At 72.4% G+C, this 55,550-nt stretch carries 55 protein-coding genes and 2 tRNA genes (1 of these 57 running past the window's edge); 35 read left to right on the plus strand and 22 right to left on the minus strand.

What is annotated here, in order from left to right; all coding sequences use genetic code 11:
* Positions 1-310 precede the first annotated feature (310 nt).
* From ACFW3D_RS28940 to ACFW3D_RS28950, 3 genes are all read left to right on the plus strand, one after another.
* On the plus strand, positions 311-2,584 hold the full coding sequence (locus tag ACFW3D_RS28940; protein ID WP_500508821.1) for a HelD family protein: 2,274 nt from the start codon (positions 311-313) through the stop codon (positions 2,582-2,584).
* Between the two features lie 351 nt (positions 2,585-2,935).
* Complete coding sequence (locus tag ACFW3D_RS28945) at positions 2,936-4,357, plus strand: NAD-dependent malic enzyme (protein ID WP_500508824.1); 1,422 nt, start codon at positions 2,936-2,938, stop codon at positions 4,355-4,357.
* A gap of 198 nt (positions 4,358-4,555) precedes the next feature.
* Positions 4,556-4,837, plus strand: coding sequence for an HU family DNA-binding protein (locus tag ACFW3D_RS28950; protein WP_018564081.1), 282 nt, complete (start codon positions 4,556-4,558; stop codon positions 4,835-4,837).
* A gap of 81 nt (positions 4,838-4,918) precedes the next feature.
* Here ACFW3D_RS28950 and murA read toward each other — a convergent pair whose 3' ends face one another.
* Positions 4,919-6,253 (minus strand): UDP-N-acetylglucosamine 1-carboxyvinyltransferase, encoded by a 1,335-nt coding sequence (gene murA, locus ACFW3D_RS28955; protein ID WP_500508825.1) that lies wholly within the window; start codon positions 6,251-6,253, stop codon positions 4,919-4,921.
* A 253-nt stretch (positions 6,254-6,506) separates the two neighbouring features.
* On the opposite strand from murA, the gene ACFW3D_RS28960 reads away from it, so the two are divergent.
* From ACFW3D_RS28960 to ACFW3D_RS28990, 7 genes are all read left to right on the plus strand, one after another.
* Complete coding sequence (locus ACFW3D_RS28960) at positions 6,507-7,085, plus strand: YqgE/AlgH family protein (RefSeq protein ID WP_450398601.1); 579 nt, start codon at positions 6,507-6,509, stop codon at positions 7,083-7,085.
* Positions 7,086-7,096: 11 nt separating this feature from the next.
* Entirely contained in the window at positions 7,097-7,378 is a 282-nt protein-coding gene (locus ACFW3D_RS28965; RefSeq protein ID WP_500508827.1) for a DUF3039 domain-containing protein, read from the plus strand.
* 67 nt (positions 7,379-7,445) lie between these two features.
* Positions 7,446-8,609 carry a hypothetical protein gene (locus ACFW3D_RS28970; protein WP_500508829.1) on the plus strand — a complete coding sequence of 388 codons (1,164 nt, stop codon included), beginning with the start codon at positions 7,446-7,448 and terminating at the stop codon, positions 8,607-8,609.
* Between the two features lie 88 nt (positions 8,610-8,697).
* On the plus strand, positions 8,698-10,329 hold the full coding sequence (locus tag ACFW3D_RS28975) for a beta-N-acetylhexosaminidase (protein ID WP_500508830.1): 1,632 nt from the start codon (positions 8,698-8,700) through the stop codon (positions 10,327-10,329).
* 261 nt (positions 10,330-10,590) lie between these two features.
* Positions 10,591-11,484, plus strand: coding sequence for an FAD binding domain-containing protein (locus ACFW3D_RS28980; protein ID WP_500508832.1), 894 nt, complete (start codon positions 10,591-10,593; stop codon positions 11,482-11,484).
* Positions 11,481-12,839 carry a (2Fe-2S)-binding protein gene (locus ACFW3D_RS28985; RefSeq protein WP_500508834.1) on the plus strand — a complete coding sequence of 453 codons (1,359 nt, stop codon included), beginning with the start codon at positions 11,481-11,483 and terminating at the stop codon, positions 12,837-12,839. The genes ACFW3D_RS28980 and ACFW3D_RS28985 overlap by 4 nt, the downstream gene beginning before the upstream one ends.
* A gap of 61 nt (positions 12,840-12,900) precedes the next feature.
* A complete protein-coding gene (locus ACFW3D_RS28990; protein ID WP_500508836.1) occupies positions 12,901-15,237 on the plus strand; it encodes a xanthine dehydrogenase family protein molybdopterin-binding subunit in 2,337 nt (778 codons plus the stop codon).
* Positions 15,238-15,290: 53 nt separating this feature from the next.
* Here the strand turns inward: ACFW3D_RS28990 and ACFW3D_RS28995 are convergent.
* Positions 15,291-15,365: transfer RNA gene (locus ACFW3D_RS28995), tRNA-Cys, on the minus strand.
* Positions 15,366-15,456: 91 nt separating this feature from the next.
* Positions 15,457-16,317 (minus strand): alpha/beta fold hydrolase, encoded by an 861-nt coding sequence (locus ACFW3D_RS29000; RefSeq protein ID WP_500508839.1) that lies wholly within the window; start codon positions 16,315-16,317, stop codon positions 15,457-15,459.
* A 144-nt stretch (positions 16,318-16,461) separates the two neighbouring features.
* Between ACFW3D_RS29000 and ACFW3D_RS29005 the strand changes: the two genes are divergently transcribed.
* The 6 genes from ACFW3D_RS29005 to ACFW3D_RS29030 all read left to right on the plus strand — a co-directional run bounded on the left by ACFW3D_RS29005 (position 16,462) and on the right by ACFW3D_RS29030 (position 22,915).
* On the plus strand, positions 16,462-17,829 hold the full coding sequence (locus tag ACFW3D_RS29005) for an MFS transporter (RefSeq protein ID WP_500508944.1): 1,368 nt from the start codon (positions 16,462-16,464) through the stop codon (positions 17,827-17,829).
* A 31-nt stretch (positions 17,830-17,860) separates the two neighbouring features.
* Complete coding sequence (locus tag ACFW3D_RS29010; protein WP_500508842.1) at positions 17,861-18,061, plus strand: hypothetical protein; 201 nt, start codon at positions 17,861-17,863, stop codon at positions 18,059-18,061.
* 1 nt (position 18,062) lies between these two features.
* Entirely contained in the window at positions 18,063-18,452 is a 390-nt protein-coding gene (locus tag ACFW3D_RS29015) for a type II toxin-antitoxin system death-on-curing family toxin (protein ID WP_500508844.1), read from the plus strand.
* An 802-nt stretch (positions 18,453-19,254) separates the two neighbouring features.
* A complete protein-coding gene (locus tag ACFW3D_RS29020) occupies positions 19,255-21,063 on the plus strand; it encodes a DEAD/DEAH box helicase (RefSeq protein ID WP_500508847.1) in 1,809 nt (602 codons plus the stop codon).
* A 328-nt stretch (positions 21,064-21,391) separates the two neighbouring features.
* Positions 21,392-22,057 (plus strand): IclR family transcriptional regulator, encoded by a 666-nt coding sequence (locus ACFW3D_RS29025; RefSeq protein WP_500508849.1) that lies wholly within the window; start codon positions 21,392-21,394, stop codon positions 22,055-22,057.
* A 69-nt stretch (positions 22,058-22,126) separates the two neighbouring features.
* The gene (locus ACFW3D_RS29030; protein WP_500508851.1) at positions 22,127-22,915 is read left to right on the plus strand and encodes a S16 family serine protease; all 789 of its coding nucleotides are present in this window, start codon (positions 22,127-22,129) and stop codon (positions 22,913-22,915) included.
* Between the two features lie 9 nt (positions 22,916-22,924).
* On the opposite strand, the gene ACFW3D_RS29035 is transcribed toward ACFW3D_RS29030, so the two are convergent.
* The 7 genes from ACFW3D_RS29035 to ACFW3D_RS29065 form a co-directional block, all read right to left on the minus strand.
* Positions 22,925-24,214: an MFS transporter gene (locus ACFW3D_RS29035; RefSeq protein WP_500508853.1), complete on the minus strand. Its 1,290-nt coding sequence runs from the start codon at positions 24,212-24,214 to the stop codon at positions 22,925-22,927.
* A 24-nt stretch (positions 24,215-24,238) separates the two neighbouring features.
* A complete protein-coding gene (locus ACFW3D_RS29040) occupies positions 24,239-24,874 on the minus strand; it encodes a helix-turn-helix domain-containing protein (protein ID WP_500508855.1) in 636 nt (211 codons plus the stop codon).
* Between the two features lie 77 nt (positions 24,875-24,951).
* On the minus strand, positions 24,952-25,923 hold the full coding sequence (locus tag ACFW3D_RS29045; RefSeq protein WP_500508857.1) for a glycine betaine ABC transporter substrate-binding protein: 972 nt from the start codon (positions 25,921-25,923) through the stop codon (positions 24,952-24,954).
* On the minus strand, positions 25,923-26,810 hold the full coding sequence (locus ACFW3D_RS29050) for an ABC transporter permease (RefSeq protein WP_500508859.1): 888 nt from the start codon (positions 26,808-26,810) through the stop codon (positions 25,923-25,925). The genes ACFW3D_RS29045 and ACFW3D_RS29050 overlap by 1 nt, the downstream gene beginning before the upstream one ends.
* Complete coding sequence (locus ACFW3D_RS29055) at positions 26,807-28,048, minus strand: betaine/proline/choline family ABC transporter ATP-binding protein (protein ID WP_500508861.1); 1,242 nt, start codon at positions 28,046-28,048, stop codon at positions 26,807-26,809. Before ACFW3D_RS29055 ends, ACFW3D_RS29050 begins: the two co-directional genes overlap by 4 nt.
* Entirely contained in the window at positions 28,041-28,688 is a 648-nt protein-coding gene (locus ACFW3D_RS29060) for an ABC transporter permease (RefSeq protein ID WP_500508862.1), read from the minus strand. The genes ACFW3D_RS29055 and ACFW3D_RS29060 overlap by 8 nt, the downstream gene beginning before the upstream one ends.
* 26 nt (positions 28,689-28,714) lie before the next feature.
* Entirely contained in the window at positions 28,715-29,191 is a 477-nt protein-coding gene (locus tag ACFW3D_RS29065; protein WP_500508864.1) for an Lrp/AsnC family transcriptional regulator, read from the minus strand.
* 133 nt (positions 29,192-29,324) lie between these two features.
* Between ACFW3D_RS29065 and hppD the strand changes: the two genes are divergently transcribed.
* Positions 29,325-30,470 carry a 4-hydroxyphenylpyruvate dioxygenase gene (gene hppD / locus ACFW3D_RS29070; RefSeq protein WP_500508866.1) on the plus strand — a complete coding sequence of 382 codons (1,146 nt, stop codon included), beginning with the start codon at positions 29,325-29,327 and terminating at the stop codon, positions 30,468-30,470.
* A gap of 74 nt (positions 30,471-30,544) precedes the next feature.
* Here the strand turns inward: hppD and ACFW3D_RS29075 are convergent, their stop codons facing one another.
* The gene (locus ACFW3D_RS29075; RefSeq protein ID WP_500508868.1) at positions 30,545-30,943 is read right to left on the minus strand and encodes a hypothetical protein; all 399 of its coding nucleotides are present in this window, start codon (positions 30,941-30,943) and stop codon (positions 30,545-30,547) included.
* Positions 30,944-31,061: 118 nt separating this feature from the next.
* Between ACFW3D_RS29075 and ACFW3D_RS29080 the strand changes: the two genes are divergently transcribed.
* Entirely contained in the window at positions 31,062-32,429 is a 1,368-nt protein-coding gene (locus ACFW3D_RS29080; RefSeq protein ID WP_500508869.1) for an FAD-binding oxidoreductase, read from the plus strand.
* Between the two features lie 38 nt (positions 32,430-32,467).
* Here the strand turns inward: ACFW3D_RS29080 and ACFW3D_RS29085 are convergent, their stop codons facing one another.
* Positions 32,468-32,953, minus strand: coding sequence for an SsgA family sporulation/cell division regulator (locus ACFW3D_RS29085; protein ID WP_500508871.1), 486 nt, complete (start codon positions 32,951-32,953; stop codon positions 32,468-32,470).
* 459 nt (positions 32,954-33,412) lie between these two features.
* Here ACFW3D_RS29085 and ACFW3D_RS29090 point away from each other — a divergent pair, with 459 nt between their 5' ends.
* The 3 genes from ACFW3D_RS29090 (at position 33,413) to ACFW3D_RS29100 (ending at position 36,152) form a co-directional block, all read left to right on the plus strand.
* Positions 33,413-34,672 (plus strand): RDD family protein, encoded by a 1,260-nt coding sequence (locus ACFW3D_RS29090; protein ID WP_500508874.1) that lies wholly within the window; start codon positions 33,413-33,415, stop codon positions 34,670-34,672.
* A 56-nt stretch (positions 34,673-34,728) separates the two neighbouring features.
* Positions 34,729-35,427: an RDD family protein gene (locus ACFW3D_RS29095; RefSeq protein ID WP_500508876.1), complete on the plus strand. Its 699-nt coding sequence runs from the start codon at positions 34,729-34,731 to the stop codon at positions 35,425-35,427.
* Positions 35,428-35,507: 80 nt separating this feature from the next.
* A complete protein-coding gene (locus ACFW3D_RS29100; RefSeq protein WP_500508879.1) occupies positions 35,508-36,152 on the plus strand; it encodes an RDD family protein in 645 nt (214 codons plus the stop codon).
* An 86-nt stretch (positions 36,153-36,238) separates the two neighbouring features.
* Here the strand turns inward: ACFW3D_RS29100 and ACFW3D_RS29105 are convergent, their stop codons facing one another.
* Positions 36,239-36,520 (minus strand): hypothetical protein, encoded by a 282-nt coding sequence (locus ACFW3D_RS29105; RefSeq protein ID WP_500508881.1) that lies wholly within the window; start codon positions 36,518-36,520, stop codon positions 36,239-36,241.
* A gap of 353 nt (positions 36,521-36,873) precedes the next feature.
* On the opposite strand from ACFW3D_RS29105, the gene ACFW3D_RS29110 reads away from it, so the two are divergent.
* On the plus strand, positions 36,874-39,195 hold the full coding sequence (locus ACFW3D_RS29110; RefSeq protein ID WP_500508883.1) for an immune inhibitor A domain-containing protein: 2,322 nt from the start codon (positions 36,874-36,876) through the stop codon (positions 39,193-39,195).
* Between the two features lie 75 nt (positions 39,196-39,270).
* On the plus strand, positions 39,271-39,588 hold the full coding sequence (locus ACFW3D_RS29115) for a hypothetical protein (RefSeq protein ID WP_500508886.1): 318 nt from the start codon (positions 39,271-39,273) through the stop codon (positions 39,586-39,588).
* 20 nt (positions 39,589-39,608) lie between these two features.
* On the opposite strand, the gene ACFW3D_RS29120 is transcribed toward ACFW3D_RS29115, so the two are convergent.
* Together ACFW3D_RS29120 and ACFW3D_RS29125 are read right to left on the minus strand one after the other, a co-directional pair.
* Positions 39,609-40,205: an isochorismatase family protein gene (locus ACFW3D_RS29120; RefSeq protein WP_500508889.1), complete on the minus strand. Its 597-nt coding sequence runs from the start codon at positions 40,203-40,205 to the stop codon at positions 39,609-39,611.
* 81 nt (positions 40,206-40,286) lie between these two features.
* Positions 40,287-41,621 (minus strand): nicotinate phosphoribosyltransferase, encoded by a 1,335-nt coding sequence (locus ACFW3D_RS29125; protein ID WP_500508892.1) that lies wholly within the window; start codon positions 41,619-41,621, stop codon positions 40,287-40,289.
* 83 nt (positions 41,622-41,704) lie between these two features.
* Here ACFW3D_RS29125 and clpS point away from each other — a divergent pair, with 83 nt between their 5' ends.
* The 8 genes from clpS (at position 41,705) to ACFW3D_RS29165 (ending at position 47,350) form a co-directional block, all read left to right on the plus strand.
* Positions 41,705-42,016 carry an ATP-dependent Clp protease adapter ClpS gene (gene clpS / locus ACFW3D_RS29130; RefSeq protein WP_431949157.1) on the plus strand — a complete coding sequence of 104 codons (312 nt, stop codon included), beginning with the start codon at positions 41,705-41,707 and terminating at the stop codon, positions 42,014-42,016.
* A 52-nt stretch (positions 42,017-42,068) separates the two neighbouring features.
* Positions 42,069-42,635, plus strand: a complete 567-nt coding sequence (locus tag ACFW3D_RS29135; protein WP_500508894.1) for a DUF2017 domain-containing protein — start codon at positions 42,069-42,071, stop codon at positions 42,633-42,635.
* Positions 42,636-42,940: 305 nt separating this feature from the next.
* Positions 42,941-44,377, plus strand: coding sequence for an amino acid permease (locus tag ACFW3D_RS29140; RefSeq protein WP_500508896.1), 1,437 nt, complete (start codon positions 42,941-42,943; stop codon positions 44,375-44,377).
* Between the two features lie 104 nt (positions 44,378-44,481).
* Complete coding sequence (locus ACFW3D_RS29145; RefSeq protein WP_500508898.1) at positions 44,482-44,907, plus strand: M67 family metallopeptidase; 426 nt, start codon at positions 44,482-44,484, stop codon at positions 44,905-44,907.
* Between the two features lie 66 nt (positions 44,908-44,973).
* The gene (locus ACFW3D_RS29150; RefSeq protein WP_322975702.1) at positions 44,974-45,078 is read left to right on the plus strand and encodes a putative leader peptide; all 105 of its coding nucleotides are present in this window, start codon (positions 44,974-44,976) and stop codon (positions 45,076-45,078) included.
* Positions 45,079-45,140: 62 nt separating this feature from the next.
* Positions 45,141-45,419, plus strand: a complete 279-nt coding sequence (locus ACFW3D_RS29155; protein ID WP_500508900.1) for a MoaD/ThiS family protein — start codon at positions 45,141-45,143, stop codon at positions 45,417-45,419.
* Positions 45,419-46,369: a PLP-dependent cysteine synthase family protein gene (locus tag ACFW3D_RS29160; protein WP_500508902.1), complete on the plus strand. Its 951-nt coding sequence runs from the start codon at positions 45,419-45,421 to the stop codon at positions 46,367-46,369. The genes ACFW3D_RS29155 and ACFW3D_RS29160 overlap by 1 nt, the downstream gene beginning before the upstream one ends.
* Positions 46,370-46,597: 228 nt before the next feature.
* Complete coding sequence (locus tag ACFW3D_RS29165; RefSeq protein WP_500508904.1) at positions 46,598-47,350, plus strand: MBL fold metallo-hydrolase; 753 nt, start codon at positions 46,598-46,600, stop codon at positions 47,348-47,350.
* 94 nt (positions 47,351-47,444) lie between these two features.
* Here the strand turns inward: ACFW3D_RS29165 and ACFW3D_RS29170 are convergent, their stop codons facing one another.
* On the minus strand, positions 47,445-48,698 hold the full coding sequence (locus ACFW3D_RS29170; RefSeq protein WP_500508906.1) for a PTS transporter subunit EIIC: 1,254 nt from the start codon (positions 48,696-48,698) through the stop codon (positions 47,445-47,447).
* A gap of 120 nt (positions 48,699-48,818) precedes the next feature.
* The gene (locus ACFW3D_RS29175; RefSeq protein WP_500508907.1) at positions 48,819-50,147 is read right to left on the minus strand and encodes a PTS transporter subunit EIIC; all 1,329 of its coding nucleotides are present in this window, start codon (positions 50,145-50,147) and stop codon (positions 48,819-48,821) included.
* Positions 50,148-50,286: 139 nt separating this feature from the next.
* Between ACFW3D_RS29175 and ACFW3D_RS29180 the strand changes: the two genes are divergently transcribed.
* The 4 genes from ACFW3D_RS29180 (at position 50,287) to rdgB (ending at position 52,441) form a co-directional block, all read left to right on the plus strand.
* Positions 50,287-50,520: a PTS sugar transporter subunit IIB gene (locus ACFW3D_RS29180; RefSeq protein ID WP_499599268.1), complete on the plus strand. Its 234-nt coding sequence runs from the start codon at positions 50,287-50,289 to the stop codon at positions 50,518-50,520.
* Between the two features lie 98 nt (positions 50,521-50,618).
* Positions 50,619-51,365: a ribonuclease PH gene (gene rph / locus ACFW3D_RS29185; protein WP_500508909.1), complete on the plus strand. Its 747-nt coding sequence runs from the start codon at positions 50,619-50,621 to the stop codon at positions 51,363-51,365.
* Positions 51,366-51,421: 56 nt separating this feature from the next.
* The gene (locus ACFW3D_RS29190; RefSeq protein WP_500508910.1) at positions 51,422-51,817 is read left to right on the plus strand and encodes a hypothetical protein; all 396 of its coding nucleotides are present in this window, start codon (positions 51,422-51,424) and stop codon (positions 51,815-51,817) included.
* Positions 51,818-51,832: 15 nt separating this feature from the next.
* Entirely contained in the window at positions 51,833-52,441 is a 609-nt protein-coding gene (rdgB, locus tag ACFW3D_RS29195; protein ID WP_500508913.1) for an RdgB/HAM1 family non-canonical purine NTP pyrophosphatase, read from the plus strand.
* Positions 52,442-52,493: 52 nt separating this feature from the next.
* Here rdgB and ACFW3D_RS29200 read toward each other — a convergent pair.
* From ACFW3D_RS29200 to ACFW3D_RS29220, 5 genes are all read right to left on the minus strand, one after another.
* Positions 52,494-52,580: transfer RNA gene (locus ACFW3D_RS29200), tRNA-Leu, on the minus strand.
* Between the two features lie 48 nt (positions 52,581-52,628).
* Positions 52,629-53,297, minus strand: a complete 669-nt coding sequence (locus tag ACFW3D_RS29205; protein ID WP_500508914.1) for an HNH endonuclease signature motif containing protein — start codon at positions 53,295-53,297, stop codon at positions 52,629-52,631.
* Entirely contained in the window at positions 53,294-53,935 is a 642-nt protein-coding gene (locus ACFW3D_RS29210; RefSeq protein WP_500508916.1) for an HNH endonuclease signature motif containing protein, read from the minus strand. Before ACFW3D_RS29210 ends, ACFW3D_RS29205 begins: the two co-directional genes overlap by 4 nt.
* A gap of 137 nt (positions 53,936-54,072) precedes the next feature.
* Complete coding sequence (locus tag ACFW3D_RS29215) at positions 54,073-54,930, minus strand: fumarylacetoacetate hydrolase family protein (RefSeq protein ID WP_500508918.1); 858 nt, start codon at positions 54,928-54,930, stop codon at positions 54,073-54,075.
* Between the two features lie 58 nt (positions 54,931-54,988).
* On the minus strand, positions 54,989-55,550 hold the 3' portion of the coding sequence (locus tag ACFW3D_RS29220) for a YidC/Oxa1 family membrane protein insertase (RefSeq protein WP_500508921.1). The gene runs 110 nt beyond the window's last position; 562 of the gene's 672 nt are visible here — the last part of the coding sequence; the start codon falls outside the window, past its right edge; it ends in the stop codon at positions 54,989-54,991.

Below are 55,550 nucleotides of genomic sequence, written 5' to 3' on the forward strand. Positions count from 1 at the left end.
CTCCGGCGCCTGCACCCCGCCACTCACCCACTCGCACACCGCCGCGAAGGCCCGCCCCCACCCTCCCGTTCCGCAGCCGGCCGCTCCGCGACCGAAGGGAGCGAGACGGGGGGACAGCCGAACACCGGCAGCACCGACCTCCACCCACCCCACCCCCCACCAACCCCCGCCGCGACCGCGGAGCCGCACCCCCGGACCGTGTCCGGAGGCACTTGCCGAGTGGGCGGGAAACGCCTGGTTGGCGTACGGTGACAGGCTGCCCCGTTCGCCGGGGCGCGTGACGTACGGAAGAACAAGAAGGGGGTCCTGCGTGGCAGCGGTCCGGGACACGGAGATCGCGGTCGAGCAGACGCATCTGGACCGGGTGTACGACCGGCTCGAGGAGAAGATCCACGAGGCGGAGTTCCTCGTGGACGACGCCGTCAAGCGCGGCCAGGTCGGTACGCCGGGTGCGCTCGCGGAGCGGGACGCCCAGGTGTTCCGGGCGGGGCTGCACCTGAACCGGCTGAACGCGGAGTTCGAGGACTTCCTCTTCGGCCGGATCGACCTGCTGCTGGGCAAGGACGGCAAGAAGGGCCCGGACGGTGCGTTCACCTCCGTGGAGCCCGCCGACGACGCGATCCGGCCGGACGGGACGGCGGACGTCGCCGAGACCCTGCACATCGGCCGGCTCGGCGTGCTGGACGGGGACTACGCGCCGCTGGTGATCGACTGGCGGGCCCCCGCGGCGGCGCCGTTCTACCGGGCGACCCCGGTCGCACCCGGCCGGGTGGTGCGGCGGCGGGTCATCCGCTCGAAGGGCCGCAAGGTGCTGGGCGTCGAGGACGACCTGCTGCGCCCGGAGCTGACGACGGGCCTGCCCGTGGTGGGTGACGGCGCGCTGATGGCCGCGCTGGGCCAGGCGCGCAGCCACACGATGCGGGACATCGTGTCCAGCATCCAGGCCGAGCAGGACGTGGTGATCCGGGCCCCCGCGGCGTCGGTCACCGAGGTGACGGGCGGGCCCGGCACGGGGAAGACGGCCGTGGCGCTGCACCGGGCGGCGTACCTGCTGTACCAGGACCGGCGACGGTACGCGGGCGGGATCCTGGTGGTCAGCCCGACGCCGCTGCTGGTGGCGTACACCGAGGGCGTGCTGCCCTCGCTGGGCGAGGAGGGGCAGGTCGCGATCCGCGCCGTGGGCTCGCTCGTGGACGGCGCCGAGGCGACCACGTACGACGATCCGGCGGTCGCCCGGATCAAGGGCTCGCTGCGGATGCTGAAGGTGCTGCGCAGGGCCGCCCGCGGTGTGCTGGAGTACGGCGGCGGGGCCGGGCGGTGCCCGGACCGGCTGCGGGTGGTGGCGTTCGGGCGGCGGCTGGAGCTGGACGCCGAGGAGCTGTCGGGGATCCGGCACGCCGTGCTGGGCGGCACGACGCCGGTGAACCTGCTGCGGCCGCGGGCCCGCCGTCTGCTGCTGGACGCGCTGTGGCGCAAGACCGGGCGCCGCTTCGACGACCCGGAACTGGCCGCCGAGGAGCGGCAGGGCTTCGACGAGGACGTCTCCACCGAGCAGGAGTTCGTGGACTTCCTGGCCGCCTGGTGGCCGGTGCTGACCCCGCGCGGGGTGCTGGCCGCGCTCTCCGACGAGAAGCGGATGGGGCGCTGGGCGCGGCGGGTCCTGACGCCGCCCGAGGTGCGCCGGGTGGCGCGCTCGCTGCGCCGGCTGGACGCGGCGGGCAACGGGGCGCTGTCCGTGCACGACGTGGCGATGCTCGACGAGCTGGAGGCGCTGCTGGGCCCGCCGCCCAAGGTGCGCAGCCGTGAGGCGGACCCGCTGGACCAGCTGACCGGCCTGGAGGAGGTCACCACCTTCGCCGACCGGATGGCCGCCGGGCGGCGCAGCCGCCAGGACCGGCTGGACGCGGAGCGCACGGAGTACGCGCACGTGATCGTCGACGAGGCGCAGGACCTCACCCCGATGCAGTGGCGGATGGTGGGCCGCCGGGGCCGTGCCGCGACCTGGACGGTGGTCGGCGACCCCGCGCAGAGTTCGTGGACCGACCCCGACGAGGCGGCCCTCGCCCGCGACGAGGCCCTGGGCACCCGTCCGCGACGCCGTTTCACCCTCACCGTGAACTACCGCAACCCGGCCGAGATCGCGGAGCTGGCGGCGAAGGTGCTGGCGCTGGCCATGCCGGGCAGCGAGTCGCCGCGCGCGGTGCGCTCCACGGGACTGGTTCCCCGGTTCGTGGTGACCGCCGACGGCGATCCAGGGGAGGCGGTGCGCGCGGAGGCGGAGCGGCTGCTCGGCGAGGTCGAGGGCACGGTGGGCGTGGTCGTGGCCATGGGCCGCCGGGAGGAGGCCCGGGGCTGGCTGGCGGGCCTGGGCGAGCGCGTCGTGGCTCTGGGCAGCCTGGAGGCCAAGGGCCTGGAGTACGACGCGACGCTGGTCGTCTCGCCCGCGGAGATCGCGGACGAGTCCCCGGCAGGGCTGCGGGTGCTGTACGTGGCGCTGACCCGGGCCACCCAGCGGCTGACGGTGCTCTCCGGCGGGCGCGACCTGCCCGACGGCGCCGGCGTCCCGGACCTGCTGCGGGACTGACCCCCATGACGACGGCGGGGCGCCCCTTCGTGAGGGACGCCCCGCCGGACGTGTGCGACACCGACCCGCCATGCTCGCCTCGCGGCAAGTGGGCGCTCGAAGCGCCTAAGGTTGGGCCCGGGGGCTTGGATCGAGCCGGTGCCTCACCCAGGCTAACAAACGATCCGTGATTGTCATTCCGTTCGTGTGCGCCGTTCCGGTGGCGGCCGGGGGAACATTAAGCACACAAGCTTCCGTTGAACCCCAGCGCTGCCCGAGAGTTCGTCGTAGGCCCCCCGGGTTTACGCGTACCCACCAGTAGGTGGCAGCATCGAGGGCGCACAGAGCAGCGACAGCGGAGGAACAGCGGCCATGGCAACGGCGCCGAGCGTCTCGTACTCAATCACGGTGCGGCTGGAGGTGCCCGCGAGCGGATCCGCGGTCAGCCAGCTCACCACGGCCGTGGAGGCCTCCGGTGGAGCGGTCCACGGCTTGGACGTGACCGCTTCCGGCCACGAGAAGCTGCGGATCGACGTGACCATCGCGGCCACCTCGACCGCGCACGCGGACGAGATCGTCGCCAAGCTGGCGCAGATCGAGGGCGTCGCGATCGGCAAGGTGTCCGACCGTACGTTCCTGATGCACCTCGGCGGCAAGATCGAGATGGCGTCGAAGCACCCCATCCGCAACCGTGACGACCTCTCCATGGTCTACACGCCCGGTGTGGCGCGGGTCTGCATGGCGATCGCCAAGAACCCCGAGGACGCCCGCCGGCTGACCATCAAGCGCAACAGCGTCGCCGTGGTCACCGACGGCTCGGCCGTGCTGGGCCTCGGCAACATCGGCCCGAAGGCCGCGCTGCCGGTCATGGAGGGCAAGGCGGCGCTCTTCAAGCGCTTCGCGGGCATCGACGCCTGGCCGATCTGCCTGGACACCCAGGACACCGACGCGATCGTGGAGATCGTCAAGGCGATCGCCCCGGGCTTCGCCGGCATCAACCTGGAGGACATCTCGGCGCCCCGCTGCTTCGAGATCGAGGCCCGGCTGCGCGAGGCCCTGGACATCCCGGTCTTCCACGACGACCAGCACGGCACCGCCATCGTGGTGCTCGCGGCGCTGACCAACGCGCTGCGTGTGGTCGGCAAGCAGATCGGCGACGTCCGGGTCGTCATGTCGGGCGCGGGCGCCGCCGGCACGGCCATCCTCAAGCTGCTGCTCGCGGCGGGCGTCAAGCACGCGGTCGTGGCCGACATCCACGGCGTCGTGCACAGCGGCCGGGAGGACCTGGTCGCGGCCGACCCCGGGTCGGCACTGCGCTGGATCGCCGACAACACCAACCCGGAGGAGATCACCGGGACCCTGAGGGAGGCGGTGCGCGGCGCGGACGTCTTCATCGGCGTCTCCGCCCCCAACGTCCTGGAGGGCGCGGACGTCGCCGCCATGGCCGACGGCGCCATCGTCTTCGCCCTCGCCAACCCGGACCCCGAGGTCGACCCGGCGGTCGCCCGGGAGACCGCCGCGGTCGTCGCCACGGGGCGCAGCGACTTCCCGAACCAGATCAACAACGTCCTGGTCTTCCCGGGTGTCTTCCGCGGCCTGCTGGACGCCCAGAGCCGGACGGTGAACACCGAGATGATGCTCGCGGCGGCGACCGCCCTCGCGGACGTCGTCACCGAGGACGAACTCAACCCGAACTACATCATCCCGAGCGTCTTCAACGACAAGGTCGCGGGCGCCGTCGCCGGCGCCGTCCGCGAGGCCGCGAAGGCACAGGGCCTCACCGCGACCCCGTGACGACGGAGCGTCATCGGGCCGTACACGACCCGCTTTTTGTGTGACTCTCCCGGGTGCCGGATTGGCGTTTCCCCCAGAAATAGGGGCAGGATGCGTACCTGGGCGGTGAGGGCCGCACCGCAGAAGCGCGATGAGCGTCTTCACAATGCGTCTTCCCCGACGGTCGACGTTGGGGGTTTCCATGCAAGGAGTACTTAGATGAACCGCAGTGAGCTGGTGGCCGCGCTGTCCGAGCGCGCCGAGGTGACCCGCAAGGACGCCGACGCCGTTCTGGCCGCGTTCGCCGAGGTCGTCGGCGAGATCGTCGCCAAGGGCGACGAGAAGGTCACCATCCCCGGCTTCCTCACCTTCGAGCGCAGCCACCGTGCCGCGCGCACCGCGCGCAACCCGCAGACCGGTGACCCGATCCAGATCCCGGCCGGCTACAGCGTGAAGGTCTCCGCGGGCTCGAAGCTCAAGGAAGCCGCCAAGGGCAAGTAATTCCGCGACTACCGCGACATGTGAAAGGGCGGCCTCCCCGCGGGGAGGCCGCCCTTTCGTGTGTCAGGCGGTGGGCGCCGGTCAGTCCGTGCCGGGCAGCTCGACCTTGGCGCCGAGCTTCTCCAGCTTCTGCATGAAGTTCTCGTAGCCGCGGTTGATCAGGTCGATGCCGTGGACCCGCGAGGTGCCCTGCGCGGCCAGGGCCGCGATCAGGTACGAGAAGCCGCCGCGCAGGTCGGGGATGACCAGGTCGGCGCCCTGCAGCCGGGTCGGCCCGCTGACGACGGCCGAGTGCAGGAAGTTGCGCTGGCCGAAGCGGCAGGGCGTGCCGCCCAGGCACTCGCGGTAGAGCTGGATGTGGGCACCCATCTGGTTGAGCGCCGAGGTGAAGCCCAGCCGGGACTCGTAGACCGTCTCGTGGACGATGGACAAGCCGGAGGCCTGCGTGAGGGCCACGACCAGCGGCTGCTGCCAGTCGGTCTGGAAGCCGGGGTGGACGTCCGTCTCCAGGGCGATGGCGTTCAGCGGGCCGCCGGGGTGCCAGAAGCGGATGCCGTCGTCGTCGACCTCGAACGCGCCGCCCACCTTGCGGAAGACGTTGAGGAAGGTCATCATCTCGCGCTGGCTGGCGCCGCGGACGTAGACGTTGCCCTCGGTGGCCAGGGCCGCGCAGGCCCAGGATGCGGCCTCCAGGCGGTCCGGGAGGGCGCGGTGGTTGTAGCCGCCGAGCTTGTCCACGCCGGTGATGTGGATGGTGCGGTTGGTGCCCATCGTGATGATGGCACCCATCTTCTGCAGGACGCAGATGAGGTCCTCGATCTCCGGCTCGATCGCGGCGTTGCTCAGCTCGGTGACGCCCTCGGCCAGGACGGCCGTCAGCAGCACCTGCTCGGTCGCGCCGACCGACGGGTACGGGAGTTCGATCTTGCAGCCGCGCAGCCGCTGCGGGGCCTCCAGGTACTGGCCCTCGGGGCGCTTCTCGATCACCGCGCCGAACTTGCGCAGCACGTCGAAGTGGAAGTCGATCGGCCGGCCGCCGATGTCGCAGCCGCCGAGGCCCGGGATGAAGGCGTGGCCGAGGCGGTGCAGCAGCGGGCCGCAGAACAGGATCGGGATCCGCGAGGAGCCCGCGTGCGCGTCGATGTCGGCGACGTTCGCGCTCTCCACCTTGGACGGGTCGAGCAGCAGTTCCCCGGGCTCGTCGCCGGCCTGCACGGTCACCCCGTGCAGTTGCAGCAGGCCTCGCACCACGCGCACGTCCCGGATGTCGGGCACGTTGCGCAGCCGGCTGGGTTCGCTGCCCAGCAGCGCCGCCACCATCGCCTTGGGCACGAGGTTCTTCGCGCCGCGGACGTGGATCTCCCCCTCGAGGGGTGTGCCACCGTGGACGAGCAGTACGTCGTTAAGGCCGGTCATTGCTCTCGCGTTCCTGGAGACGGGCAGAAAGGAAGCTCGGTCCCCGCAGGCACCAAGGAGAAATGGTAATCGGCCTTCCGGCGCCGGGAAGAGGCCTGTGAGGTCCCACTCATGTAATGGCTTCGCTACAGCACCCTGAGCGTTCGCGCGGTGCCGGAGGGTGTCCGGTCCGGCCGCCTCCGCGCCGCCGCCGGCGCGGAAAAGGGGGCCGTTGCCACCCCGCGCGGCGGCGGAATGCGGGATTATGTTGACCATGACCGAAGTGTCATCGCTCACCGGCAGGCTGCTCGTCGCGACGCCCGCGCTCGCGGACCCGAACTTCGACCGGGCGGTGGTGCTCCTCCTCGACCACGACGAGGAGGGGTCGCTCGGCGTCGTCCTCAACCGCCCCACGCCCGTCGGGGTCGGCGACGTCCTGGAGTCCTGGGCCGGTCTGGCGGGCGCGCCGCAGGTCGTCTTCCAGGGCGGGCCCGTCTCGCTGGACTCCGCACTGGGTCTGGCCGTGGTGCCCGGGGAGCCGCGGGACGGCGAGGACGCGGAGCCGCTCGGCTGGCGCCGGGTGTACGGCGCGATCGGCCTGGTGGACCTGGAGGCGCCGCCGGAGCTCCTCGCGGCCGAACTGGGCTCCCTGCGCATCTTCGCCGGGTACGCCGGATGGGGGCCCGGCCAGCTGGAGGACGAGCTCGTCGAGGGTGCCTGGTACGTGGTGGAGTCCGAGCCGGGGGACGTCTTCTCCCCGGACCCGGAGCAGCTGTGGCGCTCCGTGCTGCGCAGGCAGCGCAGTGAACTCGCGATGGTCGCGACGTATCCGGACGATCCGTCTCTGAATTAGGCTTGCGTGCCATGAGCACTCTCGAGCCCGAGCGCGGGGCGGGCACCGGCACCCTCGTCGAACCGACCCCGCAGGTGTCGCACGGCGACGGCGACCACGAGCGCTTCGCGCACTACGTCCAGAAGGACAAGATCATGGAGAGCGCGCTCTCCGGATCGCCGGTGGTCGCGCTGTGCGGCAAGGTCTGGGTGCCCGGCCGGGACCCCAAGAAGTACCCGGTGTGCCCGATGTGCAAGGAGATCTTCGAATCCATGCCCACCGGCGGCGGGGACAAGGACAAGGGCGGCAAGTAGCGGCCGCCACGGCACCCGGCGGGTACGGCCGCGGAACGGCGGCCGCGTCCCGCGCGTTCGGGGGGACATGGCGCAGGACGACGCCGTCACGGCGGACCGGGTCTTCGGGCTCTGCGAGCGCGGGCGCTTCGCGATGGCGCACTCGCTCGTCGACGACGCCTTCGTCGCCCGCAACGGCAGCTTCGGCTACCTCGTACGGGCCAGGGTCTTCGCCTACGAGCGGCGGGCCGACCGGGCCCGGGAGGCCGTCGACTGGGCGCTGGCGCACGCGGAGCGCGGCGACCCGGACCCGCCGCTGCTGGCCGGGCTCGTCCTGCTGATGCTGGGTGACGCGCACGCGGCCCTCGGACTCGGGCTGCGGGTGGCCGCCGCCGACCCCCGCGAGTGGCGCGCCCAGGTGCTGGTCGCCGACGCCTGCCGGATGCTCTCCCGCCGCCCCGAGGCGGTCGCCGCCGCCCGGCGGGCGGTCCTGATCGCGCCGCGCGAGGCCGAGGCGCACGTCGCGCTCGCACGGGCGCTGGACCTCTCGCTCCGGCCCTCCGCCCGTGCCGAACGCCGCACGGTCGTCACCCGGGCCCTGGAGCTCGGCGCCCCGCCCGCCGACGTGGCGGGGCGGCGCCGGTGGCCGCGGGCCGTGCCCGCGCTGCTGGTGGTCCCGCTGGTGCTCTTCGCCGATCCCTGGGTGCTGGCCGGCGGACTGGCCGTCCTGACGGCGCTGGCGGGCGCGCTGTGGCTGCTGCAGGCCCGTCGCTCCGGCAGCACCGGCCGGGGGCGGCTGCAGACCGTACGCGCCCTGGCCCGGACCGAGTTGAGCAGGGACCCGGCCCGCGGCCGGGCCGTTGCCCTCACCACGGGGGCCTTCCTGCCGGTGCTCCCGTTCGCCGCCACCGGTCTGGCGGCCGCCTCCGCCGCCGACGGCAACCCGTGGCCGCTTCCGGCCGTCCTGGGTGTCGCGGCGGGTGCCGTCGTGGTGCTGCTCGCCGCCGCCCGCGCGGTGCGCTGGTGGTACGGCGACGCCTTCCTGCAGCGCGACTTCCTGCCCAGCCGGCACGCCGTCCTCCAACTGGCCGCCGTCGTCGCCCTCGTCGGCACCACCGTGGCGCTGTCCGTGGCGCGGGCCGGCTCCACGGCGGTGTGGTCCGTGGTGACCGTGGCGCACGTCCTGTGGTGCGTCGTCGGCATGCTGATCCCCCTTCTCGCGCTGAACCGGGCCCGCCGGACGGCCGGCTGAGGGCGGCCCGCTCCCGGCCGGGACACGGGCCGGAAAGAGGCGGCGATTGGTCTATTCCAGTTGCCGCGGGCGCGGCAGGATGGTCGCCATGGACCTCATCCCGGCGCCCGTCGAGGCGCACCGGCACGCAGACGGCGGTCATGTGGACCTCGGCCCCGGCACCACCCTCGACGCCGGTCCCGGCACCGAGGGGACCGCGCACTGGCTGCGCGCCACGGTCGGGGCCGCCACCGGGCTCCCGCTGCCCCCGCCGCCCGCGGGCGCGCCCGGCACGATCACGCTCCGCCTCGACCCGGACCTGACCGAGCGCCTCGGCGCCGAGGGCCACCGCGTGACGGTGTCCGCCGCGGACGGCGTGCACATCGCCGGCGGGGGAGCGGCGGGGGTGTTCTGGGGCGCCCAGACCGTACGGCAGTTGCTCGGCGCCGACGCCTTCCGGCGGGCGCCGCTGCCGGGACGCGCCTGGCGCCTGCCGCACTGCTCCGTCGAGGACGCCCCGCGGTTCGGGTGGCGGGGCGTACTGCTGGACGTGGCGCGGCACTTCATGCCCAAGGACGTCGTCCTGCGTTACGTCGACCTGCTGGCCGCGCACAAACTGAACGTGCTCCACCTGCACCTGACCGACGACCAGGGCTGGCGGGTGGAGATCCGCCGCCACCCCCGCCTGACCGAGGTCGGCGCCTGGCGCACCCGCACCAAGGTCGGGCTGCGCGAGTCCCCCCTGTGGGACGAGCGCCCGCACGGCGGTTACTACACCCAGGACGACCTGCGTGAGATCGTGGCGTACGCGGCCGGGCGGCACGTGACGGTCGTGCCCGAGATCGACGTCCCCGGCCACTCGCAGGCCGCCATCGCCGCCTACCCGGAACTCGGCAACGCGGACGTGGTGGACACCGCCGCCCTGCCGGTGCTGACCGGTTGGGGCATCAACCCCAACGTGCTGGCGCCTACCGAGGCCACCGTGCGCTTCTACGAGGACGTCCTCGCCGAACTCCTGGAGGTCTTCCCCTCGGAGTTCGTGCACATCGGCGGCGACGAGTGCCCCAAGGACCAGTGGCGCGCCTCCGCCACCGTCCAGGCCCGCATCAAGGAGCTGGGGCTGCGCGACGAGGACGAGCTGCAGAGCTGGTTCGTCCGGCACTTCGACACCTGGCTGAGCGCCCGCGGCCGCCGGCTGATCGGCTGGGACGAGATCCTGGAGGGCGGACTGGCCGAGGGCGCCGCCGTCTCCTCCTGGCGCGGCTACGCGGGCGGGATCGCGGCGGCCAGGGCGGGGCACGACGTCGTAATGTGCCCGGAGAGCCAGGTCTACCTGGACTGGCGCCAGTCGGACGGCGAGGACGAGCCGGTGCCGATCGCGCACGTTCGCACCCTGGAGGACGTCTACCGCTTCGAGCCGGTCCCGGACGGCCTCACCGCGGAGGAGGCCGCCCACGTCCTCGGCGCGCAGGCCAACATCTGGACGGAGACGATGGATTCGGTCCGCGCGGTGGACTACATGGCCTTCCCGCGGCTCGCCGCCTTCGCCGAGACGGTCTGGAGCCGGCTGCCCGCGCCCGCCGCCCGTGACCACGAGGGCTTCGCCGCCCGAATGGCCACCCACTACGGGCGACTTGACGCACTGGGGGTCGAATACCGGCCGCCGGGCGGTCCGCTGCCGTGGCAGCGGCGTCCGGGCGTCATCGGACGCCCGATCGAGGGGCCGCCCCCGATCGTGTGAGGCCTGCCACAACGCGGGGCCGGTCGGCGCGGGAGATGGCAGGGTGGTGTGGCCAATCACGGCAAGGCGCGTGAAGGAGGCCATTCCCGTCGCAACCTGGAGAAAGCCGCGAACCGGACGGAGTTCCATCCGGAAGCCGGGTTCTCCTTTGCGACCCTCGCGTTGATCACCCCGGAAGATGTGCCAGAGTTGCCACGTCCGGGCTGTCAGCACGTACCGTACGGCTACCGCACCGCGGACAGCCGGGGAAGGGGCAGCTGCGTGAGCACGTACGCACGGCAGGCAGCGCGCAATGTGGCGTTGCCGACCTCGCTCGACGAGGCCGTGGCGGCCTTGGCCGCCGCGCCCACCGCCGTGCCCGTCGCCGGAGGCACCGACCTCATGGCGGCCGTGAACTCCGGGCTGCTGCGTCCCGCGGGACTGGTCGGCCTCGGGCGGATCAGCGAGATCCGCGGCTGGCAGTACGCGGACGGCGCCGCACTGCTCGGCGCCGGCCTCACCCACGCCCGCATGGGCCGCCCGGACTTCGCCGCTCTCATCCCCGCCCTGGCCGCCGCCGCGCGCGCCGCGGGGCCCCCGCAGATCCGCAACGCGGGCACGCTCGGCGGCAACATCGCCGGCGCCGCCCCCACCGGCGACTCGCTGCCCGTGCTGGCCGCCCTGGAGGCGTCCGTCCTCGTCGCCGGGCCGGACGGCAACCGCGAGCTGCCGGTCAGCCACCTGCTCACCGGCATGGACCCGCTGCGGCCGGGCGAGGTCCTGGCGTACGTCCGGGTCCCGCTGCTGCACGCGCCGCAGACCTTCCTCAAGGCCACCGGCCGCACCGGACCCGGCCGCGCGATCGCGTCCATCGCGGTCGTCCTCGATCCCGCCCGCCGGGGCGTACGCTGCGCGGTGGGAGCTGTCGCACCGGTGCCGCTGCGGCCGCTCGAGGCCGAGCGCTGGGTCGCCGGGCTGATCGACTGGGACGGCGAGCGCACGCTGGCACCGGAGGCCCTCACGGCCTTCGGCGAGTACGTCGCCGCCGCCTGCATCCCCGACCCGCTGCCGGCCGCGGACGGCAACGCAGCCCCCGAACTGCCCCCCGCGGCCGTCCAGCTGCGGCGTACGGTGGCCGCACTGGCCCGCCGCGCGCTGGGGAGGGCACTGGCATGAGTGACGACGTGTACGACGACAGGACACCGGACGGGCGCATGACCGACCAGCCGCAGGAGGGCTCCCCGTACGGCGGGGGATTCACCCCCGGGCACGGGGTGTGGGAGCCCCTGCCCCACGGCGAGTACGACCCCGACCAGACCATGCACGTCTCCTTCGCGGCGCAGTTGTCCATGACCGAGCCGGGCGCCGACCCGCTCGCCGCCCCGGGCCACGGCTACGCGCCCGAGCCGCCCGCCGTGCCGATGACGGTCGCCCACACCGAGGCGCCCGCCGCCCCGGCCGCCGGTGAGGACGCGGCCACGACGTGGGTTATCCCCGTCGTGCGTGAGGACCCCGCCGCCGACGACTCCGGCGAGTACTCGGTGGGAGCCTTCGTGCCCACCCCCACCCCTGACTCGGCGCAGCCCTGGACGGCCCCCGCCGCCCCGCAGGCGCCCCCGGTGCCGCCCGCGGGCCCGGCCGACGGCGGCTGGTCGCTGCCCGCGGACGCCACCGGGCAGTGGACGCTGCCGCTCGCCCCGGACGGTGTCGCCGGGGAGTCCGGCGAGTACGGCTTCCCGCCCGCTACCGCACCCGACCCCGCGACCGCCCCCCACCCCGGGGAGTTCCGGCCCGAGCCGGTTCCCGGCGAGGGGCTCGCGCACCCGCAGGAGCCCGTCGAGGACCCCGCGGAGGACCCCGTCGCCGACCTCGCGGCCCAGGAGCCCCCGGCTCCGGAGGAGGCGGCCCCGGAGGAGGCGTCCGGGGAACCCGGTGACGAGCCCGTCGCGGACGCGCACAGCGAACACCCGGTGGACTCCTACGTCCTGAGCGTCAACGGCACCGACCGGCCCGTCACCGACGCCTGGCTCGGCGAGTCCCTGCTGTACGTGCTGCGCGAGCGCCTCGGCCTCGCCGGCGCCAAGGACGGCTGCGAGCAGGGCGAGTGCGGAGCGTGCTCGGTCAAGGTCGACGGCCGGCTCGTCGCCTCCTGCCTGGTGCCCGCGGCGACCGCCGCGGGCAGCGACATCCGCACCGTCGAGGGGCTGTCCGCCGACGGCGGCTCCTCCGACGTCCAGCGCGCGCTCGCCGCGTGCGGGGCCGTGCAGTGCGGTTTCTGCATCCCCGGCATGGCGATGACCGTGCACGACCTGCTCGAGGGCAACCACAACCCGACCGAGCTGGAGACCCGGCAGGCCATCAGCGGCAACCTCTGCCGCTGCTCCGGCTACCAGGGCGTCCTGGAAGCCGTCCGCCAGGTCGTGGCCGAGCGCGAGGAGACCGCCGAGGGCGCCGCGGACGACATCGCGGGCGACCCCGCCGACGGCATCCGCGTCCCGCACCCGCGCCCCTCCTCCGGAGGCCCGGCGTGAGCACCCCGAACCGCTTGACCCGGCACCACCTCCCCCCTCGCGGCAGCGAAAGGTACGCGCGATGACGGGCCCCGACGCCGCGACGGCCACCCCGGCCGTGGGCACCCCCGCGACGGTCGCGTCCGTCGCCGCCGAGCAGCAGTCCGCGCCGCACGGCATCGGCACCTCCCTGCCGGCCACCGACGGCCTCGCCAAGGCCCAGGGCACCTATCCGTACGCCGCCGACCTGTGGGCCGAGGGCCTGCTGTGGGCGGCCGTGCTGCGCTCCCCGCACCCGCACGCCCGGATCCTGTCCGTCGATACGACGGAGGCCGCCGCGCTGCCCGGCGTCCGGGCCGTGGTCACCCACGAGGACGTCCCGGGCGACGCCATGCACGGCCGCCGCGTCGCCGACCGCCCGGTCTTCGCCAAGGACACCGTCCGGCACCACGGCGAGGCCATCGCCGCCGTGGCCGCCGACCACCCCGACACCGCCCGGCTCGCCGCCGCCGCCATCCACGTCGAGTACGAGGTCCTGGAGCCCGTCATCGACCCGGAACGGGCCTTCTCCGCGCCCCCGCTGCACCCCGACGGCAACCTGATCCGGCACATCCCGCTGCAGTTCGGCGACCCGGACGCGGTCGGCGAGGTCATCGTCGAGGGCCTGTACCGGGTGGGCCGCCAGGACCCGGCCCCGGTCGGCGCCGAGGCCGGTCTCGCCGTGCCACGCCCCGACGGCGGCGTGGAGCTCTACGTCGCCTCCACCGACCCGCACACCGACCGCGACCTGGCCGCCGCCTGCTTCGGGCTGGAGCAGGACCGGGTCAAGGTCGTCGTCACCGGAGTGCCCGGCGCGATGGGCGACCGCGAGGACTCCGGGGTGCAGATCCCGCTCGGGCTGCTCGCGCTGAAGACCGGCTGCCCGGTGAAGTTCGTGGCCACCCGCGAGGAGTCCTTCCTCAGCCACAGCCACCGCCACCCGACCCTGCTGCGCTACCGCCACCACGCGGACGCCGAGGGCCGGCTGGTCAAGGTCGAGGCCCAGGTCCTGCTGGACGCCGGCGCGTACGCCGACACCTCCGCCGACGCGCTGGCCGCTGCCGTGTCCTTCGCGGCCGGCCCCTACGTCGTCCCGCACGTCTTCGTCGAGGGCTGGGCGGTGCGCACCAACAACCCGCCCTCCGGCCACGTCCGGGGCGAGGGCGCGATGCAGGTCTGCGCGGCCTACGAGGGCCAGATGGACAAGCTCGCCGCCAAACTCGGCCTGGACCCGGCCGAGATCCGCATGCGCAACGTCATGGCCACCGGCGACCTGCTGCCCACCGGGCAGACGGTCACCTGCCCGGCGCCCGTCGGCGAACTGCTCAAGGCCGTGCGCGACACCGACCTGCCCCCGCTGCCGGTCGACGACGACGAGTCCGAATGGCTGCTCCCCGGCGGCCTGGAGGGCGCGGGCGAACCGGGCGCGGTGCGCCGCGGCGTGGGCTACGCGCTCGGCATGGTCCACATGCTCGGCGCCGAGGGCACCGACGAGGTCTCCACCGCCACCGTGCGGGTCCACGACGGCGCCGCCACCGTCATCTGCGCCGCCGTCGACACCGGCCAGGGCTTCGTCACCCTCGCCCGCCAGATCGTTCAGGAGGTCCTCGGCGTCGAGGACGTCCGCGTGCTGCCCTCCGACACCGACCAGCCCCCGGCCGGCGCCGCCGCCCGCGGCCGCCACACCTGGGTCTCCGGGGGCGCCGTCGAACGCGCCGCCAAGATGGTCCGCACCCAGCTGCTGCAGCCGCTCGCCGGGAAGTTCGGCATGTCGGCGGAACTGCTCTCCATCGCCGACGGCAAGATCACCTCGTACGACGGGGTGCTCTCCACCACCGTCGAGGAGGAGCTGGCCGGCAAGGAACTGTGGGCCACGGCCCAGTGCCGCCCGCACCCCACCGAGAAGCTCGACGACACCGGCCAGGGCGACGCGTTCGTGGGCCTCGCCTTCTGCGCCGTGCGCGCGGTCGTCGACGTCGACATCGAACTCGGCGCGGTCCGGGTCGTGGAGATGGCCGTCGCCCAGGACGTCGGCCGGATCCTCAACCCCGCACAGCTGCGGGCCCGCATCGAGGCCGGGGTCACCCAGGGCGTCGGCATGGCCCTGATGGAGGACCTCCGCGCGCCGCGCGGCGTCATCAAGCGGCCCAACCTGACCGGCTATTCGCTGCCCACCGCGCTCGACGCGCCCGCGATCCGGGTGGTCCGGCTCATCGAGGAACGCGACGTGCTCGCCCCCTTCGGCGCCAAGGCCGCCAGCGCGGTCCCCGTCGTCGTCTCCCCGGCCGCCGTCGCCTCCGCCGTCCGCGCGGCCACCGGCCGCCCGGTCAGCCGCCTCCCCATCCGCCCCCAGCACGCGGTGGCCCGCCCCCAGGCCTGACCCACCGCCACCCACGACGAAGGGCCCGGTCCCTGCGGACCGGGCCCTTCGTGTGGAGGCCGTGGCGGGAATCGAACCCACGTAACTCGATTTGCAGTCGAGCCCCTGAACCACTCGGGCACACGGCCTTGCGTCATCGACGTACCCCGACCATAGGCCCGGCCCCCGGGAGGCGGTCAACGCTTCCCGGGAGCCCGCAACAGGACTGCCACACGCCGTTCACGAACCACCGGGGAAGGCGAGGAACTCCTCCACCACCGGGCGGAACAACTCGGGTTCGTCCACCCACGGGAAGTGCCCGACGGCGTGCAGCGGGCGCAGCCGGGCGTACGGGAAGCAGGCCGCCACGACCTCGCCCGCGCGCATGCCGGTGACGGCGTCGCGGTCGCCGGTGACGACCAGGACCGGACAGGTCACCTCGCGCAGCCGGGCCAGGACGGCGAGCCGGGCCGGCTCGTCCAGGCCCTGCCAGAAGCCGGCGCGGGGGACCGGGTGCAACTGGCCGCCCTCGGCGGCGGCGTGGGCGCGCTGGGGCCCGTCCCAGCGGCCGTACGCCATCGGCGCGACCTGGAGCAGCAGCGTACGGACGCGGTCGAGGTCGTCGGCGCTCTCCAGTTCGGCGAGGGCGGCGACCGCCTCCGGCCACCAGGGCTCGCCGACCCGGCTCTCGAAGATCTCCCGGGCGTCGTCGGGCAGCTCGCCCTGCAACCGGGAGCCCGGGGTGACCAGCACGAGGTGCGTCAGCCGCTCCGGGTAGGCGGCGGCGTACGCCTGCGCGGTCGCGGCGGCCGCGTCGTGCGCGAGCAGCACGAAGCGCTCCAGGCCCAGGTGCCGGCGCAGCGCCTCCACGTCCTGGGCGAGCCGCGGGAAGGAGTAGGCGAGCGGGTCGCCGGCCGGTGGGCTGTCCCCGGTGCCCCGGCTGTCCGGGACCACCAGGCGCCTGCCCCGGTCCAGGCCGCCGAGGTCGCCCAGATAGGCGGCGTCCCGTCCCGGGCCGCCGGCGAGGGCGAGCAGTACGGGCCCCTCGCCCCGGTCCGTGTAGGCGAGCTCGGTTCCGTCGTACGAGGTGTAGTGCGGCATGGCCTACGCCTTCCCTGCCCGGGCCGGCTTCTCCCGGCCCTAGGCCGAAAGGCCGACCGGGTGCCAGGGGCAAGGGCCCGGTTGACCCCTTACCCTGTCGTGGTGACCACCGTAGACACCGAGCCGGTATCCGGCCATGCAGGCATGCCCCTCGCCGCGCAGGACACCGGCACCGACACCGTTCTGGGCAGCCGCTACCGCGCGCTGACCCTCGCGATGGTCTCCGTCGTCCTGCTCATCGCCTTCGAGGCCACCGCCGTCGGCACGGCCATGCCCGTCGCCGCGCGCGAGCTGGACGGGCTGCCGCTGTACGCCTTCGCCTTCTCGGGGTACTTCACCACCTCGCTCTTCGCGATGGTCGTCAGCGGCCAGTGGTCCGACCGCACCGGCCCGCTGGCGCCGCTGGTCACCGGCATCGGCGCCTTCGCGGCCGGGCTGGTCGTCTCCGGCACCGCCCAGTCCATGTGGCCGTTCGTGCTGGGCCGCGCCGTACAGGGCATCGGCGGCGGGCTCGTCATCGTCGCCCTGTACGTCGTCGTCGGCCTCGCCTACCCCGAACGCCTGCGGCCCGCGGTGATGGCCGCCTTCGCCGCGTCCTGGGTGCTGCCGTCCATCGTCGGCCCGCTCGTGGCCGGCACGGTCACCGAGCAGTTCGGCTGGCGCTGGGTCTTCCTCGCCATCCCCGTGCTCGTCGTGCTCCCGCTCCTCATCGGCCTGCCCGCGCTGCGCCGCACCTCCCTGCAGCGGCCGCCGGACGACCGCGCGGCCCCCGACCGCCGCCGGCTGGGCCTGGCGCTCGCCGTCTCCGCCGGCGCCGGGCTGCTCCAGTACGCCGGACAGGACCTGCGTCCGCTGTCGCTGCTCTTCGCGGCGGCGGGCGCCGCGCTCGTCGTCCCGTCCGCGCTGCGGCTGCTGCCCCGCGGCACCTTCCGCGCGGCCCGCGGCCTGCCGTCCGTGGTACTGCTGCGCGGTGTGGCCTCCGGCACGTTCCTCGGCGCCGAGAGCTTCGTCCCGCTGATGCTCGTCACGCAGCGGCACATGTCCCCGACCCTCGCCGGGCTCTCCCTGGCCGGCGGAGGTGTCACCTGGGGCATCGGCTCCTGGATCCAGGGCCGCCCCCGCTTCGAGCCCCACCGCGAACGTCTGGTCGTCCTCGGCATGTTCCTCATGGCCGCCGCGATCGCCGGAGCCGCCCTGCCGCTCCTGGACGCCGCCCCCGCCTGGAGCGCGGCCGCCGCGTGGGCCGTGGGCGGCCTCGGCGCGGGCCTGGTCATCTCCTCCCTGGGCGTCATCCTCTTCAAGCTCTCGCCGCCCTCCGAGGCCGGCGCCAACTCCGCCGCCCTCCAGGTCTCCGACGCCCTGTCCAGTGTTGTCCTCGTCGCCGCCGCGGGCACCGTCTTCGCCGCCCTCGGCGGGGCGGCGGGCGCCTTCACCGCCGTCCTCCTCCCGCTGGCCGTGCTCTCCCTCGCGGGCGTCGGCGTCGCGGCACGGCTCCGCCCGAAAACCGGGTGAGGCGGGCGCGCCGTGCGGTTACCGTCCCGGTGTGAAAGAGCTGACCGTCGTCTTCACCGACGCCGAGTGGGAGTCCCTGGCAGACCTCGCCGACGCGCACGGCGTGCCCGTCGCGGAGTTCGTGCGCACGGCGGTACGGGCGTACGAGGGGGCCGAGGCCGCGCGCGTCCGCGCCGCGGGGGAGGCGTACGCCGCCGCCCACGCGGACCTGCTGCGCAGGCTGGGGGAGTGACGTGACCGTGCGCCACCTCACCCTCGCCGAGGTCACCGACCTCGCCCGCCTCGCCTGCGGCGGCGAACCGCCCGCGGTGCGCGCCCCCGGGCTGCTGGAGTCGGCCGTGCACCGGCCGCGGGCGCGGATGTTCGGCGTCGAGGCCTACGGGGACGACGTCTTCGCGGCGGCGGGGGCGCTGCTGCACGCGATCGCCGCGAACCATCCCCTGGTCGACGGGAACAAGCGGACGGCGTGGCTGGCGGCGGCGGTCCTCCTGGGCCTGAACGGGGTCGACCTGCGGTCGGCCGACCAGGACGCGGCGTACGACCTGGTCGTATCTGTCGCGGCGGGGGAGGTTTCCGCTCCCGCCGCGATCGGCCACGCCCTGGCCCGCCTCGCCGCTGCCTGAGCGGGGCTTTTCCCGGGTCTTTTGTGCGCCCGCCCCAGCGGTGGGCCACGTTCGGCTGCCCCGCCGTCTCGCGCCCTGCGGGCGCAAAGACGCGGGCTGCGGAAGGGGAGGGTGGGGCCCGGCCTCCTTGACCGCGGTGCGGGTCGGTGGGCGGCTCGGGTTCAGGCGCCTGAGCGGGGCCGGTCGTTCGTACGGTTCCCGTCTCGTTGCCGTCCGCGGGTGCAGATGGCCGGTTGCGACGCCCACCCTTGGTGGGTGGCGCGCCCGCCGTGACCTGCGTCTGCGGGTGCTTCCCCGACTTCGGGCTCTGTTCCGCCGAACATGCCGGTGAAAGCGGGCCCGATCTCCCGCCGACCGCCCGGCAGCACCCCGAATCACCCGCAGTCGCGGGTAACGGCGGGCGCGCCCACCACCGGCAGCAGGCGTGGTCACCGGCCATCTGCACCCGCGGACGGCAACGAGACCCGAGGCAACCGGAAAGGAAATCCGCTCCGGCGCCTGAACCCGGCCACGCGCCGACCCGCACACGCCCACAAGTCCCGGCCGCCCACCCTCCCCATCCGCAGCCGGCGCTCTGCGCCCGCAGGGCGCGAGACGGCGGGGCAGCCGACGACGCCGAGCAGCTGAACCGGCCCCTGCACCCCGCCCCGCCCTGCACCCCGCCCCGCCCCGCCGGAGGCGCAACGCACCCGCACACGACCGCAGGCCGCGACCACGGGCCCGGTCGGTGCTGCGGCCCGAGGCACGGACGGCGCCCCAGTAGGCTGTGACGGTTGTCGTACCCGACCCGTCACCGGAGACCGTGACTACCACCGCCCCGCACAGCGCCAGCAACTCGCACTCGCACCACCTGTCGCCCGCCTTCCCCGGCCGCGCCCCCTGGGGCACGGCCGGGAAGCTGCGTGCCTGGCAGCAGGGTGCCCTGGACCGGTACATCGCGACGCAGCCACGGGACTTCCTGGCCGTCGCGACCCCCGGTGCCGGCAAGACGACCTTCGCGCTCACCCTGGCCTCGTACCTGCTCCACAACCACCTCGTGCAGCAGATCACCGTCGTCGCACCCACCGAGCACCTGAAGAAGCAGTGGGCCGAGGCCGCGGCCCGGATAGGCATCAGACTGGACCCCGAGTACAGCGCGGGGCCGGTCGGCAAGGACTACCACGGGGTCGCGGTGACCTACGCGGGTGTCGGCGTACGCCCGATGCTGCACCGCAACCGCTGCGAGCAGCGCAAGACGCTGGTGATCCTCGACGAGATCCACCACGCGGGCGACAGCCGCTCCTGGGGCGAGGCGTGCCTGGAGGCGTTCGAGCCGGCGACCAGGCGGCTGGCGCTGACCGGGACGCCGTTCCGGTCGGACACCAACCCGATCCCGTTCGTGACGTACGAGGAGGGCAACGACGGCATCCGCCGGTCCTCCGCCGACTACACCTACGGCTACGGCAACGCGCTCGCCGACCACGTCGTGCGCCCTGTGATCTTCCTCTCCTACAGCGGCAACATGCGCTGGCGCACGAAGGCCGGCGACGAGATCTCCGCGCGGCTCGGCGAGCCGATGACCAGGGACGCGATCGGGCAGGCCTGGCGGACCGCGCTGGCGCCGACCGGCGAGTGGATCCCGAACGTGCTGCGCGCCGCCGACCAGCGGCTGACGGAGGTCCGCAAGTCCATTCCGGACGCCGGTGCGCTGGTGATCGCCACCGACCAGGACACGGCCCGCGCGTACGCCAAGCTGATCCGGGAGATCACGGGGCACAAGGCGACCGTGGTGCTCTCCGACGACACCGGGGCGTCCTCGCGGATCGAGGAGTTCAGCGCGAGCGACGACCGCTGGATGGTCGCCGTCCGCATGGTGTCGGAGGGCGTGGACGTCCCGCGGCTGGCCGTCGGGGTCTACGCGACGACGATCTCCACCCCGTTGTTCTTCGCGCAGGCGGTGGGCCGTTTCGTGCGGTCGCGTCGGCGCGGCGAGACGGCCTCGGTCTTCCTGCCGACCATCCCCATGCTGCTGGAATTCGCGGGCGAGATGGAGGTGGAGCGGGACCACGCCCTCGACAAGCCCAAGAAGGAGGGCGAGGAGGACCCGTACGCGGAGTCCGAGAAGGAGCTGGAGGAGGCCGAGAAGCAGCAGGACGAGGACACCGGCGAGCAGGACATGCTGCCCTTCGAGGCGCTGGAGTCCGACGCCGTCTTCGACCGGGTGCTCTACGACGGCGCCGAGTTCGGCATGCAGGCGCATCCGGGCAGCGAGGAGGAGCAGGACTACCTGGGCATTCCGGGCCTGCTCGAGCCGGACCAGGTGCAGTTGCTGCTGCAGAAGCGGCAGGCCCGCCAGATCGCGCACAGCAGGAAGAAGCCGGACAGTGAGGCGGACCTGCTGGAACTCCCCGCGGAGCGGCGGCCGATCGTCACGCACAAGGAGCTGCTGGAGCTGCGCAAGCGGCTGAACACGATGGTCGCCGCGTACAACCACCAGAGCGGCAAGCCGCACGGCGTCATCCACAACGAGCTGCGCCGGGTGTGCGGCGGCCCGCCGAGCGCGGAGGCGACGGCGGGGCAGCTCAACGAGCGCATCAAGAAGGTCCAGGAGTGGGCGACGCGGATGCGCTGAGCGGCGGCCGTCCGCTCATCCGCGGTGCCCGCGCAGGGTGCTGATGGTACGTCAGTGGCGCTGTGAATCTTGCGGTGCGAGAGCTGATTCCGCGGAAGATTTACGTCATGTGCCCCCGCTACTCCGGTCACGTGACCGGATTGTGGACGAAGTCTTCCGCTGAGCGGTACGCATCGCTACCGTTCCGGTCACGCAACGCGCCGTGGCAGAGCAGCCTCGGGGCGCCAGCCGGTACCGCCAGACCGGTGGCCTCTCCGCGCTCTGCCGCGGGTCCGGCAGCGCTCCCGACGTGAGAGATGAGCCGCCACTCACACGAGAAGGGGGCGTCGTGACCGCGGAGACCTCTCAGACGCTCGATCGGGGCCTGCGGGTCCTGAAGCTGTTGGCCGACACCGACCACGGACTGACCGTCACGGAGCTGGCGGTGAAGCTGGGCGTCAACCGTACGGTGGTCTACCGCCTCCTTGCCACACTGGAGCAGCACTCCCTGGTCCGCCGGGACCTCGGCGGCCGGGCCCGGGTCGGCCTCGGCGTGCTGCGGCTGGCGCACCAGGTGCACCCGCTGCTGCGCGAGGCCGCGCTCCCCGCCCTGCGCTCCCTCGCCGAGGACATCGGGGCCACCGCCCACCTCACCCTGGTCGACGGCACGGAGGCGCTCGCCGTGGCGGTCGTCGAGCCGAGCTGGACCGACTACCACGTCGCCTACCGCACCGGTTTCCGGCACTCCCTGGAACGCGGCGCCGCGGGCCGCGCGATCCTCGCCGGGCGCAGCGTGCAGCCGTACGAGCCCGATCCGCGCTGCTCCGAGGGCCCCGGCTACGTCCTCACCCACGGCGAGCTGGAGGCGGGGGCGAGCGGCGCGGCGGCCCCGCTGGTGGGCGTGCCGGGCATCGAGGGCAGCGTCGGCGTGGTGATGCTCGCCGACGTGATACCCGAACGGGTGGGTCCCCGGGTCGTCGAGGCGGCGCTGGAGGTCGCCGACGCCCTGCGCTAGCGGCCGCGGCGGGGTGGGCCGGTCCGGGCCCCGGCACGCCGGGCCGCCGCCGTGAACTACATTCACCCCATGCCTTTCGCCTCCGCCCGGAACCGGATCCTCGCCGTCTGCGCCGCGCTCGTGGCCGCGCTGCTGGCGGTGGCCCTGTTCGCCCCGCTGCCGATCTCGATCGTCGTGCCCGGGCTGACGGCCGACGTCCTCGGCGACGACCAGGGCAAGCCGGTGATCACGATCACCGGCACCGCGACCCGTGACACCTCGGGCCAGCTGCGGATGACGACCATCGCGGCGACCAACCCGGACGCGGCCGTCCGCATCACCGACGTCCTCAAGGCCTGGTTCGCCACGGACCAGGCCGTGATGCCGCGCGACGCGGTCTACCCGACCGGCGGCACGGTCAAGGAGATCGAGCAGCACAACCGGGCGGAGATGACCGAGTCCCAGCAGGACGCCACCGCCGCGGCCCTGCGGCAGCTGCGGCTGTCCCCCTCGGACGTCAAGGTCGACCTCCACCTCGCGGATGTCGGCGGGCCCAGCGCGGGGCTGATGTTCAGCCTGGGCATCATCGACAAGATCGAGGGCAACGGCCGCGGCGGCGACCTCACCGGCGGGCGCAGGATCGCCGGTACGGGGACGATCACCGCGGGCGGCAAGGTCGGCCCGGTCGGCGGCGTCCCGCTCAAGGAGCAGGCCGCCCGGCGCGACGGCGCGACCGTCTTCCTCGTCCCCAAGGCCGAGTGCGCCGACGCTAGGGCCGAGCTCCCCAAGGGGCTGCGGCTGGTGCCCGTCACCACCCTCGACGGTGCGATCGACGCCCTGGACGCCCTCGACAGCGGCGGCAAGGTCCCCAGCTGCTAGGCGGTGCCTTCAGGTGCCCCGCCGGGCGTCCATCCGGCGCCAGGAGGGGAAGACCAGCGGGCACAGGGTCGCCAGGAAGTACGCCCCGCCGGTCAGCAGCAGCGCGGTGGTCAGGCCGATGCCGTCCACCAGGTAGCCCGCACCGAGCCCACCCACGGGGGTGGTGAGCAGCACCCCGGCGCCCAGGGTGCCCAGGACGCGGGTGCGCAGCCCGTCGGGGACGTGCTCGAACGTCACCGTCGCCAGGATTGGGTTGAGGGCCCCCGCCGCGATGCCACCGGCCACCATGGTCACTGCCAGGCCGCCCCACCCGGGCACCCACGCGGCCACCAGGAACCGGGGCGCGCCGCACAGCAGGAAGCACAGCGTGTAGACCGGCCACCGGGGCAGGCGGTGGCCCACCGCCCCGTACAGCAGCGCCCCGGCGAGCGCGCCGGCGCCAAAAAGGCCTGACAGCAGGCCGAGTTGGACGGCGCCTCCGAGCTCCCGCTCCGCGTGCACCGGCAGAAGCACCGAATTCCAGCCCGCGTCGAGGCCGTTGGTGACCATGACCATCAAGGTGATGGCGAGGAGCAGCCGGGAGCGGATCAGGAAGACGTAGCCCTCGCGCAGTTCGGCCCGGTAGGTGCGCAGGGAGACCGGTGCCGCGGTCTTGAGGGATTCGGCGCCCGGCAGCCCCCGGACGCCGAAGGCGATCAGCGACGCTGAGACGGCGAAGGTCGCCGCGTCCAGCAGCAGTACCGTCTCCGCGCCCAGGACGGCGATGAGCACGCCGGCGGCCGAGGCGCCCAGCATCCGGGCGCCGCGCGAGGCGCCGTCGAAGTAGCCCGCGGCGCGGGCCAGCGGCGTTCCGGCCCGCTCGGCCAGTACGGGCAGCAGCACCTCGCGCGCGGTCTCGCCGGGGCCGTGGAAGAGCCCGCTGACGGCCATCAGCGCGCACAGCTGCCAGAACCGCAGCACGCCCGCGAAGTGGAGCAGCGGGATCGCCACGACGGCCACCGCGCACACCGCGTCCGACAGAACCGAGGACCTGCGCCGTCCGAAGCGGTCGATGACCGGTCCCCCGGCGAGCGCGGAGACCACGACCGGCAGGGTCGCGCAGAAGGCCGCCAGACCCGCGCGGGCGGCGCTGCCGGTGGTCTGCAGAACGAACCACGGGACGGCGAGCACGGTGAGCGAATTGCCGCTGATCGAAACGATGTTGGCAGCCAGCACCAGCCGCAGCGGCCGCGGATCGGGTGCCGGGGCGGCCCCGGTGGCCCGCTCGGCGCCCTCGGATATGTCGGTTCCGGTCTCCATGCAGGTCCCCCGTGGTCGGTATGGTCAGTCCGCGGGGCGCGGAAAGGCGTGCAGGTGGACGCGGACGTGCGCGGCGTCCAGGGTGTCTTCGGCGGTCCCGGCGTCCCGGTCGTTCCCCGGCTCCGAGCCCTCCGGGGTCCGGTAGCGCTCCAGCACGGCGTGCAGTTCCCTGCGCAGGGCCCGGGCTCCGGCCGGGGTGAGCCGCAGGGCGAAGTCGCTGAGGTCGAAGCTGCGGCGCCACTCCTCGGACCAGTCGCCGACGGTGGCGAGCCACGTCTCCAGCTCCGCCGCGTGGAGCGCGGCGACCTCCCGCCCGAACAGGCCGATCGCGGCGCGCACTTCGGGGTCGGTGTGGCCGAGGAAGCCCCCGGCGTCGAAGTGCGTGCCCCGGTGCGCGGCCTTCCACCAGCGCTCGCGTGCGGTGCCGCGGCCCGGCTCCTCCTCCACGAATCCGTACGCCGCCAGTTGCCGCAGGTGGTAGCTCGTGGCTCCGCTGGACTCGCCGAGCCGGCCCGCCAGCCCGGAAGCGGTGGCGGGCCCGTACTCGCGCAGCGCGGCGAGCAGCCGGATGCGCAGCGGGTGCGCGAGGCCGCGCAGGGTGCGCGGGTCGAGGCTGATGACGCCGGGGTCGGCCGCGTCGGCGGTGGGTTCGTCTGGCACGGTCCCACCGTAGAAGTCGCAAAGGTTCTTTGCAATGCTTCTTTGCAAAGAACCTTTGCGCTCTTTTCCGGCCCCGCTCAGCCGGCCGTGATGAAGCCCTCCTTCACCAGCCACTCCTTGGCGACCTCGTGCGGGTCCTCGCCCTCCACGTCCACCTTCGCGTTGAGCTCCCGGCCGACGTCGGTGGTCAGCCTCGCCGACAGCGGGTCGAGCAGGGCGCGGATGGCGGGCCAGCGGTCCAGGGCCGCGCTGTTGACGACCGGAGCAGCGTCGTAGTTGGGGAAGAAGTGCTTGTCGTCCTCCATGACCTGCAGGTCCAGGGACGCGATCCGGCCGTCGGTCGTATAGACCTCGCCGAGCAGGCAGGAACCCGGCTTGGCGATCTGGGTGTAGATGATCCCGGTGTCCATCTTGCGGATGCCGGAGGAGGGCAGGTCCATGCCGTACGCCTTCTGCATGCCGGGCAGGCCGTCGTCCCGCGAGGCGAACTCGTTCTCCACGCAGAGGGTGACGGCCTTCGGATCCTTCCGCGACAGGGCGGCCACGTCGGACAGCGTCCGCAGCCCGTAGGGGCGGTTCTTCTCCCGGCTGATGGCGAGGGCGTAGGTGTTGTCCAGGGTGGACGGCCGCAGCCAGATGATGCCGTTGCGGCGGTCGGCGTCGCGGACGGCCCGCCACTGCTCCTGCGGGTCGGCGATGGGCTCGTCGTTGCCGAGGTAGGTGATCCAGGCGGTGCCCGTGTACTCGTACATGGCGTCCGCGGCACCGGACTTGATCGCCTCGCGCGCCCCGATGGAACCCTGGATGTTGGTGCGGTCCAGCACCTCCGCGCCGGCCGCCTTGAAGACCAGGCCGATCATCGAGCCCAGGATGATCTGCTCGCTGAAGCTCTTGGACGTCACCGTGAGCGAGGCGCCCTTCAGCGGCAGGCCCTTCCCCAGGGAGCCGGGGCGTACGTCGTCGACGAGCGGGCTGCCGCTCTTGAGCCCGCAGCCCGGGGCGCAGGCGAGCAGCACCAGCAGGCCCGCGGCCAGCGCCCGGCGGCGCATCAGCCCGTCTCCAGGCCGTGCGGCCGCAGCAGTTGCCCGGCCAGCGACGCCAGCCAGTCCACCAGCAGGGCCAGCACCACGGTGAGCACCGAACCCAGCACGAGCACCGGCATGCGCTGGGTGACGATCCCGGTGGTGATGATGTCGCCGAGCCCTCCGCCGCCGACGAAGGTGGCGAGCGTGGCGGTGCCCACGTTGAGCACCAGCGCGGTGCGCACGCCCGCCAGGATCAGCGGTACGGCCAGCGGCAGTTCGATCCGGGACAGCGTCCCGGCCGCCGACATCCCGATGCCGCGCGAGGCCTCGATCAGAGTGGGGTCGATGGCCCGCAGTCCGGCCATGGTGTTGGAGAGCACCGGCAGCACGGCGTAGACCACCATGCCGACCAGCGCCGTGCGGGGCCCGATGCCCAGCCAGATGACCAGCAGCGCCAGCATCCCGATGGCCGGCGTGGCCTGTCCGACGTTGGCGATCGCCGTGACCACCGGGGCGGCCGGGCGCAGCCGCCGCCGGGTCAGCGCGATGCCGAGCGGGACGGCGATGACCAGCACCCAGAAGGTGGAGATCGCGGTGAGCTTGACGTGCTGCCACAGCCGCACCCGGACGGTGTCGCCGACGAGGGCGTTCTCGGCGATGGAGTCGAGGGTGATGCCGGTGATCCACAGATAGGTGGCGAGCAGGACGAGGGCCAGCACGACCGGGGTGGCCACCAGGTGGCGCCAGGTCAGCCGCCGCGGCGGCCCGGGGGCGGGCGGGGCCGGCTCGTCGCCGGGGCCCTGACCGGCCGCCGGCTGCGCGGGGCCCGTGGTGCCGCCCCCGGCGCCGGGAGCCGTCGCGGGCCCGCCCGGTCCACCCGTCCCGTCCGGCGGTCCGGCGGCGGGGCTCATGCCCGTGCCCCCGGTTCGTGGTCGGAGCCCTCCTGCTCGGCCCGGGTCTGCGGGGCGCGCAGCTCCTCCAGGTCGTGACGGTGCTCCAGGGCCGCCAGCCGGTCCTCCTCCAGCAGCTCGTGCACGGAGTTGAGCAGCGTCTCCATGTCCACCACCCCGGTGAACTCGCCGCGCCGGCCGGTCACCGCGACCCGGCCGCTGCTGTCGGTGAGCACCGCCTCCAGGGCGTCCCGCAGGGTCGCGTCGCGGGTCACGGTGTCGCCCACCAGCGTTCCGGCGCGGGCGAGCGAGCCCTTGGCGCGCATCAGGTCGCCGCGCCGCAGCCACTTGTAGGGGCGGCCCCTGCGGTCCAGCAGCAGCAGTTCGTTGGTCGTGGTCGCCCCCCGCAGCCGATCGAAGATCGACTGCAGCGGGTCGTCCAGGCGCACCGTGGGGAAGTCGGCGACGCCCACGTCCCGCACCCGGGTCAGGTTGAGCCGCTTCAGGGCGGCTCCGGCGCCGACGAACCCGGAGACGAAGTCGTCGGCCGGATTGGTGAGGATCGCCTCGGGGGTGTCGAACTGGGCGATGTGCGAGCGCTCCCGCAGCACCGCGATGCGGTCCCCGAGCTTGATCGCCTCGTCGAAGTCATGGGTGACGAAGACGATCGTCTTGTGCAGTTCGTGCTGCAGCCTGATCAGTTCGTCCTGGAGGTGGTCACGGGTGATCGGGTCGACGGCGCCGAACGGCTCGTCCATCAGCAGCACCGGGGGGTCGGCCGCCAGCGCCCGCGCCACCCCGACACGCTGCTGCTGACCGCCCGACAGCTGGCGCGGGTAGCGGCCCCGGAACTCCCGCGGGTCCAGCCCCACCAGATCCAGCATCTCTTCGACGCGGTCGCGGACCCGCGCCTTGGACCAGCCCACCATCCGGGGGACGAGGGCGATGTTCTCGGCCACCGTCATGTGGGGGAACAGCCCCGAGGACTGGATCGCGTAGCCGATCTTGCGGCGCAGCTTCACCGGGTCCATGTGGGTGACGTCCTCGCCGCCGATGCGGATGCGGCCCGAGGTCGGCTCGATCAACCGGTTGATCATCTTCAGGGTGGTGGACTTGCCGCACCCGGAGGGCCCGACGAAGATCACCGTCTCGCCGGCCCCGATCTCCATGCTCACGCCGTCCACGGCCGGCTCCGCGCTGCCCGGGTAGCGCTTGGTCAGCTGCTCCAGCTCGATGGTCGCGCCCGACGCCTCAGCCACGGATCCCCCGGGGGATGGTGAGCCGCCCGAGCAGCACGTAGCAGGCGTCGAAGAGCAGCGCCAGGACGACGATGCCGATGGTCCCGGCCAGCACCTGGTTGAGCGCGTTGGCGCCGCCCAGGGAGGCGATCCCGCGGAAGATCTCGTTGCCGAGCCCCGGCCCGGAGGCGTACGCGGCGATCGCCGCGATGCCCATCAGCATCTGCGTCGCCACCCGGATGCCGGTCAGGACCGGCGGCCACGCCAGCGGCAGCTCCACGCGGACGAGTGCCGCCGTCCGGGACATGCCGATGCCCCGGGCCGCGTCGACCAGCGCCGGGTCGACCCCGCGCAGTCCCACGATCGCGTTGCGGACCACCGGCAGCAGCCCGTACAGCGTCAGCGCCGTCACCGTCGGGGGGACGCCGAGCCCCAGCCAGGGAATGAGCAGGCCGATCAGGGCCAGGGACGGGATGGTCAGGATCGTGGCGGTGGAGGTGACGGCCAGGCCCGCGGCCCAGTCGCGCCGGTAGGAGAGCACCCCGATCCCCACCCCGATCGCGGTCGCCAGCACCATGCACTGGAAGACCAGACTGGCCTGCTGGTAGGCGTCGATCAGCAGCTGTTCGTGCCGGCTGGCGAGGTACTCCCAGAAGCTCACCGGGCATCACCCCTGCCGTCCCTCGGCTACGTGTCCGCGTCCTGTGCCGCCTGCTCGACCAGCGGGATGATCCGCAACGGGACCGGGTTCTCCATGACGATCGCCGTGGCGGCCCGCACGATGCCATCAAAGCCCACAACCCGGTCGATCACACGTTGGAGATCGGCGTTCGAGCGGGCCACCAGCCGGCACAGCATGTCCCCCTGCCCGGTCGTGGTGTGCAACTCCAGCACCTCCGGGACGCCGGCCAAATGCGCCCGTACGTCCGGACCTTGCCCCTGCTTGATCTCAAGCGTCGCGAAGGCCGTCACCGGGTAGCCCAGCGCGGCCGGGTCCACCTGCGGCCCGAAGCCGCGGATCACCCCATTGGCCTGAAGCCGGTCCAGCCGTGCCTGCACGGTCCCGCGCGCCACTCCCAGGCGGCGCGAGGCCTCCAGCACGCCGATCCGCGGTTCCTCGGCGAGCAGCTTGATCAGCCGTCCGTCCAGCCGGTCGATACCCATGGCACCCCAGTCCCTCCTGTGACGGTGGTCACCGTGCACAGAATGCCGCCCGATTTCCGTGCACTGCTGTGCAGGTTGTCCAGTCGTTCGGGAAACTATTGCGCACCTTGAGGTGCCGGGCGAGGCTGCTGCCATGACTGAGACCCTGGATCACACTTCCCCCACCCCCGGCGACGCGGACCCGTTCCCGGTCAAGGGAATGGACGCGGTCGTCTTCGCGGTGGGCAACGCCAAGCAGGCCGCCCACTACTACTCGACCGCGTTCGGCATGAAGCGCGTGGCCTACTCCGGACCGGAGAACGGCAGCCGCGAGACCGCGTCCTACGTCCTGGAGTCCGGCAGCGCCCGCTTCGTCTTCACCTCCGTCGTCAAGGCCGCCACCGACCACGGCCGCTTCCTGGAGGAGCACGTCGCCGCCCACGGCGACGGCGTCGTGGACCTGGCCCTGGAGGTGCCGGACGTCCGTGCGGCCTACGACTACGCCCTCGCGCACGGCGCCACCGGCCTGGAGGAGCCCCACGAGGTCGGCGACGAGTACGGCACCGTCGTGCTGGCCGCCATCGCCACCTACGGCCAGACCCGCCACACCCTGGTCGAGCGCGGCGCCTACAAGGGCCCGTACCTGCCCGGCTACGTCGCCGCCGCGCCGATCGTGGAGCCGCCGGCCAAGCGCTACTTCCAGGCGATCGACCACTGCGTCGGCAACGTCGAGCTCGGCAGGATGAACGACTGGGTGACCTTCTACAACCGCGTCATGGGCTTCACGAACATGAAGGAGTTCGTCGGCGACGACATCGCCACCGAGTACTCCGCCCTGATGTCCAAGGTCGTCGCGGACGGCACGCTGAAGGTCAAGTTCCCCATCAACGAGCCCGCGATCGCCAAGAAGAAGTCCCAGATCGACGAGTACCTGGAGTTCTACGGCGGCCCCGGCGTCCAGCACATCGCCCTCGCCACCAACGACATCGTCGCCTCGGTCCGCGCCATGCGCGCCGCGGGCGTCGAGTTCCTCGACACCCCGGACTCCTACTACGACACCCTCGGCGAGTGGGTCGGCGACACCCGCGTCCCGATCGACACCCTGCGCGAGCTGAAGATCCTGGCAGACCGGGACGAAGACGGCTACCTGCTGCAGATCTTCACCAAGCCTGTCCAGGATCGCCCGACCGTCTTCTTCGAAATGATCGAGCGGCACGGTTCGATGGGCTTCGGCAAGGGCAACTTCAAGGCGCTCTTCGAAGCGATCGAGCGCGAGCAGGAGCGTCGCGGCAACCTCTGATCGCCGATGCCGCGGACTCCGGCGCCGGACCATGCCTCCACGGGGGAGGGGCGTGGACCGGTGCCGGCCCGTGGTCAGAAGACGATCCGGAAGTTCCGCAGGGCCATCGCGAGCGCCCAGACCCCGAACGCCCACAGCGCCAGCGCCCCCAGCACCGCCCCCGTCGCGGCCCACAGCCCCGCGCGCGGCGGCCGCCGCAGCGCCCCGGCGAGCACGCCTGCCACCGCACCCGCCGCCGGCAGGCCCGCGATGAGCAGCGCCGCGTTCTCCAGCGCCACCTTGGTGCGGTGGTTGCCCACCCAGTCCGTGGGGCTCTTGTGCTGCGCCGCGTCCACGGCGCCCATGACCCACAGCACCACCGGCGGGGCGAGCAGCACGACCGCCCACACGCAGCGCACGGCGACCCTGCGGCCGTGCCGCCGCCGCGCCTGTGCCGTGCCGCCGGTGTCCGTCGTATCCGTCGTGTCCGTCACGGCGGTCATCCTCGCCGCGCCCCCGCCCGCGCCACCATCCGTACGGATACTCAGAACGCCGCCGGACGCCCGGTGACGTGATCTTCCCCGGGCGGCGCCGCGGTGCGAAGCTGGACGCATGGGCGATCTCATCGACCGGCTGCGCGCCGGACTCCCCGACGAGGCCATCCTCGCCGATCCCGACGTCACCGCCTCCTACGCCAACGACATGGCCAGCTTCTGCCCGGCCGGAGCGCCCGCGGTGGTCGTGCTGCCGCGCACCGTGGAGCAGGTCCGGCACGTCATGCGGACCGCCACGGCCCTGCGGGTGCCCGTCGTGCCGCAAGGGGCCCGAACCGGCCTGTCGGGCGCCGCCAACGCCTCCGACGGCTGCATCGTGCTCTCCCTGACCAAGATGGACCGCATCCTGGAGATCGACCCCGTCGACCGTGTCGCGGTCGTCGAGCCGGGCGTCGTCAACGCCGCCCTGTCCCGCGCCGTCGCCGAGCGGGGCCTGTACTACCCGCCGGACCCCTCCAGCTGGGAGCAGTGCACCATCGGCGGCAACATCGGCACCGGCTCCGGCGGCCTGTGCTGCGTGAAGTACGGGGTCACCGCCGAGTACGTGCTCGGCCTGGAGGTCGTCCTGGCCGACGGGCGGCTGCTGCGCACCGGCCGGCGCACCGCCAAGGGCGTCGCCGGATACGACCTGACCCGGCTGTTCGTCGGCTCCGAGGGCAGCCTCGGCATCGTGGTGCGGGCCGTGCTGGCGCTCAAGCCCGCCCCGCCCGAGCAGTTGGCGCTGGTGGCGGAGTTCCCCTCGGCCGAGGCGGCCTGCGCGGCGGTCTGCGACATCATGGCCGGCGGCCACGTGCCCTCACTGCTGGAACTGATGGACGGCACGACCGTGCGCGCGGTCAACGAGATGACCAGCATGGGGCTGCCCGGATCCACCGAGGCGCTGCTGCTCGCCGCCTTCGACACCCCCGACCCGGCCGCCGACCTGGCCGCGCTGGGGGCGCTGTGCACGGCCGCCGGGGCGACGCAGGTGGTGCCCGCCGAGGACGCGGCCGAGTCCGAAATGCTGCTGCAGGCACGGCGGATGGCGCTGCCCGCGCTGGAGCGGGTGTCCACGGCCACGATGATCGACGACGTGTGCGTGCCGCGCGGCAGTCTCGCCGCGATGCTCGACGGGGTCGCGGCGATCGCCCGCAAGCACGACCTGACGATCGGCGTGTGCGCGCACGCCGGGGACGGCAACACCCACCCCGTGGTGTGCTTCGACGCCGCCGATCCCGAGGAGTCCGGCCGGGCCCGCGAGTCCTTCGACGAGATCATGGCGCTCGGCCTGGAGCTCGGCGGCACGATCACCGGGGAGCACGGCGTGGGGGTGCTGAAGAAGGAGTGGCTGGCGCGCGAACTCGGCCCGGTGGGCGTGGAGATGCAGCGCGGCATCAAGAACGTCTTCGACCCGCTCGGCATCCTCAACCCGGGCAAGGTGTTCTGAGCCCCGGCTCCGGCCGCCGGGCCCCGCGGGTTCCCGCCTCAGGCGTCCGGCGGCTCGTCGGAGCCGTGCCAGGGGTCGCGCGCACGGCGTTCGTCGCGTGTGCCCTCGCCGGCGGCCGGGGCCAGCAGCTCGTCCAGCCGCTCGTCCATGGACAGGTGGTCCAGCTCCGTCCCCGGCGGCACCGCCCGCAGCGTGCGCTCCAGCCACGCGGCCACCGGGTGCGAGGACGCCTCCAGCAGGGCGGTGCCGTCCGGCGAGCTGAGGGCCATGCAGATCACGCTCCGCCCGTCCGTCTTGGTCGGCCAGATCCGTACGTCGCCGTGCCCGCTCGGCCGGAACACCCCCTCGACCAGCAGCTCCCGGGCGAAGGTCCAGTTGACGGGGCAGTTGGAGCCGACGTGGAAGGTGATGTGCACGGCGAAGGGATCCTCGGCCCGGTAGGCCAGCCTGGCCGGGACGGCGATGCTGCGCTCGGGCGACAGCACCAGGTGCATCTCCAGTTCGCGTTCGACCACGGTGTGCATCTCGTCGTCCTTTCCTCGGCGCGAAGGCCCCTGGCGGTGCTGCGCGGCGGGTGCTGCGCGGGGCCCGCACCGGGAGAGAGCGCATACGGCCTTCACCATTACGCGGGTTCCGGCGATCGGGAGGACTTTCCCCGAAGGCCCGGCACTCGCGAGATGGATGCGGTACACACGGAACGTCGCCGTCCGCCCCTCCTGGGGGTGCGTACGGTGCCGCGACGGTCCTCCCGTTCCCGCCCCCGCCGCGCCCACGGCTCCGCGGCGCGCACGTCCCCGTCCGTCCGAGGCGGTGTCAGTTCGGAAGCGTATCGGTTCGGTCGCCGGGATTTGCCCCGGAATGCCGATCCTCGCCCGTGGATCGTTTCTTTCGTCCGCCCGCCGCGTTCTTCGTTAGTGTCCTCCTTGCACGCCGGGGGACGGCGAGCTGGTCGAGCGTGTCGGTCGTGAGGGGAGTTGTCACGGATGACCTCCGGTAGCAGCGGCGGGAGCCTGCCCGGTCCCGGGTACTACCCGGACCCGTCCATCCCGGGCTACATCCGGTACTGGAACGGCTCCTCGTGGGTGCCCGGCACGAGCCGTCCCGCGCCGCGGCCCGGGGAGGACCTCGCGCCGCCGTCCGGTGCGGCCGTGGCCGCGGCCGGGCCCGCGCTGGCACCGCCCCCCGTCCCCCCGGTGCCGGAGGTCCCGGAGGCGGCCGCGACGCCGCGGACCCCCGCACTGGAGGAGTCCGGGCCGATGTTCCTGGACGAGGACCCGCGGGCGCCGCGGGCCGAACGCGGACCCGAGACCGTCACCGGGCTGCAGGCACAGCAGCCGCAGCAGGCGCTTCCCGTGGAGCAGCCGCGTGAGGAGTTCCGTCCGCAGCCCGCTCCGGAGCGGGCGTGGGCCGCCGACCCGGCCCGGCAGACCCCCTCGCCCCGGGTGTCGTGGGGCACCCCCGAGCGCCCCGAGCAGCCCGCCGCGCCCGTACCGGCACCGGCACAGGCCGCGGCCCCCGCCCCTTCGCCGGCGCCCGCCCCGGCTCCGGCGCCCGCCCCGGCTCCCGCGGCCGCCCGCGCGGCCACCGCGTCCGCGCCGACCGAGAGCGCCGTGCCGGGGCAGCAGCCCGCGGCCGTCCCGTGGGCGCAGCAGGTGCACGACCTGGCCCGTCAGGTCCCGTCGCAGGGCGGGGAGGCGGCGGCCCCCACGCCCTGGCGGCCGGTCGCCGACGACCCCTTCGCCTCCGCGCAGCAGCAGGCACGCCCCGCGTCGCCGGGGAAGCGGCTGGTGGCCCGGCTGATCGACACCGTCGTGGTGGGCGCGGTCGTCGCGGCGGCCGCGGTGCCGCTGGGCACGGCGGGCTACGAGCACCTGCGCGACAAGGTGGACGCCGCCCGGCTGACCGGCGAGGAGGTCACGGTCTGGCTGATCGACGGCACGACGGGTCTGCAACTGGGCATCGTCGCCGCCGTCGCGCTCGTCACCGGACTGCTCTACGAGGTGCTGCCCACCGCCAAGTGGGGCCGCACCCTGGGCAAGAAGCTGCTCGGCCTGCGGGTGCTCGACATCGAGAGCCAGTACGAGCCGGGCTTCGGGCAGGCGCTGCGCCGCTGGCTCACCCACACGGTGCTGGACGTGCTCGTGATCGGCTTCCTCGGGCTGGTGTGGTGCCTCTTCGACCGGCCGTGGCGGCAGTGCTGGCACGACAAGGCGGCGCGCACCTTCGTGGCCCGCGAGCGCTGACACCCGAACGGCCCCCGCCGGAGGCGCCGGCGAATCGTCCGGGTTTCACTCGGGGCATGAGCACCGACCAGCCCGAGGACCCGTTCGCCAAGCCGCCCCGGGAGCCGTCCGGGCCCGCGCAGCCGCCGCCCGGGCAGTCACCGCCGCCCGGGCAGCAACCCCCGGGACAGCAGCCTCCACCCGGTCAGCAGCCGTACCCGCCGCCCCCCTACCAGCCCCCGCCCGGCGGCTCGCCCTACGACCAGCCGCCCCCGGGCTACGGCGGCGGCGACCCGTACGCGAGCGGCACCTACGGCGCGGGCGAGCCCGATCCCCTGGCGGGGATGCCCCCGCTGGCGAACCGGGGGCGCAGGCTGGTCGCGCGCATCGTCGACGGGCTGATCATCGGCATCCCGGTCTACGGCCTCACCGGGCTGATCTGGAACTACGACTACAACGCCACCGGCGCGCTGTTCTCCCAGGGCGTGATCTACGCCGTTGTCTACCTGGCCTACCAGGTGTTCATGCTCACCCGGTACGGGCAGAGCCTCGGCAAGAAGCTGCTCAGGGTGCGCGTCGGCATGCTCACCGACGGCACCAACCCCACGACCCCGGCGGCGCTGAAGCGGGAGGCGGTCTACTCGCTGGTGCCGATCATCCCGTGCTGCGGTGAGATCTTCTGGATCATCGAGGTGCTCTGGTGCACCTGGGACAAGCCCTACCGGCAGTGCCTTCATGACAAAGCGGGGCAAACCGTGGTGGTTTCGGTGGAGTAAGGCACACTGTGGGGTGATCGTCGCAGGGCCGTGACCATCTGCGTCTATGCGCCGTCATGCCCGGCTGATTTACTCACTCCATGAGTTCGAATCAACCGCCCGGCTACGGTTACCCGCAGGGCGGCTCGGGGGACCAGAACCCGTACGGGCAGCAGCCGTACGGGCAGCAGCCGCACCCCCAGGGCCAGAACCCTTACGACCAGCAGCCGTTCCCGCAGCAGCAGCAGCCCTACGCCTATCCGCAGCAGGGGCCCGGCTACGGGCAGATGCCGACGGACCCGGCCCTGGCGGGCATGCCCCCGCTGGCCACCAGCGGCCAGCGCTTCCTCGCCCGGCTCATCGACGCCCTTATCTTCATCCCGGTCGCCGTCGTGGTGTTCCTCATCGTGGGCTTCTCCGGAAGCTACGGGAAGAGCATCCTGGCTTCGTTGCTGCTCAGCGCCGCGCTCTTCGCGTACGAGGCGCTCATGCTGCGGGCCTCGGGGCAGACGGTCGGCAAGAAGGTCATGAAGATCCGGGTCGCGCGGCTCTCCGACGGCGGCGTGCCCGTGGACGCGGCCTGGGCCCGGGCCGGCGTGTACGCGGGCCTGGGTGTGGTCAGCAACGTCATCCCGTGCCTGGGTGCCATCCCCTCGCTGCTGAACGCCCTGTGGCACCTGTGGGACAAGCCGTACCGCCAGTGCTGGCACGACAAGGCGGCCAAGACCGTCGTCGTCCAGGTCTGACACGCAACTCCCGCGAAGACGGACGAAGACGACGGCCCCGGAGCATCCGCTCCGGGGCCGTCGTCGTGTTCCGGGGGGTGCGGCGCTCAGCGCCGCAGCGAGTGCTCGCCCAGCCGGGCCTCGGCGGTGCCGCGCACGCGGGGCCGCGGGACCGGGTGCCGCTCGACGGGCACTTCGCGCCTGGCGCGGCGCGCGCCGGCCGGGATCGTCGCCGTCACGGCGACCAGGACGCCGAGCGCCAGTCCCGCCGCGGCGATGACCGCCACGGCGAAGCCCGATCTCGCCTCGGAGAGCAGCAGCATCGCGAGGGTGGAGAGCACCACGGTCGCGGAACCGTACGTCAGCTGGGCGGGGGTGGGACGTGGCATGGCTGATCCGTCCTCATATGCGTCGATTGTGGCGGAGCGTCGGCCAGGGCCGTCTTCCGGTGGTTCGGACGTGGCACGCCAACCACCGACCCTACGGTGCGAGATGCCCGCGCGGAACGCCTGGTAAGCGTGACCTAACCCACGGTGCGGAAGCACGGGGGGCGCACGGGGTCGCATCACGATCTTCCGCGGCCCAACGAAGTTGCGGTGAAAGGTACTTGATCGGGCTGCCGTGTCCGCTATGTGCAACGGGACGGTCGCTCACCGTACTTGTCGGTCATGGTCAAGTCAAGATCTGTCTTTTCATGCGTCACTCCGGTGCAATGGCTTCACCCTAGGGAGGTCAAACCATCGTGATAAGCCAACGACGGACCATCAGATCCGCCGCTCTGGCCGTGGCGATCGCCGCAATAGGCGCCACCGCCTTTCCCGTCGCGGCAGCCCAGGCCGACACGCAGGCCGGTCGTGTCGTGCGGCACGACCCGGCGAAGGCGGAGCGTGTCGAGCACGATCTGAAGGGCCCGCTGAGCGAGCGTCAGGCCGCACAGCGCCAGCAGGCGATCGAGCAGGTCATCTCCGGCAAGTCCAAGGTCGAGGACCGCGGCGCCTCGGACGTGGTGAAGCTCGGCAAGAACAAGTACGTCGAGCTCGCGCGCGAGAAGACCGACAAGATCTTCGTGATCCTGGCCGAGTTCGGCAACGGGGTCGACCCCGCGTACGGAGGTACGGCCGGTCCCGCGCACAACCAGATAGCCAAGCCGGACCGCACCAAGGACAACAGCACGGAATGGCAGGCCGACTACAACCGGCAGCACTTCCAGGACCTGTACTTCTCGAAGGCCAAGGACACGGAGTCCATGGCCAAGTACTACGAGAGGCAGTCCTCCGGCCGCTACTCCGTCGCCGGCGAGGTCGCCGACTGGGTCAAGGTCGACTGGAACGAGGCCCGGTACGGCAGCAACAAGTGCGACACCTGCACCTGGAACCTCGTCGCGGACGCGGTGAACAAGTGGGTCGCCGCGCGCGAGGCCGCCGGTGACAGCGCCGCCACGATCAAGGCGAAGCTGGCCGAGTACGACCAGTGGGACCGCTACGACTACGACGGCGACGGCAACTTCAACGAGCCCGACGGCTACATCGACCACTTCCAGATCGTGCACGCCGGTGAGGACGAGTCCGCCGGCGGCGGCGCCCAGGGCGAGGACGCGATCTGGGCCCACCGCTGGTACGCGTACGGCACCGACGCCGGCGCCACCGGCCCGGAGGGCAACCTGCTCGGCGGCACCCAGATCGGCGACACCGGCGTCTGGGTCGGCGACTACACCGTCCAGCCGGAGAACGGCGGCCTCGGTGTCTTCGCCCACGAGTTCGGCCACGACCTCGGTCTGCCGGACCACTACGACACCACCAACACCGCCGAGAACTCCACGGGCTTCTGGACGCTGATGTCGTCCGGCTCCTGGCTCGGCACCGGCGAGGACGCCATCGGCGACCTCCCCGGCGACATGACGGCCTGGGACAAGCTGCAGCTGGGCTGGCTGAACTACGCCACCGCCAAGGCCGGCAAGACCTCGGTCAGCACCCTCGGCGTCGCGGAGTACAACACCGCGAAGAAGCAGGGCCTGGTCGTCACGCTCCCGGAGAAGACCGTGACCACCGAGCTGGCCACCCCGGCCGAGGGCACCAGGCAGTGGTGGAGCGGCAGCGGTGACAACCTGAGCAACACCCTCACCCGCGACGTCGACCTCACCGGCAAGTCCTCGGCGAGCCTGGCCCTCAAGGGCTGGTACGACATCGAGGAGAACTACGACTACCTCTACACCGAGGTGTCCACCGACGGCGGCGCCACCTGGACCGCGGTCGACGGCACGATCGGCGGCGCCCCGCTCCCGCGCGACGCCAGCGGCAAGCCCGCGCTGACCGGCACCGCGGCCTCGTACCAGGACATGGTGCTCCCGCTGGACGCCTACGCCGGCAAGTCGGTCAAGCTCCGCTTCCGTTACCAGTCCGACGGCGGCGTGGCCCAGAAGGGCTTCCTCGCCGACGCGATCACCCTGACCGCCGACGGCGCGACCGTGTTCAGCGACGGCGCCGAGTCCGGTGACAACGGCTGGACCGCGAACGGCTTCACGGCCAAGGGCTCCACGTTCTCCGAGGAGTACGCGCAGTACTACATCGCGGAGAACCGGCAGTACGTCTCGTACGACAAGACCCTCAAGGTCGGCCCGTACAACTTCGGGTTCGCCGCCCCCAAGGACAACTGGGTCGAGCACTACGCGTACCAGAACGGCCTGCTGATCTGGCTGTGGGACACCTCGATGAACGACAACAACGTCAGCGCGCACCCGGGTGCCGGCCGGATCCTTCCGATCGACGCCCACCCCAAGGCGCTGAAGTGGAAGGACGGCACGCTGCAGCGCAACCGCGTGCAGTCCTACGACTCCACGTTCACCTGGGCCCGCACCGACGCCCTCACCCTGCACAAGGCCGGCGTCGCCACCAAGATCCCGAGCCTGCCCGGCAACCCGGTCTTCGACGACAGGAACTCCTACTGGTCCTCGGAGAACCCCACGGGCAGCGTGAAGACGGCCCCGACCAACACCCGCATCACGATCATCCACGAGGCCCGGGACGGCAGCACCGTCACCCTCCTGGTCAGCCCCTCCAAGAAGTGATCGCGCACTGCCGGAAGTGACCTGATCGGCCCCCGTCCCCTGGTGGACGGGGGCCGATCTGCCGATCATGTGCTTATGGCCAGCGGCGGTTTCACCCGGCTCCCCAGCGGCGACGTCGTCGTGGCCCTCCGGTTGCCCTCGCCCGGCGGGGCCCCGGACGAACACATCAGGGTGCTCGTCGTCGCGGTCAACCGCCAGCGCGCGCTGACCCGTCTGCGGAACCTCGGCTTCCGGACCGTCCGCCTCGTCGGCAACATGGAACCCCCGACGTCCGACGAGATCAACGCCGTCCTCCACCACCCCGACGGCCTGGTCTGGCGCCGCATCCCCTCGCCCCCCGCCGCCGCCTGGCAGTCGATCGCGGCACTGCTGGGCCCGACGGTCCGCCGGTGAACCCGGGTGCGGTCCGGGCTTCAGGCCTGGTCGCGCACCACCGGCTTCCCGGACAGCTCCGCGCCGGCCGCGCGCAGCTCCTCCAGCGCCCGCTCGGTCGTCCCCGCCATGACGCCCGCCGTCAGGTCGAGCAGCACCCGGGTGCGGAAGCCCTCCCGCACGGCGTCCAGCGCGGTCGCCCGGACGCAGTGGTCGGTGGCGATGCCGACCACGTCGACCTCCGCCACATGGCGCTCGCGCAGCCACTCGGCGAGCCCCGTGCCGTTCTCGTCGGCGCCCTCGAAGCCGCTGTACGCACCCGCGTAGGCGCCCTTGTCGAAGACCGCCTCCACCGCGCCGGAGGCGACCGCCGGCGCGAAGTTGGGGTGGAAGCCGACGCCCTCGGTGCCGGCGACGCAGTGCGGCGGCCAGGTGTGGACGAAGTCGGGGTGGTCGGCGAAGTGCCCGCCGGGGGAGACGTGGTGGTCGCGGGTGGCCACGACGTGCCGGTATCCGGCGGTGGCGTCCCCGACCAGGTCGGTGATGGCCGCGGCGACCTCGGCGCCGCCGGCGACCGGCAGGCTGCCGCCCTCGCAGAAGTCGTTCTGCACGTCCACGACGATCAGTGCGCGGTGCATGGCGCTCGGTCCTTTCCCGTCGCTGTCGCTTGTCGACTGTAGTGAGCGGCGCCCCGCCGAGGCAGGCCGCCCCCCGGCGGATCAGTGGGTGATGTACTCGGTGGGCAGCACCGGCTCGCCGCGCGACAGCTGGGTCGCGGACAGCGGCAGTCCGGCGCGCGCCTCGATGTGGCGGGCGCGGGCGGCCTCCAGCGGCTCCCGGTGCACGGTCTCGCCGCCCAGCACCAGCGGTACCAGCAGCTGCCGGTCCGCCAGCGGCCCCGGGACCGGTCCGGTGCCGATCACCTCCGCCTCGGCGATTCCGTCGGCGTCCAGCCGCCGGGCCGCCCACTTGCGCCCGCCGATGCTGGTCTTGCCGCCCATGGACTTCTTGGCGACCGGCACCAGGGGTGCGGCGGGGTCGTCGGAGGCGGCGCGGGCGACCAGTTTGTAGACCATCGAGCAGGTCGGCTGCCCGCTGCCGGTCACCAGGGAGGTGCCGACGCCGTACGCGTCGACCGGCGCCGCGGCCAGCGAGGCGATCGCGTACTCGTCCAGGTCCGAGGTGACCACGATCCGGGTGTCCTTTGCGCCCAGGTCGTCCAGCTGCTGCCGCACCCGGTGGGCGAGCAGCAGCAGGTCACCGGAGTCGATGCGCACGGCCCCGAGCCCGGGACCGGCGATCTCCACGGCGGCCCGGACGGCCGACGCCACGTCGAAGGTGTCGACCAGCAAGGTGGTGCCGCGGCCGAGCGACTCGACCTGCGCGGTGAAGGCGTCCCGTTCGTCGTCGTGGAGCAGGGTGAAGGCGTGCGCGCTGGTGCCGATGGTCGGCAGGCCGTAGCGGAAGCCGGCGGCCAGGTTGCTGGAGGAGGCGAAGCCCCCGACGTAGGCGGCCCGGGAGGCCGCCACCGCCGCCAGCTCGTGGGTGCGGCGGGCGCCCATCTCCATGAGCGGCCGGCCCCCCGCGGCCACGGCCATCCGGGAGGCGGCGGCCGCGATCGCCGAGTCGTGGTTGAGGATCGACAGCACCACCGTCTCCAGCAGCACCGCCTCGGCGAAGGTGCCCTCGATCCGCATGACCGGCGAGCCGGGGAAGTACACCTCGCCCTCGGGGTAGCCGAGGACGTCGCCGCGGAAGCGGTAGCCGGCCAGCCATTCGAGGGTCGGCCCGTCCACCACCCCCTCCCGTTCCAGGAACGACAGGATGCCGTCGTCGAAGCGGAAGTTCTCCACGGCGTCCAGCACCCTGCCGGTGCCGCACACCACCCCGTACCGGCGCCCCTCGGGCAGCCGGCGGGTGAACACCTCGAACACCGAACGGCGGTGGGCGGCGCCGCTGCGCAGCGCGGCCTGCAGCATGGTCAGCTCGTACCGGTCGGTGAACAGTGCGGTGGAGGGGACAGCGACGGGCAGCCCCAGGTCTGCGGTGCTCATGTCTGAGGATGCTACCCCCAACTCTCGTCAGAGTGACGATTTCTCGGGGGCCGGTTTCCCTGCGGGCACCGTCTGGTGACAGCATGGGTCACGTGAGTGTCGCCCCCGCTGAGATCGAACGGACCGAGTCGAGCGAGGCCCCCTTCGAGGTGCCGTCCCCGGACGTTCCCTGGGTGACTGTCGTCCACAACGACCCGGTCAATCTGATGAGCTACGTGACCTACGTCTTCCAGGCGTACTTCGGCTACCCGAAGGACAAGGCCACCAAGCTCATGCTCGACGTGCACCACAAGGGCCGGGCCGTGGTGTCCAGCGGCACGCGCGAGGAGATGGAGCGCGACGTGCAGGCGATGCACGGCTACGGCCTGTGGGCCACCCTGACGCAGGACCGCTGAGGCCACGAGACCACCGAGACCACCGAGCCCCTGAGGGACGGCTGATACCGACATGCCCGGGTACTTCCAGACCACTGCCGGAGGCGGCGCCGCCGTCGCGCTCGACGCGGTCGAGATCTCCATCCTGCGCAGCCTGGCCGTGCAGCTGCTGGAACTGATCGGCCCCGGCGACGCCGCCGCCGACGCCGAACCGGCCGACCCGCTGGCCGAGCTGTTCGCCGAGGGCCCCACCCGGCCCCCGCAGGACCCGGCGCTGGCCCGGCTCTTCCCGGACGCGTACGAGGAGGAGGCGGACTCCTCGGAGTTCCGCCGTTTCACCGAGAACGACCTGCGCGCCCGCAAGCGCGACGACGCCCTCGCCGTCGTCCGCAGCCTCGACGCGCTGGCCTCCGGCGGCGACGGGGGAGCGGTGCTGACCCTCGACACCGGGCAGGCGCGCCAGTGGCTCGGCGCCCTCAACGACCTGCGGCTGACCATGGGGACCCGGCTGGAGATCAGCGACGACGAGGACAGCGAGCTGTACCGGCTGCCGGACTCCGACCCGCGCAAGCCGCTCGTCATGGCCTACCTCTGGCTCGGGGCGCTCCAGGAGAGCCTGGTGGAGACCCTCATGCCGTGATCCGAGGAGGGCGTCCGTTCGCTCAGACGACGCTCAATTCCGGATAACGATCGCGTCACCCGAGCGGACCGCCTTCCCGTTCGGCGCACCTTTTGTCCGCTTCTCCCTGTGCGGTGTGCCACATTTGCGCTGCGTGTCCGGCGCACACCCCGTGATACGAATCCTCGACCACCGGCCGTGACGCCACCCCTGTCGCGGTCGGTCGCGTGGCCGGCTGACCCCGGCGTGCACCTCCACCATCCGGGGGGATCGGAACCCGATCCGGGCCGTCGCGGCCGGACGGGCATGGAGAAAGGCACAGCACCATGACCTCGACGCAGGTCGAGCAGTACGAATCCGGCGGCGGCGCCACGGGGGCGTCTCCGGAAGAGGGCTACCAGCGCGGACTCAGCGCCCGCCAGGTCCAGATGATCGCCATCGGCGGCGCCATCGGCACCGGCCTGTTCTACGGGTCCGGCAAGGGCATCGCCGCCATCGGGCCCAGCCTGATCGCCTGCTACGCCGGCGCCGGCATCGTGATCTTCTTCATCATGCGGGCCCTCGGCGAACTCCTCACCTACCGCCCCACCTCCGGCAGCTTCGCCGACTACGCCCGCGAGTTCTTCGGGCCGTTCGCCGGCTTCGCCACGGGCTGGTCGTACTGGGCCCTGTGGGTCACCGCCTGCATGTCCGAGGTCACCGTCGCGGGCGCCTACATCAACTTCTGGTGGCCGTCGGTGCCGGTCTGGTCCACCGCGGCGGTCGCCCTCGTCGTGCTCTTCGTCGCCAACCTCGTCTCGGTCAAGATCTTCGGCGAGCTGGAGTTCTGGTTCTCCACGATCAAGGTCACCGCGATCATCGCGATGATCGTCATCGGTGTCGGCATCCTGACCTTCGGCTTCTCCTCCGCCGGCGACACCGCCTCCGTCACCCACCTGTGGACCGACGGCGGCTTCGCCCCCAACGGCGCCTGGCAGGCCATGCTCGCCATGCAGGGCGTGATCTTCGCCTACCTCGGCGTCGAACTCGTCGGCATCACCGCCGGCGAGGCGGAGAACCCCAAGCAGACCCTGCGCAAGGCGATCAACACCCTCCCGGTCCGCATCGGCATCTTCTACGTCGGCACGCTGATCGTCCTGCTGTCCGTCTTCTCCTGGACCAAGTACGACCCGGGAGTCAGCCCCTTCGTCCAGGTCTTCGTCCAGGTCGGCATCCCCGGCGCCGCCGGGATCATGAACTTCGTCGTCCTCACCGCCGCCCTGTCCTCCTGCAACTCCGGCATCTACTCCACCGGACGCATGCTGCGCGGCCTGGCCGTCAACGGCGAGGCCCCCAAGACCGTGGCGAAGCTCAGCGACCGGCAACTCCCGCTGCCCGCACTCGTCATGTCCACCCTCGTCATGGGCATCGGCGTGATCGTCAACGTCGTCTCCCCGGACAAGGCGTTCGTCTACATCACCTCCGTCGCGACCTGCGCCGGCCTGTGGACCTGGATCATGATCCTCGCCGCGCACCTGCGGTACCGCGCCAAGGTCCGCGCCGGCCTGCTGCCCGCCTCCGACTTCCGCATGCCGGGCGCCCCGGTCACCAACTGGATCGGCATCGCGGCGCTGCTCTTCGTCGTCGTCCTGATGGCGACCGACGCCGACACCCGCCTCGGCCTGTACGTCTGGCTCGTCTGGTCGGCCCTGCTGTGCACCGGCTACCTCGCCCTCAAGCGGCGCACCCCCGCCGACCCCGCCCCGGCCCTCGCGCAGGAGTAGCCCCCGGGACCCCCGTCCCCGCCCGCGGCCGCCGTACGCCCCCCGTACGGCGGCCGCCGCCCTCGCAACGGGTGCCGTGCACGCACCCCTTTATCCTGACGACCATGCTGACCATCACCCGTGCCCTGCACGACGCACTCGTCGCCCACGCGCGCGCCGACCACCCGGACGAGGCCTGCGGCGTGATCGCGGGACCGGCCGGCAGCGGCCGGCCCGAACGGCACATCCCGATGCTCAACGCGGCCCGCTCGCCCACGTTCTACGAGTTCGACTCCACCGATCTGCTCAAGCTCTACCGCGAACTCGACGACCGCGACGAGGAGCCGGTGGTCATCTACCACTCCCACACCGCCACCGAGGCCTACCCCTCGCGCACCGACATCTCCTACGCCAACGAGCCCGGCGCCCACTACGTGCTGGTCTCCACCGCCGACACCGACGACGCCGGCCCCTTCCAGTTCCGCTCGTTCCGCATCCTGGACGGCGAGGTCACCGAGGAGCCCGTCGAGATCGTCGACGCGTACATCTGAGACGGCACGGTCCGCATCCTGGGACATCCGTCTCTGGGGCCCCGGGGGAATCGATACGATGACCCCATGGTTTCCCTCGACGTGAGCGACAAGGCGCCGGGCACGCTGCTCGTGGCGCGGCTGCACGTCGACCTGTGCCGCCTCGCCAGCGCGGCATGTCCGTGCGCCTGAGCACCGTCAGCCCGCGCCACCCCGCCTTCCCGCCGTACTCACGCACCCCTTGGAGCCGACGCATGGCCATCGAGGTCCGCATCCCGACCATCCTCCGCACCTACACCGACGGCGCCAAGGCCGTCGACGGCAGCGGCAGCACCCTCGACGAACTCCTCGCCGACCTCGACACCCGCCACGCCGGCATCCGCGAGCGCATCGTCGACGCCGGTGAGCTGCGGCGCTTCGTCAACGTCTACCTCAACGACGAGGACGTCCGCTTCCTCGACGGCATCGCCACCAAGCTCACCGACGGCGACAGCGTGACGATCCTCCCGGCCGTCGCGGGCGGAATGCGCTGATGCGATACGACAGCCCGCTGGCAGCCGTCGGCAACACCCCGCTGGTACGGCTGCCGCGCCTGTCCCCCTCCACCGAGGTCTCCGTCTGGGCCAAGCTGGAGGACCGCAACCCCACGGGCTCCGTCAAGGACCGCCCGGCCCTGCACATGATCGAGCAGGCCGAACGCGCCGGACGCCTCACCCCCGGCTGCACGATCCTCGAACCCACCTCCGGCAACACCGGCATCTCGCTCGCCATGGCCGCCAAACTCAAGGGCTACCGCATGGTCTGCGTCATGCCCGAGAACACCTCGTCCGAGCGGCGCGAACTGCTCACGATGTGGGGCGCCGAGATCATCCCCTCCCCGGCCGCCGGCGGCTCCAACACCGCCGTCCGCGTCGCCAAGGAACTCGCCGCCGAGCACCCCGACTGGGTGATGCTCTACCAGTACGGCAACCCGGACAACGCCGGCGCCCACTACGCCACGACCGGTCCCGAGATCCTCGCCGACCTCCCCTCCGTCACCCACTTCGTCGCCGGCCTCGGCACCACCGGCACCCTCATGGGCGTCGGCCGCTACCTGCGCGAGAAGGTCCCCGGCGTGCAGATCGTCGCCGCCGAGCCCCGCTACGACGACCTCGTCTACGGACTGCGCAACCTCGACGAGGGCTTCATCCCCGAGCTGTACGACGAGTCCGTCCTCACCACCCGCTTCTCCGTCGGCTCCGAGGACGCCGTCCGCCGCACCCGCGAACTGCTCCAGCAGGAGGGCATATTCGCCGGCGTCTCCACCGGAGCCGCCCTGCACGCCGCCCTCGGCGTGGCCCGCAAGGCCGAACGCGCCGGAGAACGCGCCGACATCGTGTTCGTCGTCGCGGACGGCGGCTGGAAGTACCTGTCGACCGGCATCTACACCGCCGAGTCCACCGAGGCGGCCGTCGCCGCCCTGCACGGCCAGCTCTGGGCCTGATCCTCCGCCCACGGCGCCCTCGCCCCGCCGGACCTCCGGCGACGAGGGCGCCGTACTGGTGATTCCGCCCACAACGGAGCTCCGCGGAGGAGCACGCACCCGCCGTGCGCCTTACGCTCAAGAGCACATGGCGGGTCGCTCCCGCCCCTCCCCCCTCCCCCTGCGGAGCGGGGGCGTCGTGGCGCGCCAACGCAAGACCCCCGGAACAATCCACGGAGGTTTCTGCACATGAAGCTCACCGTCGTCGGCTGCTCGGGTTCGTTCCCGTCCGCGGAATCGGCCTGCTCGAGCTACCTCATCGAGGCCGACGGCTTCAGGCTGCTCCTCGACATGGGCAACGGTGCCCTCGGCGAGCTGCAGCGCCACTGCGGTCTCTACGACCTCGACGCCATCCTGCTGAGCCATCTGCACGCGGACCACTGCATCGACATGTGCGGGTACTTCGTCGCGCGCTACTACCGGCACGAGGGCGGTCCCGCCCACGCCATCCCCGTCTACGGTCCCGAGGGCACCGAGCGGCGGCTGGCCAGCGCGTACGGGGACGTGCCCGACGAGAAGTGCATGAGCGAGGTCTTCGACTTCCGCACCCTCGAACCCGGCACCTTCCGCCTCGGCCCCTTCACTATCACCGCGGACGTCGTCAGCCACCCCGTCGAGGCGTACGGCTTCCGTGTCGAGCACGGCGGTCGCGCCATCACCTATTCGGGTGACACCGGTCCCTGTGACGCGCTGCAGACCCTCACCGAGGGCACCGACCTCTTCCTGTGCGAGGCCTCCTTCACGCACGGCAAGGAGGACATCCCCGATCTGCACCTCAACGGCCGCGAGGCCGGCCAGTACGCTGACCGCGCGGGCGCCGGGCGCCTCGTCCTCACCCACATCCCGCCGTGGACCGACCCGCAGACCGCCCTCGAGCACGCCCGCGAGGTCTACGACGGCCCGGTCGAGGTGGCGAAGGCCGGCGCGGTCTACGAGGTCTGACCGCCCCCGCCCCCCCACGCCCTCCCCGAGCAGCACGAAGCCCCCGGAACCAGGTGGTTCCGGGGGCTTCGGCGTACGGCGGGGAGGCTACGCCCTACGCCTTGACGAGGTCCTCGTTCTCCTCCTCGGGCTCGCGGCCCGGAGTGGGGAGGTTGAACTTGGTGATCGCGAAGCGGAAGACCACGTAGTAGATCACCGAGAAGACGAGTCCGATCGGGATGATCAGCCACGGCTTGGTCGACAGGTTCCAGTTCAGCAGGTAGTCGATGCCGCCTGCCGAGAAGGTGAAGCCGGCATGGACGCCGAAAGCCCAGGTCACCGCCATGGAGACGGCCGTCAGCACCGCGTGGATCGCGTACAGCAGCGGCGCGATGAACATGAAGGAGAACTCGATCGGCTCGGTGACGCCGGTGACGAAGGAGGTCAGCGCGAGCGAGAGCATCATGCCCGTGACGGCCTTGCGGCGCTCGGGGCGGGCCGTGTGGGCGATGGCCAGGGCGGCGGCCGGGAGACCGAACATCATGATCGGGAAGAAGCCGGTCATGAACTGTCCGGCGTGCGGGTCGCCGGCGAAGAACCGGGTCAGGTCGCCGTGGACGACGGCGCCGGAGGAGTTGGTGAAGTCACCCAGCTGGAACCAGGCCACCGAGTTCACGAACTGGTGCATGCCGATCGGGATCAGCGCACGGTTGATCAGACCGAACAGCGCGGCGCCGAAGGAGCCGAGGCTGGTCATCCACTCGCCGAAGTCGCTGATGACCTCGCCGATGGGCTCCCAGACCAGACCGAAGAAGACACCGACCAGGACCCCCGCGAAGGCCATGATGATCGGCACCAGCCGGCGGCCGTTGAAGAAGCCCAGCCAGTCCACCAGCCGCTTGCGGTGGTACCGCTGCCACAGGACGGCGGACAGCAGGCCCATGATGATGCCGCCGAGGACGCCGGGGTTGTTGTACGTCGCGGCGACGTCCGCGCCCGCCTGGACCTTGGCCTCGGTGACCGGGAAGGCCTTGAGGACGTTGCTGTAGACCAGGAAGCCGACCAGCGCCGCGAGCGCGGTCGAACCGTCCGCCTTCTTGGCGAAGCCGATCGCCACGCCGATGCAGAACAGCAGCGGCAGGTTGTCGAACACGGCGCCGCCGGCGGTGGCGAACACCGAGGCGACCTTGTCCCAGCCGAGGCCGTCCGCGCCGAAGACGTCGGGCTGGCCGAGACGGAGCAGAAGGCCCGCCGCCGGCAGGACGGCGATCGGCAGCTGCAGGCTGCGGCCGACCTTCTGCAGGCCCTGGAAAAGGCCGGAGCCCCGCTTCTTCGCTGCGGGGGCCGCCGATGCGGTGGCGGTAGTCATGGGGGGTCCTCCTGGTCTAAACCACCGAGTGGTGTAGACCAGTATTAACATGTAAGCAACGCGTCAAGGAAAGCCTCCTCAGGTGTGGTCTAGACCACAATCCCGAGCGTGGTGCCTCGGCTACGCCTTGACGTTGTCCCGTTCCATCCCCTCCGCGATCTCCTCCGGTTCGCGCCCCGGCGTCGCCAGGTCGAACCTGGTGATCACGAAGCGGAAGAGCGCGTAGTACACCGCCGCGAAGGCCAGCCCGATCGGGACGATCAGCCATGGCTTCGTCGCGAGGTTCCAGTTGATGACGTAGTCGATCAGCCCCGCCGAGAACGTGAAGCCGTCGTGCACCCCCAGGCCCCACGTCACCGCCATGGACACCCCGGTCAGCACCGCGTGGATCGCGTACAACGCCGGCGCGATGAAGAGGAACGAGTACTCGATCGGCTCGGTGATGCCCGTCACGAACGAGGTCAGCGCCACCGACAGCATCAGGCCCCCCACCTCCTTGCGGCGGGACGGGCGGGCGCAGTGCGTGATCGCCAGCGCGGCGGCCGGCAGGGCGAACATCATGATCGGGAAGAACCCCGAGGTGAACTGCCCGGCCGTCGGGTCGCCCTGCAGGAAGCGGTTGATGTCGCCGTGCACCACCGTCCCGTCCGGCTTGGTGAAGCTGCCGAACTGGAACCACACGAAGACGTTGAGGAACTGGTGCAGCCCCACCGTCAGCAGCGCCCGGTTCGCCACGCCGAAGATGCCCGCCCCGTACGAGCCCAGGTCCGTGAGCCACTGGCTGAACGAGGTGAGCCCCGCACCGATCGGCGGCCAGACGAACACGCACAGCACCGCGAAGACGATCGCGACGAACGCCATGACGATCGGCACCAGCCGGCGCCCGTTGAAGAAGCCCAGCCAGTCCACCAGCTTCGTGCGGTGGTAGCGCTGCCAGAAGAAGGCGGTCAGCAGCCCGATCACGATCCCGCCGAACACCCCCGGGTTCTGGTACGCGGCCGGGGCCGCCGCCGCGGGCGTCCCCGGCGGGATGCACGCCCCGCTGATGGTGCTCGTCGCCAGGAAGGCCGTCCCCTTCGGGCAGTCCTGCGGGAACTGGTGCAGCACCCCGTAGTAGACGAGGAAGCCCGCCACCGCCGCCAGCGCCGTCGAGCCGTCCGCCTTCTTCGCCATCCCGATGGCGACACCCACCGCGAACAGCAGCGGCAGCCCCAGCGAACCGTCCAGCAGCGCGCCGCCCGCGCCGTCGAACACCTTCGCCACCGCGTCCCAGCCCAGGCCCTGGGGGCCGAAGACGTCGTCCTGGCCCAGCCGGTTGAGGATGCCCGCCGCCGGCAGCACCGCGATCGGCAACTGCAGGCTGCGCCCCATCTTCTGCAGCCCCTGGAACAGCACGGAACCCCACGTCCGGCTCGGACGCGGGGCGGCCGCGGCGGCGTCCGAACCCATGGGAGCACCTCCCGGCAGGTAATGTGGTGTAGACCAGTTGCGGCGCGGCTGGGACACACATGCATCCCCGCAAAACCGGTCCACCACTGCATTACGGTGTGAAATCGGACCGAACGGCCGAGACCAACCAGGAGTACAGATGGCCAGCAAGGCAGAGAAGATCGTCGCCGGGCTCGGCGGACTCGACAACATCGAAGAGGTCGAGGGCTGCATCACCCGTCTCCGCACCGAGGTCAAGGACCCCTCGCTCGTCGACGAGGCCGCGCTCAAGGCCGCCGGAGCCCACGGCGTCGTCAAGATGGGCACCGCGATCCAGGTCGTCATCGGCACCGACGCCGACCCCATCGCCGCCGACATCGAGGACATGATGTGACCCGGCACTGACCGCCGGACCACCCCCACCTCACCCGCAAGGGGCCCGTTCCCGGACCGGCACGGGCCCCGGGCCGCGCTACGACTAGGCTCGACGCCATGTCTCGTATCGACGGCCGCACCCCCGAAGAGCTCCGCCCCGTCACCATCCAGCGCGGCTGGAGCAAGCACGCCGAAGGATCCGTCCTCGTCTCCTTCGGCGACACCAAGGTCCTCTGCACCGCCTCCGTCACCGAGGGCGTCCCCCGCTGGCGCAAGGGCAGCGGCGAAGGCTGGGTCACCGCCGAGTACGCCATGCTGCCCCGCTCCACCAACACCCGCGGCGACCGCGAGTCCGTACGCGGCAAGATCGGCGGCCGCACCCACGAGATCTCCCGCCTCATCGGCCGCTCCCTGCGCGCCGTCATCGACTACAAGGCACTCGGGGAGAACACCGTCGTCCTCGACTGCGACGTCCTCCAGGCCGACGGCGGCACCCGCACCGCCGCCATCACCGGTGCCTACGTCGCCCTCGCCGACGCCGTCACCTGGATGCACGGCCGCAAGCTCGTCCGCGCCAAGGCCCAGCCCCTCAGCGGCACCGTCAGCGCCGTCAGCGTCGGCATCATCGACGGCGTCCCCATGCTCGACCTCTGCTACGAGGAGGACGTCCGCGCCGAGACCGACATGAACGTCGTCTGCACCGGCGACGGCCGCTTCGTCGAGGTCCAGGGCACCGCCGAGGGCCAGCCCTTCGACCGCAAGGAACTCAACAACCTCCTCGACCTCGCCGTCGCCGGCTGCGCCGAACTCGACGCGCTCCAGCGCGCCGCCCTCGCCGAACTCGAACAGATCGCCAAGAGCTGACAAAGAGAAGGTCTGGAAAGCGCAACCTGAGGACGGCGTGGTGCGTATGTAAAGGTATGCACCCACGCACCCGCCGCCTCGCGGCGCTCGCCACCGCGGCCGCCCTCGGCACCACCGTCCTCATCGGCTGCAGCGCCGTCGACGCCGTCGACAAGGCCCTCGACTGCGCCAACGTCGCAGCCCAGGTCGCCACCGACGTCCAGAACCTGCAGGACGCCGTCAACAACGCCGGCAACAGCCCCCAGGACGCCGCCAACGCCCTCGACCAGATCGCCGACGACCTCGCCGACCTCGGCGACAAGACCGGCAACGCCGACGTCAACACCGCCGTCAGCGACCTCCAGAAGGCCGTCGAGAACGCACAGAAGGCCGCCGAGAACGGCGACGTCCCCGACATCACCCCCGTCGCCGACGCCGCATCCGAACTCTCCAAGGTCTGCACCCCCGGCTGACGGGATAATCGGACCATGCCGCACACCCGCCTGGTCCTCGCCACCCGCAACGCCCACAAGGTCGCCGAACTCCACGCCATCCTGGCCGACGCCGGACTCGGCGTGGAGCTCGTCGGCGCCGACGCCTACCCCGAAGTCCCCGACGTCCGCGAGACCGGCGTCACCTTCGCCGAGAACGCCCTCCTCAAGGCCCACGCACTCGCCCGGGCCACCGGCCTCCCCGCCGTCGCCGACGACTCCGGCCTCTGCGTCGACGTCCTCGGCGGCGCCCCCGGCATCTTCTCCGCCCGCTGGGCCGGCAAGCACGGCGAGGACCGCGCCAACCTCGAACTCCTCCTCGCCCAGCTCTCCGACATCGACACCCCCCACCGCGCCGCCCACTTCATGTGCGCCGCCGCCCTCGCCCTCCCCGACGGCACCGAACGCGTCGTCGAGGGCCGCCTCCTCGGCACCCTCCGCTTCGAACCGCACGGCACCAACGGCTTCGGCTACGACCCGATCCTCCAGCCGCTCGGCGAGTCCCGGACCTGCGCCGAACTCACCGTGGAGGAGAAGAACGCGATCAGCCACCGCGGCCAGGCCTTCCGGGCGCTGGTGCCGGTGGTGCGGGAACTGGTGGGGTGAGTGCGTAAGGTTGTGGCCTGCGTATCCATTCCTTGGATTCGCAGGCCACGAGTGGTGCGGCGGAAGGGATTCGAACCCTCAAGCCCGATCAAGGGCCACAGATCCTAAGTCTGCCGCGTCGCCGTTGCGCCACCGCCGCTAGCCGCCACCCATGGTAACGGGTGGCGGCTGCGGGATCGCATACGGTTTACCGGCTCGGTGTGCGTCTGCCCCCTCGGCACCATGTGTCGGTGACCGCATGGCAGTTCGGGCAGAGCAGGCGCAGGTTCTCCGCCCTGTCATCCAGCCGGTCGCCGTTGATGTGATCCACTTCCAGCGTCATCGGCCTGCCGTGCCAGCTTTCGCCGGTGCCGCATTGCGCGCACCGGGAGGGTGTGCCGATTTCTGCGAGGGCCCTCCGCAGGAGTACGGCCTTGGTGCGGTAGCCGTCGGTGCGGGCGACCAGGATGGCTGCCGCGGGCTTTTTGGCCTTGCGCCCGTTCCTGTTGCCGTGTGCCTGTCCCAGGAAGTGGCCGGTGTCCAGTCCGTCCTCGGTCAGCCACGCGCGCAGCATCGCGCGGGTGCGGGTGTTGTCGGGCCGGTGAAGTCGGCGGAGGGTCTCGGCCACGGAAATGGAGCGGGTCACCGCCGTGCGGAGTTCCGCGGGCGTGGGGCGGGGGCGTTTGTGTCCTCTGCCGGAAGTGGGCCTGCGGAAATGGGAGATGTCGACGCCGAAATCATCGAACCGCTTCTCCAAGTAGCGGTGCAGCTTTCCGTAGGGGGTTCTGCCGAGGAATGCCACGACCTCCTTCATGGAGTGGCACTGTGCCGCTGCCGCCTCGAGTAGTTCGCGGGTGTACGGGGTCCCGGCGCTCAACGGCCCACGCCCCGGTCGCGCCCTTTGCCCCGGCCCCGGTAGGTGTCCGTCGTCGCGTGGCAGTTGGGGCACAGCAGGCGGAGATTGGCCAGGCGGTTGTCCCGCCAGTCGCCGTCGAGGTGGTCGACCTCCAGGGGCAGCGGCCGGCCGCACCACACGGGCTCGGTTCCGCAGAGCGCGCAGCGTTCGGCGATGCCCCGGGTCAGCATCGCCCGCTTGAGGCGGTCACTGTGCACCCGGCGCGCTGAGCCCGCTTCCTGCCTGACCAGGATCTCGTCGTGCCGCCGACTCGTGCCACGCGGCCTGGTGACGAAATGCGAGGTGTCGATGCCGAATCCGCGAACGCGGCGGCTGATGTGGGTGTGCTGGCCCCCGACGGCTTCCACTCCCAGGTGGCGCAGTACTTCGTACATGTTGGTCGATACCGCGACCGCGTCGGCGAGGAGTTCACGGGTCCAGCGGCCGCCTTCGCGTTCGAAGTGCGAGGCGTCCACGCCCAGCCGTCTCATCCGGTCCTGGATGTACCGCCGCGTGGAACTGCGCGGATCGAGACCGAGCTTGGTCAAGGCCTCGGACAGCGTCCTTGACGACGACGCCGCTTCGGCCAGCACCTCACGGGTGTAGGGGCTTGCGGGCACTGATATCCCCCCATGCGATCGTGTGTTGCACTTTCGCACGTTTTAATGACCCGCTCGTACGACGGTTACGCCGACCGGGATACGCCGAAGGGCGCCCGGCGTGTCATGCCGGGCGCCCTTCGGCGGGGGTGGGGAGGCTACGCGTCCTTGAGGGCCTGGCGCTGGTGGCCGAGGCCGTCGATCTCGAGCTCGACGACGTCGCCGGCCCGGAGGTAGGGCTTGGGCTCGGGGCGGCCGAGGGCGACGCCGGCCGGGGTGCCGGTGTTGATGACGTCGCCGGGGTAGAGGGTCATGAACTGGCTGACGTAACGGACGACTTCGGCGACCGGGAAGATCTGCTCGGCCGTGGTGCCGTCCTGCTTGAGGTCGCCGTTGACCCACAGCCGCAGGCCCAGCGCCTGGGGGTCGGGGACCTCGTCGGCGGTGACGAGCCAGGGGCCGAGGGGGTTGAAGGTCTCGCAGTTCTTGCCCTTGTCCCACTGGCCGCCGCGCTCGATCTGGAAGGCGCGTTCGGACACGTCGTGGGAGACGGCGTAGCCGGCCACGGCGGCGAGGGCCTCCGCCTCGTCGGCGGCGTAGCGCAGTTCGCGGCCGATGACGACGGCGAGTTCGACCTCCCAGTCGGTCTTGAGGCTGCCGCGGGGGACGAGGACGGTGTCGTCGGGGCCGACGACGGTGTCGGGGGCCTTCATGAAGAGGATGGGCTCTTCGGGGACGGCGGCGCCGGTCTCGCGGGCGTGGTCGTGGTAGTTGAGGCCGATGCAGACGATCTTGCCGATGCGGGCGAGCGGGGGGCCCGTGCGCAGGTCGGCGGGGTCGAGGGCGGGGAGGGTGCCGTCGGCGGCCGCGGTGCGGATGCGGGTGAGGGTGTCCGCGTCGGCGAGCAGGGGGCCGTCGATGTCGGGGGTGAGGGCGGTGAGGTCGCGCAGGGTGCCGTCCTGGTCGAGCAGGGCCGGGCGTTCGGCTCCGGCGGGGCCGACTCGCAGCAGCTTCACAAGACTCTCCGGGTGTGGTCGGGGGTGGCGTTGGTCATGTCCGTGGTCGTGTTCCTGGTCATGTCCGATGGGGGCGGTCATCGGAGGTCTTGGTTGATCCTCCAGCGGCGGGGGTGGCGTCCGCAACCCCTTGACCATGGTGTGGACGGTGGAGCCAGGCGCGTTCGGCGGCGGTCCAGGCGGTCGAGGTGGCGATGTAGAGCCCGGCGGCCGGGGGGACGATCGCGGCGGTGATCAGGGTGCCGAAGGAGAGCAGGGGGAGGTGCTTGGCGAGGCCCTCGGCGTCGGGGGCGGTCTTGCGGGCGCGGCGGTAGGACCAGTAGGCGACGGCGGCGACCGTGACGAGGACCGCGGCGTGCAGGGCGCCGGTCCGGGCGTCGGCGATCTCGGCGGTGGAGGAGGCGTGGTAGAGGACGAAGAAGGCGGGGAGCTGGAGGAGGGTCGGCAGGATGCCGGCGAAGGGGGAGGCGCCTTCGCCGGTGTAGAGGCGGGTGAGGGCGCGCTGGAGTTCCTGCGGGTCGTGCGCGTGCTTGCGGCGCAGTTCGGCGACGCGTGGGGCGAGGGCGGCGCGGGCCTTCTCGCCGCGGGCGGCGGCGCGGGCGAGGGGGTGGAGGGCGAGG

Origin of the sequence: Streptomyces sp. NPDC058864 (assembly GCF_042742985.1) — a bacterium.
Classification (GTDB): Bacteria; Actinomycetota; Actinomycetes; order Streptomycetales; family Streptomycetaceae; genus Actinacidiphila.

Bases quoted from the DNA above. Each gene is read 5' to 3' on its own strand.
- ACFW3D_RS28945 (WP_500508824.1), top strand. From the start codon at position 2,936: ATGGCAACGGCGCCGAGCGTCTCGTACTCAATCACGGTGCGGCTGGAG.
- ACFW3D_RS28950 (WP_018564081.1), top strand. From the start codon at position 4,556: ATGAACCGCAGTGAGCTGGTGGCCGCGCTGTCCGAGCGCGCCGAGGTG.
- murA (WP_500508825.1), bottom strand. From the start codon at position 6,253: ATGACCGGCCTTAACGACGTACTGCTCGTCCACGGTGGCACACCCCTC.
- ACFW3D_RS28960 (WP_450398601.1), top strand. From the start codon at position 6,507: ATGACCGAAGTGTCATCGCTCACCGGCAGGCTGCTCGTCGCGACGCCC.
- ACFW3D_RS28965 (WP_500508827.1), top strand. From the start codon at position 7,097: ATGAGCACTCTCGAGCCCGAGCGCGGGGCGGGCACCGGCACCCTCGTC.
- ACFW3D_RS28970 (WP_500508829.1), top strand. From the start codon at position 7,446: ATGGCGCAGGACGACGCCGTCACGGCGGACCGGGTCTTCGGGCTCTGC.
- ACFW3D_RS28975 (WP_500508830.1), top strand. From the start codon at position 8,698: ATGGACCTCATCCCGGCGCCCGTCGAGGCGCACCGGCACGCAGACGGC.
- ACFW3D_RS28985 (WP_500508834.1), top strand. From the start codon at position 11,481: ATGAGTGACGACGTGTACGACGACAGGACACCGGACGGGCGCATGACC.
- ACFW3D_RS28990 (WP_500508836.1), top strand. From the start codon at position 12,901: ATGACGGGCCCCGACGCCGCGACGGCCACCCCGGCCGTGGGCACCCCC.
- ACFW3D_RS29000 (WP_500508839.1), bottom strand. From the start codon at position 16,317: ATGCCGCACTACACCTCGTACGACGGAACCGAGCTCGCCTACACGGAC.
- ACFW3D_RS29005 (WP_500508944.1), top strand. From the start codon at position 16,462: ATGCCCCTCGCCGCGCAGGACACCGGCACCGACACCGTTCTGGGCAGC.
- ACFW3D_RS29030 (WP_500508851.1), top strand. From the start codon at position 22,127: ATGCCTTTCGCCTCCGCCCGGAACCGGATCCTCGCCGTCTGCGCCGCG.
- ACFW3D_RS29035 (WP_500508853.1), bottom strand. From the start codon at position 24,214: ATGGAGACCGGAACCGACATATCCGAGGGCGCCGAGCGGGCCACCGGG.
- ACFW3D_RS29045 (WP_500508857.1), bottom strand. From the start codon at position 25,923: ATGCGCCGCCGGGCGCTGGCCGCGGGCCTGCTGGTGCTGCTCGCCTGC.
- ACFW3D_RS29050 (WP_500508859.1), bottom strand. From the start codon at position 26,810: ATGAGCCCCGCCGCCGGACCGCCGGACGGGACGGGTGGACCGGGCGGG.
- ACFW3D_RS29065 (WP_500508864.1), bottom strand. From the start codon at position 29,191: ATGGGTATCGACCGGCTGGACGGACGGCTGATCAAGCTGCTCGCCGAG.
- hppD (WP_500508866.1), top strand. From the start codon at position 29,325: ATGACTGAGACCCTGGATCACACTTCCCCCACCCCCGGCGACGCGGAC.
- ACFW3D_RS29080 (WP_500508869.1), top strand. From the start codon at position 31,062: ATGGGCGATCTCATCGACCGGCTGCGCGCCGGACTCCCCGACGAGGCC.
- ACFW3D_RS29085 (WP_500508871.1), bottom strand. From the start codon at position 32,953: ATGCACACCGTGGTCGAACGCGAACTGGAGATGCACCTGGTGCTGTCG.
- ACFW3D_RS29090 (WP_500508874.1), top strand. From the start codon at position 33,413: ATGACCTCCGGTAGCAGCGGCGGGAGCCTGCCCGGTCCCGGGTACTAC.
- ACFW3D_RS29095 (WP_500508876.1), top strand. From the start codon at position 34,729: ATGAGCACCGACCAGCCCGAGGACCCGTTCGCCAAGCCGCCCCGGGAG.
- ACFW3D_RS29100 (WP_500508879.1), top strand. From the start codon at position 35,508: ATGAGTTCGAATCAACCGCCCGGCTACGGTTACCCGCAGGGCGGCTCG.
- ACFW3D_RS29105 (WP_500508881.1), bottom strand. From the start codon at position 36,520: ATGCCACGTCCCACCCCCGCCCAGCTGACGTACGGTTCCGCGACCGTG.
- ACFW3D_RS29115 (WP_500508886.1), top strand. From the start codon at position 39,271: ATGGCCAGCGGCGGTTTCACCCGGCTCCCCAGCGGCGACGTCGTCGTG.
- ACFW3D_RS29120 (WP_500508889.1), bottom strand. From the start codon at position 40,205: ATGCACCGCGCACTGATCGTCGTGGACGTGCAGAACGACTTCTGCGAG.
- ACFW3D_RS29125 (WP_500508892.1), bottom strand. From the start codon at position 41,621: ATGAGCACCGCAGACCTGGGGCTGCCCGTCGCTGTCCCCTCCACCGCA.
- clpS (WP_431949157.1), top strand. From the start codon at position 41,705: ATGGGTCACGTGAGTGTCGCCCCCGCTGAGATCGAACGGACCGAGTCG.
- ACFW3D_RS29135 (WP_500508894.1), top strand. From the start codon at position 42,069: ATGCCCGGGTACTTCCAGACCACTGCCGGAGGCGGCGCCGCCGTCGCG.
- ACFW3D_RS29140 (WP_500508896.1), top strand. From the start codon at position 42,941: ATGACCTCGACGCAGGTCGAGCAGTACGAATCCGGCGGCGGCGCCACG.
- ACFW3D_RS29145 (WP_500508898.1), top strand. From the start codon at position 44,482: ATGCTGACCATCACCCGTGCCCTGCACGACGCACTCGTCGCCCACGCG.
- ACFW3D_RS29150 (WP_322975702.1), top strand. From the start codon at position 44,974: ATGGTTTCCCTCGACGTGAGCGACAAGGCGCCGGGCACGCTGCTCGTG.
- ACFW3D_RS29155 (WP_500508900.1), top strand. From the start codon at position 45,141: ATGGCCATCGAGGTCCGCATCCCGACCATCCTCCGCACCTACACCGAC.
- ACFW3D_RS29160 (WP_500508902.1), top strand. From the start codon at position 45,419: ATGCGATACGACAGCCCGCTGGCAGCCGTCGGCAACACCCCGCTGGTA.
- ACFW3D_RS29165 (WP_500508904.1), top strand. From the start codon at position 46,598: ATGAAGCTCACCGTCGTCGGCTGCTCGGGTTCGTTCCCGTCCGCGGAA.
- ACFW3D_RS29170 (WP_500508906.1), bottom strand. From the start codon at position 48,698: ATGACTACCGCCACCGCATCGGCGGCCCCCGCAGCGAAGAAGCGGGGC.
- ACFW3D_RS29175 (WP_500508907.1), bottom strand. From the start codon at position 50,147: ATGGGTTCGGACGCCGCCGCGGCCGCCCCGCGTCCGAGCCGGACGTGG.
- ACFW3D_RS29180 (WP_499599268.1), top strand. From the start codon at position 50,287: ATGGCCAGCAAGGCAGAGAAGATCGTCGCCGGGCTCGGCGGACTCGAC.
- rph (WP_500508909.1), top strand. From the start codon at position 50,619: ATGTCTCGTATCGACGGCCGCACCCCCGAAGAGCTCCGCCCCGTCACC.
- ACFW3D_RS29190 (WP_500508910.1), top strand. From the start codon at position 51,422: ATGCACCCACGCACCCGCCGCCTCGCGGCGCTCGCCACCGCGGCCGCC.
- rdgB (WP_500508913.1), top strand. From the start codon at position 51,833: ATGCCGCACACCCGCCTGGTCCTCGCCACCCGCAACGCCCACAAGGTC.